Raw genomic sequence first — 57,003 nt, forward strand, 5'->3', positions numbered from 1 at the left:
GAAATAAAGACCGTGTCCGGTCCGGTACAGATCAACCACATCGAACGTGAGCGGGCGGTAACCATTCAGGTCATTCCTCCTGAAAACCTGCCGCTCCAGACAGCCATGGAGATAATTGAGGAAAAGGTCGTCCGGCCCATTAAAAAAAGCGGGGAGCTGGGTGAGTTCCACCGCATCAAGCTGGCCGGGACGGCCGACAAACTGACTCAGACCCGGGAGGCCCTGACCTTTAATTTTATCCTGGCCCTCATCATCATCTACCTCCTCATGTCGGCCCTGTTCGGAAGCTTCATCTACCCGCTGGTCATCATGTTTTCCGTGCCTCTGGCCGCTGCTGGCGGGTTTCTCGGCCTGGCCGCGGTCAACGCCTTCATTTCCTTCCAGGCCCTGGACGTGCTGACCATGCTTGGCTTCGTCATCCTGATCGGCATCGTGGTCAATAACGCCATCCTCATCGTCCACCAGGCCCTCAACAACATAAGATATAACGGCCTGGCTTACCGCGAAGCCGTGTCCGAGTCGGTCCGGACGCGTCTCAGGCCCATCTTCATGAGCATGACCACCAGCGTCTTTGGGATGAGTCCGCTGGTCCTCTTCCCCGGGGCCGGGTCAGAGCTTTATCGAGGCCTGGGCAGCGTGGTCATCGGCGGCCTGATCGTCTCGACCGTCTTCACCATCTTCCTGGTGCCTTCTTTCTTCTCCCTGGTCCTAAGCATTCAAGGCAAACTGGGCTGGGGCCCCAAACCGGAAAAGAAATAATCGCTTAAAAAAGGCGCAAGCCCAAATCCCTTTGGGCTGCATGACCCGGAGAGGTCTCTTGTAGTCATGCCTGGAGATGATAAAAATTGTTTTTTAGCCACGATTTTGGTAAGGTGACTAAACTCACGGTTCTCCAATTCATCAAAAACAAGGGCCAAAGGCGGTAATTTGGAACGAAAGCCCTTAAGAACAGCTGTTCCTTAATTCATGATAGAAGGCAAGATACTTTAGGAAGGAGCGTAAATCATGCCAGAAAACGCACATTACAAACTTCCAGCACCGGACGCCTGCTACGTGGACCCCTCAGAAATGCCCGATTTCTTACGTCCTAAAATGCCGACCAACCGGCACGGTGTCAAAAGACAGACCGCTGAAGGGTTTATAATCCGGCAAAGCCATGTCAAGGATGGCAAAGTCGTAATTCCCCCGGGCGGCTTGATCTATATGGAGAACGGAGGCGAATATTTCGGACTCTTAAGGGGTAAACGAAATCATTGATCCGGCCGAAACTCGTGATTTTCTTATAAAAATGCTCGACCTCCATACCAACCGGCTTCAGGGCGGCCTCGGGCGGCATTTGTTGCATAACTGGCCCACGTCCTACTAATGGAATAATGATTGGCAAAATAACCTTCCGATCAATCCCTTTTTAGATGGGATAAAAAGAGAGATGGCTGCGCGTCGCTCGCAATGGCATTTTATTGATATTGTTATAAAATGCCACCCATAGGAGCGCCAGCCACAAAGCAATCCAGGGATTCCAACCAAAACGTATTTTTATCATTCGCTCTGATCTATGTCATGGCAAGCCCCTGACCCTGGCTCTGCACAGCAACACAAATATCCGGCTGCCTTGACTATGGAAAACGGAAAAGGTAGTATTCTTCCCTGTTATGGTTACAGATCAGCAGGAGGCGTCATTGATGTCAGTTCATCCCTTGGAAGAAATTCTCCATCCGCAATCAATTGCCGTGGTTGGAGCTTCGGGGAATCCCCATGTACCCGGTTACCAGTTTACCGCATGTCTGCTTAAATACGGCTTTCAAGGCAAGGTCTACCCGGTAAACCCCAAGCACTCCGAGATCGCCGGCCTCAAGGTCTACCCGGACATCCGGGAGATACCCGGCTCTGTTGACTACGTCATTTCGAGCGTTCCCGCGTCCCAGGTCTTGGGCCTGGTCAAGGACTGCGCCTCGAAGGGAGTCAAGGCGCTTCACCTTTTCACCGCCCGTTTCAGCGAAACCGGCCGTCAGGAGGCAACGGAGCTGGAGCAGCAAATACTCGAGGAGGCCAAAAAAGGCGGGATCCGCATCATCGGGCCGAACTGCATGGGCCTCTATTACCCGCGCCAAGGCATTTCCTTCAGTGACGCCATGCCCAAGGAATCCGGGCCGGTGGGATTGATATCGCAAAGCGGCCAGCTGGCCGAAGAACTTGGCCGGTATTCGGCCCTGAGGGCGGTCTATTTCAGCAAGGCTATCAGTTACGGGAACGCCCTTGATTTCAATGAGTGTGATTTTCTGGACTACTTTGCCCAGGACCCGGAGACAAAATTTATCCTGATGTACGTCGAAGGGATCCGGGATGGCGAAAGATTTATGAACGCCCTGCGCCAGGCCGCCTCGATCAAGCCCGTCGCGGTCCTTAAAGGCGGCCGGGGAATGTCAGGCACAAGAGCCGCTGCCTCACATACCGCCTCCCTGGCCGGCTCCCAGAAGATCTGGCCAACCCTTGTCACTCAGGCCGGAGCCGTTTCAGCCGCAAGCCCGGAGGAATTGATTGACCTGGCAGCGGCCTTTACCTTCCTGCCGCCCATTTCGAGCCTGAGAGTCGGGGTCGCCGGAGGGGGTGGGGGTGCGAGCGTTCTCGCGGCTGACCTCTGTGAAGAGGCAGGCCTGGATGTGATCCCCCTGCCCGCCGAGATCCGGGAGGAACTGAAAAGGAATGGCAGCGCCATCTGGGACTGGATTGGAAATCCCGTGGATATGTCCATCAGGGATCGAGCGGATTTTAATCCAGGCGTTATCATGGAAATGATGGCCAGAAATGATAACTTCGACCTCCTCATCGCCATCATGAGCGATCCCCACCATGAGCGCCAGAAAGGCCTCACCGCTGAATCTTATCTTGAGGGATTCAGGCTGGAAAAACAAAATCACAAGCCTGTCATGGCCGTGGTGCCTGATAAGGCCCTGGGGATTGATGAGTTTGACCACTGGAGCTGGAAGGTGATGTGTGAAGTCAGAACCAGGCTCCTCGAGGCCGGTATACCCTTTTATTCGACCATCGAGCGCGCCGCCACGGCGGCAAGAAAACTGGTGGAGTACTACCAGAGGCGAGGCTAGTCAAGACAGCTTTCCGCACAGGCAGGTGAGGTTTCACTCATTTGCCCTATTTCCCGCTTTTCTTGCTTTTTCAGTATAGGTGGGTATTTTGCAGTAAATAAACGCCCCCGATCAAGCCCGGGTCCCGGCGTCCCTTTACGCCGGTGCTTCCTTAACTCACGCATGACGCTCAGCCGAGCCACTCCCTTCTGCCAGCCGCGCTGTTCAGGATTTTGGTTCTTGACTTTCATTATGAAATATATATGATGCTAGTTAATCCTTGATAAGATGCGATAAAAAGATATGGAATCGGAACAGTTAGATCAATTTGAGTTATTAGTGCAAAAGGTGGACGCCCTGCTGGTTCGATGCCAGGAAGCAGCCAGGGCCAGGGAAGAACTCGAAACCCTTTTATCGAAGAAGGAAGAAGAGATAGAGGCGCTCAAGAAAAAGGCCTTGAGCTACGAACAGGAGAAGGCCCGGGTCCGGGCCAAAGTTGACGAGATATTGTCCCGCATCGCTCAATTCGAGACTGGATAGCTTCCAGGAAGAGACATGGCGTGAAACTGGTTAACGTCCGAATCCTCACTCAAGAATACCGCATCAAGAGCGATGCCTCTGAAGAGATGATTTTTCAGATTGCGGAGTACATAAACCGGCAGATGGAAAATTTCAAGTCGAGCTCATTTATAGGGACTCAGATTGACTTAGCGGTCATGGCCGCTTTCAAGGCGGCCAGCGACTACTTTCAGGCCACGGAGGAGTTAGAGCGCCTCCGGCACAAAGTCGAGTCAAATGCGGCCAGGCTGGTGGCGCGCATTGAAGGCCAATTGGCCGGGGAGTCACCCGGCCGGGAGGATAATGATCCAAGAGTAAAGTCTTGAAGATATATTGATGGTCCAGGTAGTCGAGGGCGATTTCCATCAGGCCCTGGTAATAAAGAAATGGTTCACAGCTTATGACATGGCGGGGTAAGATTTGGCGGCTCTTCATGAGTGACGGTCTTTAGCGTTAACTCAACCGGAACACCCTGTCTGTCTGCCGCAGCTTAATCGCCTGCTTAAAAGGGCCTCTCTCAGCCTGTCCATCACCTCCAGATTTTCATCCGGGCGTAATCTTGGCTTGACCGTTTTCAAAGGAAACGGCAGAGGTGATTTGCGATCAGAGGCAGGGACGTGACCTCCGACACCTCGGTACCGTAACAGGAGCTAGTTTAAAATGCTGTTATTTTCTATCACAATGTTTTTCATAGCCATCGCGGCTCTTCTTGTCGGGGCAGTTTTTGGAATTAAATGGCGCAAGCACACCACCGAGGCTCAGATCGGCTCCATCGAACAGCTTTCCCAGCGGATAATTGAGGAAGCCCAGAGAGAGGCTGCCAACCTCAAGAAGGAAGCCGCCCTCCAGAACAAGGATGCCCTCTATCAGATGAAACAGGAGCTCGAACGCGAGCTCAAGGACCGGCGGGCTGAACAGAACAAGCTGGAAAGACGGTTGATTCAGAAGGAAGAAAACCTGGACCGGAAAGCCGATCTGCTGAGCGAACGTGAAATAGACATCAATAAAAGGGTGAGCAGCCTCTCGCGCCAGGAAAAGACCATCAGCGGTAAAACGAAAGAACTTGACGAAACACTCGCCACGCAGAGGGAAACGCTGGAGCGAATAGCTGGCGTCTCTTCCGATCAGGCGAAAGATATGCTCCTCCGGAGCATGGAGGAAGAGGCGCGGTATGAAGCGGCCAAGATGCTCCGCCGCATTGAAACCGAGACCCGCGAGGTGGCGGACAAGAAGGCCAAAGAGATCTTATCCCTGGCCATCAAGCGGTTCGCCGGGGATCATGTCGCCGAACGCACGATCTCGGTGGTCAATCTGCCCGGCGAGGAAATGAAGGGCCGGATCATCGGTCGTGAAGGCCGAAATATTCGCGCCATCGAAGCCGCCACCGGGGTGGACCTCATTGTGGACGATACACCCGAGGCGGTCATTTTATCCTGCTTTAATCCGATCCGCCGCGAGGTCGCCCGGTTGTCCCTGGAGCGGCTCATCTCTGACGGCCGCATCCATCCGGCGCGCATAGAAGAAATCGTAACCAAAGTAAATGAAGAGATCGAAGTATCCATCCGCGAGGCTGGAGAACAGGCCGCTTTTGACGTCGGCGTGCATGGCATTCACCCCGAATTGATCAAGCTCCTCGGAAGACTTAAATACCGCTCCAGCTATGCTCAGAACGTGCTGCAGCACTCCCTTGAAGTGAGCTTTCTGTGCGGCGTCATGGCTGCGGAACTGGGCCTGAATGTAAAGCAGGCCAAGCGAGCCGGACTGCTGCACGATATCGGGAAGGCCGTGGACCATGAGGTCGAGGGTCCCCATGCCCAGATTGGAGCGGACCTGGCCAAACGTTACGGGGAGGCCGATAACGTTATTCATGCCATCCGGGCACACCACGAGGATATCCTTCCGGAGAGCGTGCTCGCAGTGCTGGTTCAGGCGGCCGACACCCTGTCCGGCGCCCGGCCGGGCGCCCGGCGCGAGATGCTGGAGACCTATGTCAAACGCCTGGAAGACCTGGAAAAAATCGCCTCCTCCTTCAATGGAATTTCCAAGTCCTACGCCATCCAGGCGGGCCGGGAGATACGGATCATCGTGGACAGCGAGCAGGTGAACGATTCGAACTCAGCGCTCCTCTGTAATGATATCTGCCGCAAGATCGAGAAGGAGCTGTCTTATCCCGGCCAGATTCGAGTGACCGTCATCCGTGAAACGCGTTCCGTGGATTATGCTAAATAGGCTGCTTCCTCCTTTGCCAATCCACCGAACCGCGCCCTGAAAATGAAGGGCCAGACCTTCGGCCCGGAAGCCCGATTCTTCCGGGGCCATGGCTGCTGATTCGTATACCTCCCCCCGGGCTGATGTTAATTGACGATTGATGTTTTATATGCTAAATATATACAAATTTGTAGAATGTTTCTGTTTAAATCTGCTTGATGAGCCCACATTTTTGGTCGCAGACGGTGGAACAGGTAACTGAACAACAGGATTCACTGGAAGCCCGGGTTATCAAGACCCTGACCTTGATGGATCAGGACTTGCCGACTATTCCGGTGGTCTTGAGCCAGATCATGCACATGACGGCCTCGGATGACTCCTCGGTCCGGGATTTAATCAATGTTCTGAATCAGGATCAGGCCCTAACGGCGCGCATCCTCAGGGTGGCGAACTCGGCTTATTACGGTCTCAGGGAAAAAGCCACGACCATTGAACGGGCGGTGGTGATCCTGGGTTTTGACATGGTCCGGAGTCTGGCCGTCGGCGCCTCCTTTATTCATTACTTCTCCCCTAAAAATCAGTATGAAAATTTTGACCTCAACGCCTTCTGGGCTCACACGACCGCGGTCGGCGTTTTTGCTGAAGCCATCGCGCAGGACCTGGGGGGGATTGACCCCGGCTATGCCTTTACGGCCGGGATACTTCACGATATCGGCAAGCTGGTTATGCTGATTTACTTCGAGGAGGAGTTCAGCCAGGTGCTCGCCCGGGTGGCCGAACACAGACTGGATTTCTACGAGGCCGAGACGCTCGACTTCGGTTTGAACCACGCCTCAGTGGGAGGGACATTACTGAGACACTGGCATATCCCGGAGGTGCTGGCCTGGGCCATTGAGCACCACCACCAGCCCCTCATGGCCGAAAAAGGCCTGTCCCTGGCGGTATGCGTCAATCTGGCCGACTTTGCAGCCAGATACATCCAGATCGGTTCCAGCGGCAGCCCCTACCTCAAGCCCCCGTCCATAGAATTGCTCAAAAGCACAAACCTGACAGCCAAGGACTTCAAAAAAATACTTAAGCGGCTGACCAAGAAAAAGGACGACGTCTTCAAGCTGATCAGCGCTCTGGACTAGAAAACCGTAAAAAGACGCTCCAATTGAAAATTCCGGGATCGCTTCGCCCGGACATTTTATAACGATATCAAGGGCCCTTCATACCTTCCTGAATATTCGACGTGATTATTGCTGCTCCGGCGCCGGCGCCAGGCTTTCGAGCACCTGGCCGTGACTGTCCAGAATGAAGAGCTGGTAGTTGTATGGCTCGATGGTATTGATCACTTCAGCCGAACGCATGGCATGGATTTCGTATTTTCGCTCGGGCATTTTTTGCAGATACTGCAGGCAGGCCTGCCCGTCTTCCTGGCTGTTGAAAGCCGGAACGAAAAAGACGTCCTTTTCCTGTTCATGCTGGCCGAAAAGCCTTTCCAGCTCCCCGTCTTTTTCAATCACTATCCACAGCCATTCAGGCAGTTCCGTCGTCTCGCTCATGGGTATGCTCCTGATCTGGATCGTTTCCTTTCCCGGTGGCGGCTGGAAAGCGCAGGGGTCTGAAGCATGGTCTGAGTTGCCCGGGACTTCAGCAGGGAGAACCGGCTTCCTTCAGACGTTCGTCCAGCCAGATGAGAACCTTGTCAAACTCGGACTTGAACTCAGCCAGAGCCCGGCCCCGGTGGCTAACCCGACCTTTCTCAGCCGGGCTGAGCTCGGCCAGGGTCTTTTTAAGCGGCGGATAGAAAAAAATGGGATCATAACCAAAGCCATTGAAACCGTGCGGCTCGGTGGTCAATTCCCCGTCAATGCGGCCGGTCCAGGTTAAAGCCGGTCCGGCTGGCACGGCCAGGACCAGGGCGCAGACGAATGAGGCCCGGCGCTTCGTCTGACCCTCCATCTGCTCAAGAATCAAGGCGCATTTTCCCGCGTCCGTTGCCTTTTCACCCGCCCAGCGGGCCGAATGAACCCCGGGCGCCCCGCCCAGCGCCTCGATCATAAGGCCGGAATCATCGGCCAGGGTCGGGCGGCCAAGAATGCAGGCGTAATGGCTGGCCTTGAGAAAGGCATTCCCTTCAAAGGTGTCGGCATCTTCCACCGGAGCTGGCTTGGGGCCGAAATCGTCCAGGTTCATGATCCTGACAGGATAGTCTTGAAGAAGAGCCGAAATCTCCCTTATCTTGTTCTTGTTTTGGGTGGCTAAGACCAGGGTGACCTCTTGCATTATTTGGCCGGTTATTCTTCGTCTGGCAGATCGGTCTCGTGCTCGATCGAGCCCTGACGGCGCTCGGACTCGTTCTTGAGCTGAATAACGAGCTGATCCTTTTCCAGGGCCACCCCGACCTGATCGGCTAGGAGCGCCATATAAGTCTGGTCATCCTCATCAGGCTCGAATTCAAACTGGAAGTAAAACCTCAAGGCGCCCACGATACGGTTGGCTATCCGAACCGGAAACCCGCACATGGCCTCGATATTTTCTTCCGCCGCCTGATCAGGATACTGAATACGATCGTCTTCCGCTACGCGGCAGATGATGACCGGCTGGCCTGTCTCGACCTCCCCCAGACCCCGGTTGATAGAGATGGGACCTTTATTCAGATAGCGCTCGCTCAGGCCAAAGCCGCTGACGTCCATCATGGTGTTGCCTGCATTGTCAAGAAGCCATAAGACGCAGCCCCTGGCATAAGCGCCTCTGGCGGCGCTTTCGACAAGGTTCTGGAGAACCTCATCCAGGGTCTGGGAGGAATGCATGCTGTGAATTGAATGAAGAACCGCGTGAAAGGAGGAGAAATAGAAACTTTTTTTCAGAGCCTGCCCGGCCAGCTTGGCCAGGTTTTCAAAGATCGCCAGCCGATCCAGGTCTGGCTCGTTGGTTTGATCGAAATAAAGCCTTAAGGCGCCAACCAGCATGTTCCCCGCCTGCAGAGGCAGTCCGATGATACTCTTGATTCCCTCCTGGGCGGCCTCCTCTTTATACTGTATCCGTTCGTCCTGGGTGGCGTTGAGGATGACGACCGGCTCCCGCTGCAAGGTTTCTCCCAGACTCTTGTCCGCGGCCAGGGGACCCTTATCCAGATAAGACTGACTCAGCCCGCAGGCGGCAGAACTCTTTAACGCTTTCGTGCCATGATCATACAGCATCAGGCTGGCCCCCTGGGCCTCGAAGAGCTGAGCCGCATTTTCAACAATAGCCTCCGAGGTCCTCATGACGCTGAGCGAACCGTGAATTTCAGTTAACGCCTTGATAAATTTTTTAAAAAATTCCTGATCCAGCATTATACATCAATTCCCTCTCTCAGCCGGATATCGCTCTCCTTTGGGATGATTCAGCCAGACGCCCCACCTTCTCAAATATTTTTGGCCTGGTTAAGACGCAGCGACTCCCCGGTTTCATGGCCTGAATTATATGAAAGAATACCTCTAAAACGATGTAGTTTCAATGAAAATTATCATTATTTCAGAAGGCGGCCGGTTGGCCAACCAGGATTATTTGGAAGACGGGGCACTCAGAGCGGGACCGAGTTTCAGTCGGGGTTGGATTGCCGGCCCGGTCAGGTTGAAGTTAATCCTGGTCCTCAAACGGTTGGCAGGACCGAGGAGCGCCGAACCGGACAGGATCAGGACCGGTTCCTTCAGGTTAATGATTCGTCCGGCCAGCTTGATATTGATCTCCGGGTTTTTCAAAGCCAGGTTTTTGATAGTGACCTGGTCGCGCCCCAGGCTGAAATCCAGGTCTAAAAGATCAAAATCCAGGCTCAGGCTGGGTAAATCAGGCAGGGGCCGCCCGGTAAAACGGCCCGGCCCCAGGCTCATCCTGCCTGAGCCGTGATGCGGAAAGACCTGGCCCTGGCCGCAGGCAACAAGCCGGCCTCGCAGCGTACCGCTCACGACGCCCGACTGGCCTGGACCGCGCAGGCTGAATCCAGGAATTTCTATCTCGCTGAAGCTGAGGCAGAATTGCTGGGAGCCAAAAAGCTGGTATTCAAACCGGCCCTTGACCCGGCCTTCCCATGCCTCTGCCTCGATCAGGCCGCATATGCGGCCGATCAGGAGTCGTGTCGGCTTCAGTCGCAGCCTGACCCGGTTCGATTTGAAAACCCAGAGGGTTTCGCTGGAGTCGGCCAGCCCGATGTTCAGCTCGTTCAGGTTGAGAGAAAACGGGAATCCGGCCCGCGGCGCAGACAGCTCCAGGCGCAGGGGAGCCGAGGCCTCGATGCGGTTTTTCAATAAATCGGCGGCCGCCTCATACGGGAATTCAAAAAAGGCTGCTATGAGCGCCAGAGCCAGGATGTAGCCCGCCACGAGCAGGGCGAGAAGGAATTTCAGCCACCTTGAGGTCATTAGCTGGACCCTGGAGTCGCCACGCGCAGGGTCACGTCGAGTTCGGTCGGGGAGAGGTAACGAGGCCGAATCCGGAGGTTGTTGATAAAGAGCACCTTATCGCTGGTTTCAATGCTATACAAAAAGCGGACCAGCTCTTCCAGTCCGATGCCAGCCAGCCGGACCTCGAACTCGGCCATAGCCGCGCCTTCATCCACGGTCGAGGCCATCGGGGTCATTGATTCGATGTTTCCGCCTAAACCGGCCTGCCGAGCCAGGGTTTCCAGGTAGCTGAAAGGAGCGAAGTCTTTCCCCCGCGTTTCGACCCTGTTCCGCAGCCGGGCCTGCCTGCTGGCCAGAGTCTCATACTCGGCCGCCAGGACGCGCATCTCTGTCAGGTCCTTTTCCAGGCGGCTGGTAATCGCCTTGAGCCGGTCCCGCCGTGCGGCCAGGGGGGCGAGAAGAAAAAAGTAGACTCCCAGGCCCAGGATGATGACAAGTCCGGCGGAGATGACAGCGATTTCCCTCTGATTGAGCCTCATTCGGTTTGCCTTTTCAGGGAAAGTTTAAAGGTTAACTTTCGAGTGACCGGGTCCATCCGGGCCCCGCCCACCGTAACCTCGCTGAAAAAAGGCAGGCGGGTTAGCTCGTTTTTCAGGCGGTCAATATCCTCAAAACTTCCGCCTTCTCCCTGCAGTTCAAGGTTCTGCGGGGTCAGGGAGAGGTCCAGGATGCGGAGGCCTTCTCGGCTCCGGGCGATACGGCTAACTTCCAGGATCAGGCCCAGAACCCGCCTTTGTTCAGAGGCAAGCCCGGTGACACCGGAGCGGGTCTGTTCCACCTTCTGGCGGAGTTGAGCCAGGGGAGAGACCACCCGGGTCGTCTCAGGGGAAACTTCCTTAAAAACCCGGGTAATTTCAGACTTGACCGCATGATAACGCTGGTTTTGATGGCGGTAGTCCAGCAGCAGGGCGCCCGAGGCGAAGAAGCCCGCCAGGACCAGGCCGCCGGCCATGACGGCCAGGGAAGCACGGTAACGGGACAGGGCCTGCTGCGGCGCCAGCTCTCCCTGACGAAGGTTGGGCCGGGACCTGGCAGACAGGCCCAGGATGGCCAGGCCCGCCGCAGAGGCAAGTTCCGGGGTCAGGCCCAGAGGCAAGGCCGCGCCGCCTGCCTCTGAATTTAAAAGCTTAACCTCGAGACCGAGCCGACCGCTCAGGAATTGCCTCAGCCCGGGAGCATTGGCTCCGCCGCCCGCCAGGGCCAGAACAGGCGGCTGATCGCGCCGCTCGGCCAAGGAGGCGGCAAGGGTCCGCTCGATCTCAACCAGGAGCGGCTGCCAGGCCCGCACCAGAATCTCCCTGGGTTCGGAGTCCTTGTTATCCCCCAGATCGGTCTGGCGCTTCGAGGCTTCGGCCTCGGACAAGTCAATATTTTGGGCCTCGGCCAGCTTGCGAGTCAGGTCCAGACCGCCGTAAGGCGTTGTTCGGCAAGCGATGGCCCGACCCTGATCGAATAAAACCATGCCGGTCTGACTGGCTCCCAGGTCCAGCAGGAGCCAGGACCGGGAACGGTCTTCCGCCTGAAGGAAATGCTGCCCGGCCGCAACGAGCCCCAGGCTGTCAGGCAGGACAGCGTTCGGGTTCAGCCCGGCCGCCTGCAAGTTTTCTATGACCGAAGACACCGCTTCGGGTTCGGCGGCAAAGGCCAGGGCCGGCTGCCCTTTGCGCCTCTTGTCCGTCAACGGCAGGTAGTCGAAAAAGAGGCCCTCGACCGGGGCCATGATCAACGGCTCGATGATGTAAGGCAGGGCCTGGCGAACCTTGTCCGCGCGGTCAAAAGGGAGATCAAAGAAATGCAGCCTGGAATCGCGGGCCCTGACGTTTGCCACCAGCCGCGTCCTTTCGCCTCCTGTCAGGCTGGCGACCCGCAGCAGGGCCGCTTCAATCTCGACCTCATGGGGAGGGAGGGCGGCCGTAAACTCAACCGAGGTCGAATCCTTCAGGTCAAAGCCCGCCTCGGTCCTGGCCAGCCTCACGGCCCGCACTGCACCGGCTCCCAGGCTGAGGCCGACCGCCTCGCCCGGACTTAAGATGTTTGAAAAAAGCCTGAAAGCCAAGAAACCTCCTCAGCCGGTTTTGTAATAAATCAAGGCAATGCCTTTGTCGTCCCGCTTCACGATGCCCAAGGCAACCACTCGCGCCTGGCGGAAAAGGCCTTCGACCTGAATGAGAAAATGACTGCTTTTAACCGAGATCAGACCGAAGATGTCGTTAAAAAGCTGCGGGTCCATGCGCAGGCGGTCCCGGAACTCCTCCAGAGACCGAAAGGGCTGCGTATTCCGGTGTTCTACTATCTCCTGGGCCAGGTTTGCCGTCAAGCCTTCATGCAGGCTCATGAGAACCAGGGGGTCTGCGGTGTTGATATTGATCCGGCCTCGATTGTCCGAGTCGTCCGGAAAGGCGGCCACCACTTCGGCCAGGCCGCGCTGCGCCTCGGTCCCGTAAACGATTGCCGGGGTGAAATCTTTGAGGAGCGTCAGCTGTCCCAAGGTCTCCAGGGGGCCGTTGGCGCAGGGATAAGGTCTTTCAAGGGATAAATAGTAAAGGCCTTCAGCGCTGCTGTTGGACCGGGGATCGTCGTCCCGGTCAAGCCAGTCCAGAAGGGGCTCCATCAGCGCGGGGTCCAGTTCGAGCAGCATAAAAAGGCGCTGGACCTGGTTCTGTTTTTCCAGGACGACCAGGCCGTTTTTATCAAGAAGGGCGTTGAGGTTGACGCGGCGGGAAAGGTCCTCGATCTTGCCTTTGAAACTCCCCTCTTCGAGAAGCATGCTCGCCATGGCTGCGAAGCGGTTGAAGTCGGCCCAGGGTTCGGTCAGGTCGTCATATTCCTTTTTATCCAGAGACAGGAGAGCCATGGCCCCCCTGAGGCCGGCCTGGGCCAGAATCTCGGCCTGGGTAAGCGCATAAGTGTTGTCAGCCACGCGGGCTTCGAGGTTGGCCATCCTTATGAATGAAAGGGTCGAGGCGGAGAGCAGCCCGGTGACCAGCAGGGTCAGCAGCAGGGCGACGCCGGTCCTGGCGTTAAAGTATCCAGGCCAGAGGCCATGGAAGCGGGAACGATTCAAAAGAACCCCTCCAAACCGGCCGGGAGTTCGATGATCTTGACCTTGGGCCAGGACAGCGCCAGGGCCACCACGGTGGTGAAGGTCTCTTTTTTGTCCGGCGCCACGCTCAGGGTCAGGTTAATTCTGACGGCGCGAGGCAGGCCGCCGGCGTCCTTGGCCTGCCAGGTGGACAGTTCTTCACCCAACCGGTTGATGTAGCTGATCTCGAAGTGACGCAGGGACCTGGTCAAGAAGATCTCGGTTCCGCCTTCCAGTGCTTCTCCGTCCGGAGTCCGGTCCTGGCGCCGCAGCAGGGTCAGCTCCTCTCCGTCTTCATTTTCAACGGTCCGGTACCCGACTTCGACCAGGTCCAGACCGGGGGCGATGTCCGGCGAGAGGCGGGCCGTGGTGATAAGGTTCAGGCGGTCCTTCTGGCCGTCAAAGATATAGGAAAAACCGGTCTTTAAACGATTGCCAGCCGGAAGCCATGCCCCGGCCAGGTCCCGGACCATGCGGTCCAGGATAATGCGGCCCTGGCCATAGGCGTCTCTCGACTCTGAGGCCGCTTCAACGGATCGCTGGTGGTTGGCGAAGACCCAGTAAATGCTCGTCAGGATAACGGCCAGGATCGCCATGGCCACAAGCAGGTCCAGAAGGGTCAGGCCGGTTCGTCGGCTCATCGCGGCTCCTTGTAAACAATGCCTTCCAGGACCAGGCCCTCATGGGCCGGGCTGCCGGTGTGGTGTATCCGAATCACGATCTTGTAAAGCCCCTGAAGGATAGGCAGGGGAACGACACTCCGCTCCCAGGCCAGATCGTTGAGGGGCTCATCAAAAGTGCCTCTTTCCACGCCCTCGGTCAGATCGGCGCGGGCCTGGGCTTCGGCCATGACCTGCCGGGCCAGAAAGACGGTCCGGGAGGTGAAGCGGACCTGTTCGGTCAGCTTGACGCCCTGGCCCTGAGCCTGAATAACGGTCACCAGCGCCACCGCGATAAAGGCCAGGGCGATCATGATCTCCAGGAGGGTGAACCCTTTGCAGCGCGGTTTCATTCCACTTCCTCCCGCAGGTAGCCCTGATGGATTTCGCTCTGCCCGAGGTAAGGCCGCAGGAAAAGAGTCATCTCCTCTCCGGCGTCATTCTTCACATGGATGGTCCCCGGCTCGTTACCGCCGTTGGGCCAGAAGGCAAAAGCCACCACGCCGTCCCTGAACATGCCTCCGGCCGGATGAATGACGTCTCTGAACTTGAGACCGGATGGCAAATGGATCGAGCGGACCTCCGGACCCGTCTTCTCGCCCGGTTCGGGCCTCTTGACGGCCAGCCAGGACCTGGTGCGATCCAGGTCCAGGCAGAAAAACCAGGGCCGGGCTTCGGTGACGGCCTGGCTGTGGGCTTCCATGGCCTGAGCGGCCAGGAGACGCATCGCGGTCCGCAGCCGCTCCGTTTCTCCCACCCCGCCGAAACGAGGCAAGACCAAAGAGAGAAGCAGGCCGATCAGGACCATCACCACCAGCATCTCGATCAGGGTGAAACCGCCCTTTAAGCCGGTGGGTATCTGCTTCACGAACACGGCTGGATCAGGGGCTCGAGGTTTCTGTCTCCCAGTTGGTGATGTCCGCGTCAGAGCCTGTTCCTCCCTCTTCTCCGTCAGCCCCCAGGGACAGGAGATCAAAGTCCTTGTTACGCACACCTGGCGAGAGATACACGAAATCATGACCCCAGGGATCCCGGGGAACCTGACCCTTGTCCAGGTAGCCTTCCTCCCGCCAGCGCAAGGGAATACGGCCCGTGGCCGGCTTCTCGACCAGGGCCTGCAGGCCCTGCTCCGTGTCGGGGTAGAAGCCGTTATCCAGCTTGAAAAGCTTGAGAGTCGCCTCCAGGCTTTCAATCTGCAGGCGCGCCTTGACCCGCCTGGCCTCCTCGGGCCGACCCATAATCCTGGGCACAATCAGCCCGGCCAGGATGCCCAGAATAACGACCACCACCAGGATTTCAACCAGGGTAAAACCGACCTGACGCCAACAGGCCCGACGTATATACGGAATTGTATTCATCCCTTTCTCCTATCCAATCAGGCCGCTGAGTTCAAAGATGGGCAGCAGGATGGCCAGCACGAAAAAACCGACCACCAGCCCCATGACCACGATTATGACCGGTTCGGCCAGGGAGGTCAAGGCGGACATCACCTGATCCGTCTCCTCCTCATAGGCCTGGGCCAGCCTGGTCAGCATTTCCTCCAGGGCTCCTCCGGCCTCGCCCACGGCGATCATCCGTCTGACCAGGGGCGGGAACAGGCCGCTGGCCGCCAGCCCCTCGGCCAGAGAGCGGCCCTGGGAAATCTTCTGGCGGGCGGTCTCCAGGGCCAAGGCGTAACTTGACCGCCCCAGCCCCTGGGCGGTGACCTGGAGGGCCGCGGTGAGCGCCACTCCCCCGGAGCTCAAGAGAGCCAGGCTTCGCAGGACACGGGCCAGCAGGAGTTTTTGAAACAGCCCGCCGATGAGAGGCACACGAAAAACCAGGGTCTCGATAAAGCGGTAACGATCTTCGTTCCTCAAGAGACGCACCGCCAACACGATCAGCCCGGCCAGGATCAGGAGCAGGGCCCACCAGTACCCCTTGAACAGGGCCGACAACCCCAGCAGCAGGCGGGTGGGCCAAGGCAAAACCGCGCCCAGATCCTCGAACAATCCGGTCATGGTCGGGACAATAAACGAGAGAAGAAAAAAAAGAACCGCCGTTCCGATGACGGTCATGAAGACAGGGTATGTCAGGGCGGAGTATATTTTCGCCCGCCGTGCCTGGCGCGCCTCCAAACCCACGGCCAGCCGGTTAAGCACAGAATCCAGGGCGCCGCTCATCTCCCCGGCTCGCACCAGGTGGATATATTCTTTTGAGAAGAGGTCCGCATGGTTCTCAAGGGCCTCTGCCAGAGACTGGCCGCTGGTGACGTTATCTTTTATTAAAGCCAGCACTTGTTTGAGTTCATGATCTTCGGCCTGTTCCTGGACGGTGTCCAGGGCCTGCACCAGAGGCAGGCCGGCGGCCAGTAAGGTGGCCATCTGACGGGTGATTGGAGCCAGAAGCCTGACCGTATTTCGCCTGAAGGCCAGGATGCGCTTCAGATAATCCAGGGACAGGCCTCGAACCCGCTGCGAGGCGGTCGGGCGGACTTCAATCGGGAACAGGCCCTCGGCCCTGAGTTTCGTTCTGGCCCTTAAAGGACTTTCCGCATCCAGAACGCCGCGTATGGTCCGACCCTTGTCGTTCAGGGCGCGATAGGAGTAAACGGGCATGGAGTCAGGTCCTTTCAGGCCGAGGTGACCCGGAGGACTTCTTCGAGGGAAGTTGTGCCACGACGGACTTTGTCCAGGCCATCGCTAAGCAGGGTTTTCATGCCCGCCTTGAGTGCGACCTTCCGGATGACGTTGGCCTCCGGGCTGTGAACCAGGGTGCCTTGGATGGCGTCGTCCAGAACCAGGAACTCGTAAATTCCGGTGCGGCCGCGGTAACCGGTCTGCAGGCAGTCGGGACAGCCTCGAGCGCGGAAGACCGGGGTTTCGTCCCAGGAGGTCCCGTGCAGGCCTGCCCGGGCCAGTGTTTCAGGCGAGGGCTGGTAGGGTTCCCGGCATTGAAGGCAGAGGATGCGAACCAGGCGCTGGGCCAGAACCCCGGTCACGGTCGAGGAGACGAGGTAGGGTTCGATGCCCATGTCTACCAATCTCGTCACGGCCGAAGAGGCATCGTTGGTGTGCAGGGTCGAAAAGACCTGGTGACCGGTCAGGGCGGACTGAATGGCGATCTCAGCCGTCTCGGCATCCCTGATCTCCCCAATCATGATCACATCAGGGTCGTGGCGCAGCACCGAGCGCAAGCCGCGGGCGAAATCGAGACCGATTTTTGTATTGACCTGAATCTGGCCCACTCCGGGCAGGTTGTATTCGACCGGGTCTTCGATGGTGATGATGTTCAGCTCCTTGGTGTTGAGACGGCTCAAAGCGGCATAGAGCGTCGTCGTCTTACCGCTGCCTGTCGGGCCGGTGGAGAGGATGATACCATGAGGTCTGGTGATGAGCCGGACGAATCGCTCCAGGTTTTCCCGGTCCAGTCCGAGGTCCTCCAGACTCAAATGAGCCGAACCCTTGTCCAGGAGCCTCAGAACCAGCCTTTCTCCTTCTGAGGTCGGAATGACCGAAACACGGACGTCAATATTGCGTTCGGCCACGGTAAAGTTGAAACGGCCGTCCTGAGGCAGGCGCTTTTCAGCGATATCCAGTCCGGCCATGACCTTGATGCGCGATGACAGGAAAGGCAGGTAGTGCCGGGGCGGAGCGAGCCGGTCATAGAGGATGCCGTCAATGCGGGCCCGGACATTGACCACGCCGGGGCCGGGTTCGATATGGACGTCGCTGGCCTGCTCGGACACGGCCTGAAAGAGAATGCGATTGACCAGTTTGATGACCGGCGCGGCGTCATCCGAGTCAATCAGGTCCGGGATATTTTCGAGATCCGCGCCCAGGAAGTCTTCATCCTCGGCCACGATCTCATTGAGGAGGTCATCGGCGGTGTCCATGCTTTCGGAGAAAATCATGTTGAGGGACTTGAGGATCTCCTCCTCCGGCGCCACCACGACCTCAATCCGTTTGCGGAGCGTAAAGGCCAGCTCATCGGTTGGCTCCAGGGCCAGGGGATTTGACACGGCCACCACGACCTTGTCCTCGGCGGCCTGAATCGGCACCAGCCGGTTCTTCCGGGCCCAGGCCACGTCCAGGCTCTTGATCAATTCCTGCGGAAGCTGAACCTGAGGCAGACGATCATGGAAAGGGATACCCAGCCGTCCGCACAGGGCCTTCAACTCCCCCGGCCCCCCGGTGCGGGCATTTTCAGCCAGGTTCATGGTTGTTGACAGCTCAGAATCCTCCATTTCTTATTCCAGGCGCCTGCTTGAAAAACCATCGCCTTTTCAGACCCGCCTCTCAGAAGGCGGGTTATTCCTTGAGCATCTCGAGGGTCTTCTTGAGCTGCTCCTTCTTTTCCTTTTGATGGATTCGGCGCGCTTCCTCGGCCTGCCTCTGTTTCTCCAGCGTTATTTCCCTCAGTTTATCCGGGCTGCGGATGATGGTCGGGGTGAGGAGGATGAGGAGATTGGTTTTGTCGCCCGTGTCGGACCGGGCTTTGAACAGCCAGCCCATGACCGGCACCTGGCCGAGACAGGGGACCGCGCTCTTGGTCTTCTGGGTGTTGTCACGAATCAGGCCTCCGATGACCACGGTCTCACCATCAGCCACCATGACCGTCGTCTCGGTCTCCCGTTTGGTGGAGGTCACGGCCCCGGTTTCCGTCTCGGCCACGAAATCTTTGATCTGGAGGAAGACTTTGAGTTTCACAAACTGCCCTTTGCTGGTCTGGGGCGTAATCTTCAGGGTGATGCCCAGGTCCTTAAAGTCAAAGGTCCTGGTAACCTGTCCCTGGTCCAGGGTCGAGCTTTTAAGAAAGGGACGTTCCTCGCCCACGATGATGGTGGCTTCCTCGTTGTCCATGGTCAGCAGATGGGGGGTGGAAAGGATGTTGACCTCGGAGTCGGTCTGCAGGGCCTGAATGAGCAGACCGAGGTTCAGATAAGCCACTCCCCCGAAACTCAATGTTCCCCTGGCCGCCCCCAGCACCAGGCCGGACGGGCCGGACAGCGGCTGGGCAGCCATTTGATTCAGGTAACCCTGGGCGCTTGTTCCTGTGGGGAGGTTGGTCCCCCCGAAGATGGTGGTGGCCTTGGAATCCGGCGCCGGGATGTCAAGGGCGCGCCATTCCGCTCCCAGGGTGAGGGTTTTGCGGAAGGAAAGTTCCATGATCAGCCCTTCCACCAGGACCTGGGCCCGCTGGATGTCCAGTTTTTCAATAATGGAGCGCAGAACCATGTAATCCTGCGTCTCAGCCCGGATGATGAGCGCATTGGTGGACTTGTCGGCCACAATGGTCACCGACTCCTGGAGTAAGACCCGGCGGGGCGGGGCGCCCCTTTGCGCTTCGGTCCTGGCCGGGACGTCTTTTCCGGCCAGGTCAGTCAAGACCTTGGCCAGGTCTTCGGCCAGGGCGTTTTCCAGGAAGTAAACGTGGACCTTGGCCGCGCCTCTGGGGGCCGGTGTGTCCAGCTTCTGCACCAGCTCCTCGAAGAGCACAAGCTGGCTCGGTCGGGCCATGATGATGAGGGTGTTGGTCCGCGCATCGGACACAATGTTGAAGGCCTGCCAGGCCGGAGGCTTTCCTTTGATCCTGATCAGCTGCTCAAGCTCCCTGGCCAGGTCCCGGGCCGAGGCGTGCTTGAGAGGAACCAGCCTGAGCCGCGCCCCTTCTCCTTCCACGTCAATGGCCTTGATGATCCCCAGGAGGCGGGAGATGTTGGAAGCGTAATCGGTGATGATGATGATGTTTCCCACGTCATAGGCCATCATGACGCCGGTCTTGTCCAGAAGAGGCGTCATGAGCTTGCGCATCTCAACGGCGTTGGCATGCTTCAGGCGGACGAGCTGTGTGATGACGCGATCCTCTTTTTTGGAAGGTAAAAGAACCCGGCCGCGGGTCTCGATGGCCTTGGTCCTGGCCTTGAGAGAAGGGATGATCTTGATGTAACTTTCATAAGGAACCGTGGTAAAGCCGTAGACTTCCAGCACGGACTCAAAGAGCCGGTAGGCTTCCACCGGGGTGACTTTGGTCGGGGAGAAGACGGTCACCTTGCCTTGAACCTGTCGGTCAAAGATAAAATTCTTACCCAACAGTTCACTGATGAATTTAGCCACCACCCTCAGGTCCACGTCCACAAAGTCAATCGTCACCTTGCGCTCAGAAGACAACCGCGCCTCCCGTCCAATTTCCTCAGCTTCGGCAATGCGGGCCGCTCGAGCCAGCCAAGGCAGGACCAGGATCAGGCTTAAAACAATTACAAAAATAAACGTTCTTTTCATCTTCACTCTTTTTCCGATGCGTGCCGGGCTGGCGCGGCCTGGCGGAGAAAGCGGTCAAACTCCGGCAGGTCAGCCAGGCCCTGTAAATCTTGATCACCAGCGGCCCATTCCCGAACCGCGGGGTTGACCTGGGCCGCTTTAAGCAGAAAAGCCATGGCTTTGGGCTTCATACCTTTTTGGGCGAACAAACAGGCCAGGTTGTACGAGGCGTCTGCAAAGTCCTGATCCAGATTCAAGGCAGCCTTGAACTGGGCTTCGGCCTGGTCGAAAAGTTTTCGCCTCAAGAATATGACACCAAGGTTATTGTGCCCTAATTTATTATCCGGGTCAATCTTCAGGACCCGGGTGTACATCTCCTTGGCCTTATCCAGGGTTTTATCGTGAAAGAAAAAAATATTCCCGAGGTTCAGGTAGGCCTGGGCCAGGTTGGGGTTGAGACGCAGGGCCTGGCGGTACTCGGAGACCGCCTCGCTGTACCGCCCCTTTGCCTGGGCCGCGCGGCCCAGATTGAAATGCTTAACGGCCGCCTCAGGGTCCCTGACCGGCCTGGCTGCAACCCGAACGGCCTGGGGCGGCGAGGCCTTGGTCCGCGCTTTTAGGCCGGGTTCGTCACGCCGGGGGGCGGTTTCAGCAAGCTGCGTCCTGGCCCGGGCCGCGGCCTTTTTCTTTATGACGCCAGGCGTGGGCCGCGCTTTGAGGGGACTGGTTTGCGGCGCGGCAGCTTTTAACAGTTTTTTGGCCGGGGCCGCCTTTTCAGATTCAGACGGTTTGAGCAGGCTTTTTGCGGCCGGGCTTGCCTTGGCCGAGGCAGGCGCAACCGCACCGGCGGTCTCAGCTTTGGCCAGGGTTTGTGACTTTTCAGCCAGCGGAGCCTCGGTTTCCCCGGGGCGGAGGACGAGCCAGGCCGCAGCCCCTGCCGCGACGGCCAGAATGACGATCATACTCAGGAAAGGGGCCCTGGAACGCGGTTTCTTCAGCGGCAGGTCTGCCTGGGGCGGATTCAGGACCTGGCCCGAGGCTTCATTCATCCGACGGGCTCGTCTCAAGGCGTCGTGGATAGAACTCATGCTAGAAAGAACCCTTCAATTTGGTGTAACTCAGGTAAGAGGCCAGGATAACCAGAAGAAAAAGCAAGGCCGCCGGGATAAGGCTCTTATTTAATGCTCCGGCGAAAGAGCCTGTCCAGACCGGCCGCCGCGCTTGACCCGCCTGCTCGGTTCGAGCCTGGCGCACAGCCCCGGGCTTGATGAGATGGGTTCCCCGGGCAAATGCCACCAGAAGCGCCCGATCGCAAAGCGCGTTTATCTGCCGTGGCACACCTCCTGAATAACGATGAATGAGACGGTAGGCCCTGGATTTGAACCTGACCAGGCTTTGAGGCCCGGCTATGGAGATGCGGTGATGGATGTAACGAACCGTATCCTCATATTCCATGGGCGAAAGATGGCAGCGCACCGTGATGCGCTGGTTCAGCTGCGCCAGGTCCGGACGGGCCAGAGTGCGAGTCAGCTCAGGTTGACCGACCAGAATGATCTGAATGAGCTTGTCGGTTTCCGTCTCCAGGTTGGACAGCATGCGGATTTGCTCCAGGACCGGCACTGACAAATTTTGAGCCTCATCAATGATCAGGACGGCATTGCCTCCCGAGGTCAGCTCGTCAATGAGGAAACGATTCAAGGCAGCGATCAGAACCTCCCGGCTAGAACCTTCGGCTGAAAGGCCGAAATCAAGGTTGATGGCCCGGAGCAGCTCGATCTCGTTCAGAAATGTATTGAAGATCAAAGCGGTTCTGGCCCGTTCGTCCAGACGCTCCAGCAGCAGCCGGGTCAGGGTCGTCTTTCCGGCCCCGACGTCTCCGGTAATCAGGATGAACCCCTTACGCTGGTCAATCCCGTAGAGCATATGCTCCAGGACCTCCTGGTGGCCCGGGCTGAGGTAAACGAACCTCGGGTCAGGGGTCAGGTTAAATGGCGGTTCGTTGAACTGAAAAAACGATTCGTACAATGAGACACCCTACTTGAGCGTATAAGTAAAGGTCGCCGGACGGCCCCGCCGTTCAACTTCCAGGGTCACGGTGTCAAGCTGAGTAATCTGCCGGTAGAGGCCCATGACATCTTCGGGCTGGCGAATGACGACCCCGTTGAGCTTGACGATGACATCGTTATTGCGCAGCCCAAACTGGTGGAAGATGCTGTTGGGGCGAATCGAGGACAGCCTGAAACCATGAGGCTGTCCGCCCTTGAGAAAAGGCTGGATATTGATCTGAGACAACAGGCTGTAAAGGTCGCCCATGTCCTGGTCGAGAATCTCCCGGCTGACCACATATTTGTTCAGGCCCACGGCCCGAGCTATCTTTGAGGTTTTGGTGCGGGAAACTGAGGCCGAGGCGCTTCTTCTGTATCGTGTTCGCGGGCTTGCCTTTGGTTCTTCGATCTGTATTCTCTGGATTTTACCATGAAGGCGCAGGAGGACTTCTCCCGGATTAATTTGAATCAACTCGGCTTGACCAACCATATCGCCGGGGCGATAGAGGTCCTGCTTTCTTGATTTGGCTGATTCCAGGATGGCGAAAGACAGTTCTGGCAGCTCGTTGATGATCGTTCCCTTCAGGTTGAATTCGTCACTGGCTTCAGCGGTTTCCGTTTCGAGCGCAGGCTCCGGCGCGGACAAGGAGGCTGATTTTTTCGTCTCCAAGGCAAACATGTTGTTCTGAACAATGGCCTCATATTCGGTCAGGGTGTGGAGTCTGGGAGACCGGCTCGCCGCGATTTTGACCGAGGTCTGGCTTCTGGCTCTGTCTTCCAGGCGATGGGCCAGGAGGGTCGCGCCCAGGTGAACCCCGGACCAGACGATCAGTCCCAGGATCAGGAAATGCGCCAACCAGATATAATGCTTGGTCGAGACGGTCATTTGCCTTTTGATTTCAACTTGAGATTTTAAACTTATTCATCATCATACCACAAATTTTCATCCGGGGTAGCCACCTTTGCCAAACCGGGTCCTTTTTCCTGGCTCATCAGTCATTTTTAAACCTCCCCGTACTTTATCTTCTAATATTTAGCCTTTTATCCCGCTTGTAAATCCGCCTTGACGCCATCGGAAGGTGTGTGATATTGCTTGAGGAAACTTCCCGGCCAAAAGGCCTACCAGCGATGAATGCTGAAAGGGGAAGGATACATGTTTCACATCATTTTTAGATATAAGCGTACCACGGTTTGCTATCAGGTTTTGTCAGAAACAACTATCATTTAAATTCAAATCTATATTCCCAGGTATAAACTACTCAGGAGGAGAAAATTATGGAATCGAGACCTTGGATCAGGCATTATGATTACAACGTACCACCTACGATTCGTTATCCCCGCTTAACTTTGCCAGATCTTCTGCAGATGCCTGTCAACGCCTATCCGGACAAAGCGGCTATTGATTTCCTGGGAACGGAGATGACCTTCTGGGAGCTGCGCCAGCAGGTTCTGCGCCTGGCCAATGCTTTGGGAGCCCTGGGCGTGACCAAGGGTGAGCGGGTGGGCATTCATCTGCCGACCAGTCCGCAGTATGTTATTGCCTATTTTGCTACCGTCTCACTTGGAGCGATCGTGGTGAACCTCAATCCCATGTATACATCAGATGAACTCAAAGCCCTGGCCGAAGACACGGGCATGACTTCATTGATAACCTTTGATATGGTTCTGCCCAATGTCCGAACCCTATGTCAGTCTGTTGAACTCAAGCGAGTCATCGTGACCAAAGTCACCGATTATATCAAAGGCATGCCTCCCAGCACCGCGGAAAGCCTTGAGTTTGAACCCGGGTGGCACCATTTTTCCACCCTGATCGAAAACTGCACCGACACCAGGCGGCCCAGGGTGGAGCTCAAGCCGGAAGACCCGGCCACCCTTCAGTTCACCGGAGGCACGACCGGCGTGCCCAAAGGCGCGATCATCACCCATTTCAACCTTATCGCCGCCACGCTCCAGTGCTCCCTCTGGGGTAACGCCACCCTCCTCAAGAAGCCGCCGGACAGCCACAATGTCCTGGGAGTCCTGCCTTTCTTCCATGTATATGGAATAGTGGTGGTCATGAACTGGGCCCTGTTCAACGCCGCCACCCAGATCCTTGTTCCCCGGTTTGATCTTGATGAGTTCATGGATATCCTGGGCCGGTATGAGGAAATCACTTTTTTCCCGTCGGTAGCGACCATGATCAACGCCATCATAAATCACCCCAAGGCCGAGGAATTGAACCTGGGTAAAAAGTTTGGTGTATTAAACTCCGGCGCCGCTCCTATCGCCGTGGAACTCATCGAGCAGATCAAGGATATGGGAATCTTCTTCAGTGAGGGTTGGGGCATGACCGAGACCACCTCCCTGGGCATCTCCAGCCCCCAGATGGGCCTCAAAAAGGTCGGCAGCATTGGCATCCCCTTCCCTGATACAGACATACGGCTCGTTGATGTGGAAGAAGGCAAGGAAGACGTGAAAAAGGGAGAGCCAGGCGAGATCATGATTAAAAGCCCCCTCATCATGCAGGGCTACTGGAACAACCCCGAGGAAACAGCCAATCAGCTCAAGGATGGCTGGCTTTACACCGGCGACATCGCCGTCATGGATGAGGATGATTACTTCTACATCGTAGACCGCAAGAAGGATATGATCATCGCCGGCGGATACAATATCTATCCCCGGGAGATAGATGAGGTGCTTTATCAGCATCCCAAGATTGCGGACGCGGTCGCGGTGGGGGTTCCTGACAAGTACCGTGGTGAGACGGTCAAGGCGTACGTGGTGCTCAAGGAAGGGAAAACTGCCACCGAGAAAGAGATCATCAGCTTCTGCCGTGAGAGGCTGGCGGCTTTTAAGTCCCCCAAGGTCGTTGAGTTCCGAGAAACCCTTCCCAAATCAACCGTGGGCAAGATCCTGCGAAAAGCCCTCCGGGATGAGGAGGCGGCTAAAAAGAACGAAAAGGATTAATTTTAACCAAGGGAACTTGTTGTCAAAAGTTCTCCCTCATGCATTAGAGCAGATGGGGTTTCAGATTATTAAAGATGATTTGATGACCTTGAGCATTAACATGCACTTCATCCAAGGAAATCTTTTCCAAATCAACATTTTCATCAAAGGGAATCACAAGCTCAACGTTTGGAAATGAATCGGCTACCTCCCGATAAATACTATTATACAGATTTACATTTTCCATAATATATGGGCTTTTACTTAAAAATAATTTTGTAGCCTTTGAGATTAAAAGAACAATAACTTTTACACCCGTTTTTTGAGCTCTTCCAAAGTAATTAATCAGGTTCGCTCTAAAGTTATCAGGACTGACATCTGTGATCTTAGGATTTCTGCCACGTTTTTTCTTTATAAAATTTACATAGTTAAGCCTAAATCTGCTCGGGATTATCCGATTCAGAAAGAAATATTCAAAACCTGTTTTCTTAAATAGTCGCGGCGCACACTCAGCCATTCCGATCTGCATGATAACCAGGTCCGGCTCGTAAATTTCCAAGAGATCCACGCCGCCGCCGCCCTCGGTGACAAGCCTCAAGGTGGTGGAGCCGCGATCCGGCCTGTCTAAAAAATCATAATCAGGAAACGCTTGTTTGACCAGGGATATCCAGGTCTCCTCATATTTCACGTCAGGCCTTGGCATGGCCATTGAATCAGCAATGATCAGAATCCTTTTCCCCTTTTTCATTTCCACCCATTCCTTACATCAAAGATTTGCCCGATTCTGCCTGATACACCAATTGCAGGCAACCCTCACTTCAACCTTTCTTTTAAGTAAGTGAACCGTTTTTGCGTGCGATCGTTTCTGATTCCAATGGCCAGAGCCCCTTTCGAACCTACCAGCACCACCAGCTCTCGACCTCTAGTCACCGCGGTATAAATCAGATTCCGTTGTAGAAGTAAATAATGCTGAGGCAGGAGGGGAATGACCACGGCCGGATATTCAGAACCCTGGGATTTGTGGATGGAGATAGCATAAGCCAGGACGATCTGGTCCAGGTCTAGGTAATTGTAAACCACGCTTCGTTCATCAAAAGCAATCCTCACCTCCTGCATTTCCTCGTCAATACCGACGATCCGGCCGATATCGCCGTTAAAAACCTCCTTATCATAGTCATTGCGGATCTGCATTACCTTATCCCCGACGCGAAAGACCTTTCCCCCGCGCCTGAGGCCATCGTCCCGGGGATTGAGGGCCTCTTCAAGCTTCAGGTTCAGGTTCTCTGTGCCCACCACGCCTCGATGCATCGGGGTTAGTACCTGGATGTCTTCCACCGCATCGAAACCAAAACGATTTGGGATGCGATCTTGGGCCAGTTCGATGATGATTCTGAGAACTTCCTCCGGATCATCCTGCTCAATGAAATAAAAGTCGTCCAGTTCTTTTTTAGGAGGCCTGAGGTCAGGCAGCAGGCCTTTGTTGATTCTGTGCGCATTAACGATGATCGAACTTTGTTTGGCCTGGCGGAAGATTTCACTCAGGCGAACCACAGGCACCGCCCCGGAAGAGATGATATCCAGCAGGACATTTCCTGCACCGACAGAAGGAAGCTGATTCACGTCCCCGACCAGGATCAAGGTTGCTGCTGGAGGAATGGCCTTCAAAAGGTGATACATCAATGTTACGTCTATCATTGAGGCCTCGTCCACGATCAGCAGATCGCTCTCCAGCGGCTCCCGATCGTTTCTCTGAAAGCCTCCTTTTCGAATGTTGTATTCAAGCACGCGGTGGATGGTCCTGGCCTCGAACCCGGTGGCCTCACTCATGCGCTTGGCCGCCCGTCCCGTGGGAGCGGCCAGCTGGATAGAGACGCCGATCCTTCTGAAAATTTTTATAAGAGCATTGATTAAGGTCGTTTTCCCGGTGCCCGGCCCACCGGTGATGACCATGATTTTATATCTGGTCGCGTACTTGATAGCTTCGATCTGTCCTTTAGCCAGGCGGATGTCAAGCTGCTGCTGCACCCACCCAACGGCCTTGCCGGCGTCAATCTTTCGTATGGACTTTGGGGTGAAGATAAGGGATGTTAATCTCTCAGCCACACCCGTTTCACTCACATAAAACGCTGCCAGATAAACTGCTTTGTTTGCCTCGCTAGAACCCTCCAGTCCGTTCAGTTCTTCGATGACGATTCGCTTCTGGATAGTGAGAGCTGCAAAGGCCTCCAGGATGATCTCACGGTTCACCTTCAGGATGTCCCGGCATTTTTGAATCAGCGGATTATAAGGGTAAAAGACGTGCCCCTCATCGGCGAGTTGATTTAAAATATAAATGACGCCCGCTTCAGCCCGTAACGGTGATTCCCGGGGGAAACCCAGCTTTTCAGCAATTAAGTCAGCGGTCACAAAACCGATCCCAAAGATGTCCGAAGCCAGACGAAAAGGATTTTCCCGGACAACCTGAATGGATTGATCGCCGTATTGCTTAAAGATCTTGGTGGCGTAACCTGAACTCACATCATGGGCCTGAAGAAAGAGCATAACCTCGCGAATTTCCTTTTGTTCCTCCCAGGCCCGCTGGATCATAATTATGCGTTTCCTGCCGATTCCTTCGACTTGGGCCAGCTTTTCAACTTCATTTTCGATCACTTCCAGTGTTTGTTCGCTGAATTTTTTGACAATCCTCCCGGCCATGACCGGGCCGATGCCTTTGATGAGGCCGGAACCCAGATATTTTTTCATCCCGCTGATCGTCGCCGGAACTTCGGTCCTGTACTGCGCCATCTTGAATTGCTCGCCGAATCTCGGGTGGTGCATCCATTCACCCTTCATTTTAATGACCTCACCGGGCTTGGGCGCCATCATGTTCCCCAATACGGTCACCAGATCCCGGCGGCCACTGACCTTGACCTTGGCAATGGTGAAGCCGTTTTCCTCATTAAAAAAAGTAATTCTTTCGATCTGGCCCTTAAGGTCGGCAAGCATTCTTCAGACCTTATTGTAAATGGTTTGGTTCTTTATAACACAGTTGATCTTGATGAGGAAAGCTGCCTCTGACCCGTGCATGAGTTTCCATTGACTGTTCTGACCGGATAACTCACTGTCAATTGTATCAGAAACCATTCGTTTAAAAACCGTATCAACCCGCAGCCTTAAAAGCCCACCTTGTAAAATGAACCACATTAGCGTTAAAACGTCTTGACAAAAATCAGGCTTGTGGTATATTTCGATATATGTCGAATTATGATGAAGATGACATCCAACAGTTTGCCGAAATATTTAAGGCCCTGTCCAATCCGAACCGGTTAAAGATATTCCTGCGCCTCATCTCCTGCTGCCAGCCAGGAACGATTGCAAGCATTAACAACAACATTGAGCCTGAAGGGTGCGCCTGTGTCGGTGAACTTGGCCAGGACCTGGGTATCGTGGCCTCCACGATTTCGCATCATATCAAGGAACTTCGTCAGGCCGGCCTCATTCGCATGGAACGCCAGGGGCAGAAGATCGAGTGCTGGGTTGACCCGAAGGCTTTAAGGGTTTTAAAAGGCTTTTTTACATTTTAGTTTTCGGTTTATTTTTTTTGGAAAAGATATTCGATAGTTGTCGAATACTAATAATAAGGAGGAAAAAATGAAAAACAAAAACCCAGAAGAAATCCGAGAGGCGGTTCGAGAAAGATACGGGAAAATAGCCAGGGTCGGAGCCGCAGCTTCTGAAAAATGCCAAACGGCCTCCTGCTGCGATCCAGTAGAGATTTCCCCCAAACCAACCCAGGCCGCATCCTGCTGCGCTCCAACAGACGTTTCCACCGAAACAGGTCAAGCCGCATCCTGCTGCGCTCCATCGGACATTTCCATAGAAAAAATGTCCGAGATCATAGGATATTCAAAGGAAGATATTGATAGCGTTCCCGAGGGTGCGAACATGTCGCTCGGTTGCGGCAACCCCGTGGCCCTCGCCACCCTTAAACCGGGGGAGACTGTTGTTGACCTGGGCAGCGGCGGCGGACTCGACTGCTTTCTGGCTGGCAGGGAAGTGGGCGAAACAGGAAAGGTAATCGGTGTGGATATGACGCCGGACATGGTCAGCTTAGCCAGGAGGAACGTGGAAAAAATGGGGACAAGTAATGTCGAGTTCCGATTGGGAGAGATTGAAAATCTACCTGTTGCCGATAACAGTGCTGATATTATCATGTCCAATTGCGTGATTAACCTTTCCCCTAATAAATCGAGTGTATACCAAGATGCCTATCGAGTGCTCAAGCCTGGAGGCCGATTGGCCATTTCAGATGTTTTAGCTACCGCTCAGCTTCCAGATGAAATTCGGCAAAACCTGGCTCTGATATCCGCCTGTATTGGTGGAGCCGCCACAATTGAGGATACAGAGGAAATGTTGAGGGAAATCGGATTTCAGGACATCAAGATCAAATCAAATGACAGTAGCCGTGAAATCCTGAGGCAGTGGGATCCGAACAGGAGCGAAGACGCCGGGGACTATGTTGTTTCCGCATACATCGAGGCCGTAAAGCCGGGTTGATACTCTGTTCGCGTTCAGCGGCTGTCCGGTTTGACCCAGGCAGGGGCATATGATTGCTCCTGCCTTTTTTTGGGCCTGAACTGCACCGGCTTTTGGGCCTTTTTCGGTGCTTGCCTTCAGGCGGTCCTGTTCCTTTGGGTTTGCTTGTTTGCGGGATTTAGTCCGCTGAGGTGCATTTCCCCTTGACAATTCTGGCTCTATGACTATATTGCCATATAGTGAGGACGCTAAAATGAAACCTAACCTGTACAAACTCAAAGCAGAAGTGGCAAAGGCGCTCGCCCATGAAAGCCGGCTGATGATGCTTGACTCCCTCAAAGAGCGCGACCAATGCGTCTGCGACCTGACCGTCCTGGTGGGTGCGGACCAGTCTACTGTTTCCAAGCATCTTTCCATATTAAAAAACGCTGGCATCGTCACCAACCATAAAAAAGGCAACCGGGTCTTCTACCACCTGGAAACGCCCTGCGTGCTCCAGTTTTTTGACTGCGCCCTTGAGGTGGTGCGGCAGAGGACGCAGCTTGTCCGGGCCGTACTCTGAACGGAGAGCCTTTTTTCTGAAGAATGACCAGCCCCCTGCGTGCCTGAAAAGAAGCCGAAATGAAAGATAGATATAAGCTACTGATAATTATTGGAATATTTATCTGCGCTTACTGGGTGCCCTGGGATCATCAGCAGGTGAAGCAGGCCGGGCTGGAAGCCTTTATGATGCTCCAGGAGTACGCGCGCCAACATGTCTTGACCTGCCTCATCCCGGCCTTTTTCATTGCCGGAGCCATTGCCACCTTTGTCTCCCAGGCGGCGGTGCTCAAATATTTCGGCGCCTCGGCCAAAAAGTGGCTCTCCTATTCCGTGGCCTCTGTTTCAGGGTCGGTCCTGGCCGTGTGCTCCTGCACGGTGCTGCCTCTTTTCGCCGGGATTTACACGCGCGGCGCAGGGATTGGTCCGGCAACCGCCTTTCTCTATTCCGGACCGGCCATCAACGTCCTGGCTATTATCCTGACCGCCCGGATTCTAGGCTGGCGGCTCGGGCTGGCCCGGGCCATAGGCGCCGTTACATTTGCCATCGTAACCGGACTTCTGATGGCGTTTATTTTTCGTCGAGACGAAGCCAAACGCTCGGCCGGACCGATTTACCTGCCTGAAGAGGGGGCTAGAAAGCGAACCCTGGTTCAGGATGGATTTTATCTGCTGGTTCTGGTTTTAATTCTCGTTTTTGCGGCCTGGGCCCGGCCGACTTCCGGCGAAAACGGGTTGTGGGCCTGGATTTTTGCAGCCAAGTGGTACATTTCCGGGGCCCTGCTCCTCATCCTGGCCTTTATGGTCTGGAGATGGTTCGTTCATGAGGAGCGGGCCATGTGGGTCCAGGCGACCTGGGGCTTTATGCTCCAGATCCTGCCTCTGCTTTTCGGCGGTGTGCTTGTGGCCGGATTCCTGCTCGGCCGTCCGGGTCAGACTGCATTGATCCCGCCTGGCTGGGTGGAGTCCCTTGTGGGCGGCAACTCCTGGGGAGCCAACCTGTTTGCCTCGGTCATCGGCGCCTTGATGTACTTCGCGACTTTGACCGAAATCCCCATTCTTCAAGGCCTTCTGGGGTCGGGTATGGGTCAGGGTCCGGCCCTGGCCTTGCTCCTGGCCGGTCCGGCCCTGTCTTTGCCCAACATGCTTGTCATCCGCAGTGTTCTTGGCACCAAAAAGACCTTGACTTTTCTGGTGGTCGTGGTGGTCATGTCCACGGTGGCGGGGATGGTTTACGGGGTGATAGCCGGGTGAAGGAGACAGGGAATACGCCGCAGGGTGCTTAGAGCTTGATTAAAGGGGAAATTAAAGAGTGGTTTGAAGATTCACCAAGGTAAAGGAAATAATAAACCATGGAAATACATATCACACAAATAATCGCTTTACTTATTACCGGAGTTGGAGTTGGGTTTGCTTCAGGCCTTTTGGGTGTGGGGGGCTGCTTTATCATGGTTCCGGTCCAGTTCTGGGTCCTTAAATCCATCGGGGTGGACCCGACCATAGCCATCAGGATTGCTTTCGGAACCAACCTCTTGGTCGTTCTGCCCACGGCGTTGAGCGGTTCGATTACGCATCATTTAAAGGGGGCCGTCATTTGGAAAGCGGGCGTGACTCTGGGCATAGCCGGCGCTATCGGCGCATTCGGCGGGGGCTTTATCGCATCGCATCTGCCAGGAAAGGTCCTAACCATGGCCTTTGGAATCACGGTCATCCTCGGAGCGGTTAGGATGCTGACGGCCAGGCCGCCGCTGATCACAGAGGAACCCTCTGAAAGCCTGGCCGCGTATATCCTGTGGGGCATTCCACTGGGGATCGTCTCGGGTATCATCGGTATTGGAGGCGGCGTGCTCATGGTCCCCATTATGGTTTTTTTTCTGAGGTTCCAAATGCATCAGGCCGTGGGAACATCCACAGCTCTCATGATATTCACGGCTATCGGCGGATCGCTCTCTTTCTTTATCAATGGTTTGGGAGTCCAGGGGCTGCCGCCTTATTCCACCGGTTACCTTAACTGGCTGCAATGGGTATTGCTGGCCGGTTGCAGCGTTCCCATGGCCATCGTCGGAGCCAAAGTGGCTCACCTGCTGCCAGCCAAGCAGCTTAAATATATCTTCATCCTGGTCATGTTTTACATGGGGTTGAAGATGATCGGCGTATTTGCTTGGCTCCATTTGCCAGTTTAACAACCTGGAGACAAGGATGTGTCCTGGGGTCATGGATTGTGGTTGTTAAGATTTTTTTTCGGGTCATGCCGCGTCCGGCTGCTAGCGTCAATGGACGCGGAGAATAGGAAAAGGTGATGGAGATCAAGGTATTGGGTCCTGGGTGTCCAAGGTGTCAGCAGACTGAAAAATTGGTCAAAGAAGTGGTTGCTGAAAAAGGCGTGGAGGCCAGGGTGGAAAAGGTAACCAACATCCTGGAGATTTCTAAATACGGGGTCCTTGTCACCCCGGCAGTGGTCATTGACGATGAAGTCAAATCCGTGGGGAAGATCCCTCCAAAGGACGAGATCGCTTCCTGGTTCGAAAAATAGCCTGGTCGTTATGAACCATGGCCAGGAAGCCGAAATTACGAATTTTAGGATTGAATTCGAGGGACATCCATAATAGGTGTGGTGTGCCTCGATGTCATGAAAACTTATTCAATAACCGAGGGAGGAAGAACCAAAGAAGCTTTTTCGGCGAGTTCAATCGCTTTCAATTTTTGTTCTGATTTTTCTTTCGGCCAATCAATGATATTCGCATGTCGTGGGTTGTCCGACATAGGTGTGGGTTGCACTCTAAGTTTCACAGCATAGACATTAGAAGCGTATACATCTGCCCTTGCTTTCAGACTTTTTCCCCGTATCTCACCTATTTTTTCTCCTATCTTGAAAATCCTGTTTTCTTCTATGCCAGAAATTCGGCAGACTGAAGTTTCACGCCTGGGGTGTGGTAAAAAGGCTCTATATATAACCCGACCTTCTTTCGGATTGAACTTGCCCCTTTGTTCAAATATATAGCGTGTAAGCTTTTCTGTTGGTGATACGGTTTCGTTCACTTTTTCGCTGGGAATCGGCTGCTGATTTTATTAAAGAGCTTACTGAGACCATCAGGAGTATACGGCACAACACCATGCTCTTTCTCTAAACCGAAGATACCTGCATAAGTTACTTCGTTACTTCCGTCAACACTTATAACAAATACCTGTTTATTCTTTTTATACCACTCAAAACCAATGCCACCATCGGGTTCGGGGCTCAACTCAGGTAAGAGAGTGTATGACGAAATCCAATAGAGGAGCATTTCACGCGCCTGATAATAAGTGTTATCCGAAATTGGTTCGGCATCATATCCATCCCAGTTTGGCTCAGAAGCTTCCTCTCGAATCTCTTGAAGAGCTTCAATCATTCGATCTAAGGGAAGCTTGGTGGTGGCAACTTGATTGATTTTATCTCTTGCCATGTCAAGATGCTTGTGAATCGCTTTTGAATGAGGTCCTACGCCCGTGTCCAAAATCATGGATGCCATCAATCCCCGATAAGATTCATCTCGTTCTAATAAACTTACTGGCATAATTCGGCTACCCTTTCCGTTATGCTACTAAAGAAAATTTTATTTTTAAAAGCACGGAGATCCTCTAAAACGGCCCATATTTCATCATCGTTAATGTTAAAATTATTGTCTTGGGTAACTTCTATATCAAGTAACAGCGGTACTGTGCCAGGACTGTCTGGGGGCTCTGACATTTGAGTAATTATCCCCCGTGCCTTGATAGAAGAATCAAAAAACTGTATCCTTGTTAAAAAAGAATCAAGGCGCTGAGGTAAGTTTTCCGGAATTTCAGGTGGAGCAGTCAGGTAATCAGATAACTCGATCGTCGGTTCGGGGATTTCGATCCGGTTAACATATCTTAGCCCTAACCCGGTTACTACCTCTGGTGGAGCAATTTCCTTAAATATCTTCCATAATTTACGAGCCTCATCCCGCATTTGCTCCCAGGTTTCATAAGGCTCAATTTTATTGAAAGTAAAACCGTTCAACCTGGCTTGGATGATTTGTTTTTCATCCTCGGATAAATACCAATAGCCTTGAATCCCATGGTCCTTTGTTGACTGAGTGAAAGTTTTACTACCAACCTGAAACGTTCCTTCCCATTGTTTGCGAATCTGTTTATGAGGATAGTCTCCTTTTATTTTATCGTGTATAGATTCTAGTCTGGAAATATAACCTGGATCCAGGGAATACCAGATATCAATGAGCGCTTCTTTTATTGGCGCGTTTGTTAGGTGTCTTGGCTCTATCATAGATTGAGACTATTATCTCTTTGTGGTAGTTGAATTATACATTCATACTGACTCAAGATCAAATTTTTTTCAAGGCCTCCCCTTCTCAATTTTCTCCCTCAACATTCTTCTCAGCCTACGACCCGACCTCAAGCGGAACCCGCTTCTTCATTGTTGTGGAGTTCCGGGGACATACTTAATTAATTTCTAAATTCTACACAATCTCACATAGTGAAAATCAAGGACCAGAATTAATGAAACCCCCTCCCCAGCGGGTAGCCCACTTCGAACCGTCCGGGTTGCGAAGCAACAGGAGGGTAATCCCCGCTGGTAGAAAAGGCTCTCCCGGCTGCTATTGAATATAAATGGAAAGTATTAAAAATATGGCCTTTTCTCTTTAAGTTTTCAATTTTTTTATATTGGGCCTTATGAGACTTGACGGAACGCCCTGGCTAACCCTCTTGTCGTTCGGTAGGAATGAAACCAGAGAAAAATCCCCCTATATCCCCCTTTAGAAAAGGGGGATTTTTGCTCAATACCCTTCGCAAGGCCTTTAATACCAAGTTGCGATCAAACATTTACTAATGAATCGTCATTGCGAGGAGCGTAGCGACGAGGCACCCATTAAGAGGCAATCTTAACCTTTTCAATCGGAACGTATTTTTACCATTCTCTCTAAAAGTTGACAAAAGGGCATGGCAAGTTAAAAGAAAAACTTGACAGAGGGTATTAACTGGGCTATTTTCTGAACGAACGCTCAGTCAGGAAGGCCTCATAATGAAAAAACTAGAGCAAGTGAAAAATATACCGACCCTGGTCAAAGACGCCAGCCTGGTCGAAAAAAGACGAAGGCAGATCGTGGAAGCCGCCATGAAGCTGTTCGTGCAAAAAGGCTTTCACCCGACCACCACCCGTGAAATTGCACGCATGGCGGGTTTTTCCATCGGCACCCTTTATGAGTACATCGGTTCCAAGGAAGATGTCCTCTATCTGGTCTGCGAGGCCATCCACTCAGAGATGGAAACCAAACTGAGACAGGCCCTCGATGAAGGCAGCACCGGCCGGGAAACCCTGGTCAACGCCATCTCAAATTATTTTCAGGTCTGTGACCGGATGCAGGACTCGATTTTGCTTATCTACCAGGAATCAAGTTCGCTGGACCGGGACGCCCTCAGGTACGTGCTGGCCAGTGATGAGCGCGTTACCTCTACCTTTGCCAATATCCTGCTTCAGGGTCTTAAGGACGGGACCTTGCACCTGGAAAAGAATAACGTGAAACTTATAGCCCACAATATCATCGTCCTGGGCCACATGTGGACCTTTCGGCGCTGGTTTCTCAGGCGGGCGTTCGGGTTGGAGGAATATATCCGTATTCAGACCTCCTTCCTTTTGAGCGAGCTGACAGGCAAAGGCTAATAAAGGAAAACTTCATATCCCGGGCCACCGGGATTAAATATTATTTTAGGGAAAGCCGCCATGAATGAGACTCAAGTTTACACACCGAAGAACCATGTCAGGGTGGTCTCAGCCACCTCCCTTTTCGATGGTCATGACGCGGCCATCAACATCATGCGCCGGATTCTCCAGGGTTCTGGAGCTGAGGTCATTCATCTGGGACATAATCGCTCGGTTGTTGAGATCGTGGAGGCCGCCATCCAGGAAGATGCGCAGGCGATCGCGGTGAGTTCTTATCAGGGTGGTCATGTTGAGTTCTTCAAATATATCGTGGACCTTCTCAAGGAAAGGGGTTCGGAGCATATCAAGGTCTTTGGAGGCGGGGGAGGAGTGATTGTCCCGGATGAGATTCGAGAAATCGAGGCCTATGGGGTTACGAAGATTTACTCCCCTGAAGATGGCCGACAGATGGGTCTGCAAGGCATGATCAATCACCTCCTGGCCTTTGTGGACTACCCCCCGGAAACAGACAATATCCTCAACAGGGTTTCAGACCTGAATCCGAAAAACCATCCGCTGCTGGCCCGTTTTATTACCATGATCGAACGGGCCAAGGCAGAGGATGACCCTCAGTTCCTGGGACAGCTGCTTAAGGCGCTTGATAAAAAGAAGGACCGGACCGTCCCGGTTCTCGGTATAACCGGGACCGGCGGCGCAGGCAAGTCTTCGCTCATGGACGAGATCGTGCTCCGTTTTTTAAATGATTTTAAGGATCAAACCGTGGCCATTCTCTCGGTGGATCCTTCACGGCGCAAAACCGGCGGGGCCCTGCTCGGCGACCGCATTCGCATGAACTCCCTGGGCCGCGACCGGGTCTATATGCGGTCCCTGGCGACCCGCTCTGCGGAAATCGAGGTTTCGGCGGCCCTGGGAGAGAGTATCGAGGTCCTCAAGGCGGCCGGTTTTAATCTGATTATCATCGAGACGGCCGGCATCGGGCAGGGTGACGCGGCTGTGGTGCCGCTTGTTGATGCATCCCTGTACGTCATGACGGCTGATTACGGGGCGCCTTCCCAGCTGGAAAAGATTGACATGCTCGACTTTGCCCACCTGGTGGTCATTAACAAGTTTGACCGTAAAGGCTCTGAAGACGCCCTGAGGGACGTTCGCAAGCAGTACCAGCGCAACCATTCACTTTTTGAACTGACTCCTGAAGAAATGCCTGTTTACGGGACCATTGCGGCCAAGTTCAACGACGATGGGGTCACGGCCCTCTATCAGACCATCCTTGAGGAGTTGAACAAGAAAACCAGCGCCGCATGGAAGTCATCCTTGCTCAAGCCTGAATCCAGGGTCTCTTCCTCAAAGGCCATTATTATCCCCCCGGAGCGCAGCCGCTATCTCTCCGAGATTGCGGAGACTGTCCGTAATTACCACGGCTGGGTTGGCGAGCAGGCCGGGCTGGCTCAAAGACTGTGGCAGATCGAAGGCGCGCAAGCGGCCTTGAGAGAGGATCAAGAGGAACGGCCTGACCTGACCGACGCCCTTGAAAAAAAACGGGCGCTCCTGCACGGCCAGCTTGACCCGAGTTGTAAACGCCTCCTGGAAGAGTTTAAGGTCTTAAAGAAAGAATATTCAGCAGATGAGTTTGTTTACAGGGTTCGCGGTCAGGAGCTTCATACCCCGCTTTATAGTGAAAGCCTGGCCGGTTCCAGGGTCCCACGTGTAGCCCTGCCCAATTTTCAGAACCCCGGGGATCTCCTGAAATGGCTTCTTTTAGAGAACGTGCCTGGCAGGTTTCCTTACACGGCCGGCGTCTTCCCCTTCAAGCGCCTTGATGAGGAGCCCACCCGGATGTTTGCCGGGGAGGGCGATCCGGCGCGCACCAACCGGCGCTTCAAGTACCTTTCAAAGGGTTACGAGGCCAAACGCCTCTCCACCGCCTTTGATTCGGTCACCCTATACGGACAGGACCCGGAAGAGCGTCCCGACATCTATGGCAAGGTGGGCACCTCCGGCGTCTCAATCTGCACCCTCGACGATATCAAGGTCCTTTACAGGGGCTTTGATCTCGCCGCTTCAAACAACAGTGTCTCCATGACCATCAACGGCCCGGCCCCGATCATTTTAGCTATGTTCTTTAACGCGGCCATAGACCAGCAGCTGGATAAGTTCAAGGCCGAACATGGCTCTCCGCCTGATCCTGAAGAGGAAAAAAGGATCAGATCAGAAACCCTGAAAAATATCCGGGGCACGGTCCAGGCCGACATCCTCAAGGAGGATCAGGGACAGAACACCTGCATCTTCTCCATTGAGTTCGCCCTGAAGATGATGGGCGACATCCAGGCCTACTTCATCGAGCATGAAATCAGAAACTTCTATTCTGTCTCCATCTCCGGGTACCACATTGCCGAGGCCGGGGCCAACCCGATCACCCAGTGCGCCTTCACCCTGGCCAACGGCTTTTCCTATGTCGAATACTACCTCTCCCGCGGCATGAAGATTGATGATTTCGCGCCCAATTTGTCTTTCTTCTTCTCCAACGGCATGGACCCTGAATACACCGTCATCAACCGCGTCGCCCGCCGCATCTGGGCCGTCGCCATGCGCCATAAATACGGGGCCAACGACCGTTCCCAGATACTCAAGGCCCACATCCAGACCAGCGGCCGCTCGCTTCATGCCCAGGAGATTCAGTTCAATGATATCCGGACCACGCTTCAGGCCCTGACCGCCCTTTCTGACAACTGCAACTCCCTGCATACCAACTCCTATGATGAGGCCGTCACCACCCCCACCCAGGAGTCGGTTCGCCGGGCCCTGGCCATCCAGATGATCATCAACCAGGAATATGGCCTGGCCAAGAACGAAAACCCGACCCAGGGCTCCTTCATCATCGAGGAACTGACCCGGCTGGTGGAGGAGGCGATCCTGGAGGAGTTTGATCGTCTCTCTGAACGCGGCGGCGTCCTGGGCGCCATGGAGACCGGGTATCAGCGCTCCAGGATTCAGGAAGAGTCACTTTATTATGAGTCTAAAAAAATGAACGGCGAACTTCCTGTCATAGGCGTCAACATCTTCTTGAATCCAGAGGCCGATGTTGAGGCGGAAACGGCCGGGCTTGAACTGGCCCGGGCCACAGAGGAGGAGAAGGCCAGCCAGCTCAAGCGGCTCAATGAGTTCAAGGCCAGCCACCAGGAGGAAGCCCCGCTCGCCCTGAAGCGGCTGAGGCAGGTGGTTCTGTCCGGGGGGAACATCTTTGCCGAACTCATGGAAACCGTCCGCTGCTGTTCACTCGGTCAGATCTCCCAGGCCCTCTATGAAATCGGAGGCCAGTACCGCAGGAATATGTAACGATATCGTGGGGAGTTTATTCTCTGGGGGAACCCTTTTTTTAAATATAAAAGGGTTCCCCCAGACCCTCTCCCAAAAAAATTGTCTAAAAAAAATGATGAATATTTTTATAGGCTTTCCAACCTGCCCCACATTTAAAAATTGCATCGCCACATTAAAAGCTGATAAACTAATACTGGTCCCAAGCTCCAGACACTTGTAAGTCAGGGTGCGAAGCTCCCTGACAATTTATATTGATTATTTTTCTTAACCCCAGGAGCTAACCATGGTCGAACACATCGGAATCGTGGCTTGTAGCGCCGAGGGGGCGGCTCTGTGCTACCGCACCATCTGCATGGAGGCGGGACTGGAGATGGCAGAGTATGACCATCCTGAGATTACCATGCATACTCATCCGCTGGCGGAATATCTGATCGGTATCCGCGCTGGAGACTGGGAGCTGGTGGCTCATTTGATGCTGTCTTCGGCAAACATCGTTGCCGAGGCTGGTGCGAGCTTTGCCATCTGCCCGGACAACACGGTCCATGAGGCCTACGACCTGGTTGTTCGTGAGTCGCCCATCCCCTGGCTTCATATTGCGGACGCCGTCGGGGCGGAGGCCAGGCGCAAAGGGATTACGCGCCTGGGCGTCCTGGGAACGAAATATCTCATGACCGGCCCGGTCTATGCGGAGACCCTAAAAAAGTTCAGTATAACCTGTGAGATTCCAGATGAAGATGATCGGGAGCGCATTAATAACATTATTTTCAAGGAGCTTGTAAACGCTGTATTTACTGAAGAGTCCCGGCTGTACTTTAATGAAGTCATAGCAAGGCTTAAAGAACGAGGCTGCGAGGCGGCCGTGCTGGGGTGCACGGAGATTCCCCTGATCGTGGACCCGCATGACTGCCCGCTGCCAACCCTGGATTCAACGCGGCTGCTGGCCAGGGCAGCCCTGAGGAAGGCCCTGGGGAAAACCCTGCAATGACCGTAATCCTCCATTGAAGTGCAGTGCAAGAGAGATACATATGATAGTTTGTTCTGATAAGGGTGAGGATAAGCCTGATAACGGAGAGATGGATGAACATTCGAATCGAGTATTTAACAGACGATAATAATGTGATACCTCTCTTGGCTCAGTGGCATTATGATGAATTTGGTCGTTTAAATCCTGTTGATTCTGTTGAAGAACGCTTAGCCAAGCTAAAGGCTCAGGCGGGTTCAAGACAGATCCCGCTGACCCTCGTGGCTTTCACAGGAGAAACCCTTTTGGGTTCCGCCTGTCTTGTGGCTCACGATATGGATACCCGGATGGACCTCTCTCCCTGGCTCGCCACCCTCTTCGTGGCGTCCGAGCATCGGAATCAAGGGGTCGGTTCGGCCCTGGTCGAGCGTGCTGTTGAAGAAGCACAGAAGCTCGGCGTGAAAACGCTTTATCTTTTTACCTGGGATAGAGAAAAATTGTATGCCCGGCTCGGCTGGTCTGTTATCGAGCGCTCGGTTTATCATGGCAGGCAGGTGACTGTGATGTCCATTGAGACAGGGGCATGAGGTTTTTTTGAAGGGGTCTGGAGGAATTCCTTTTTAGTAAATGAGGGTTTCTCAGAAATAAGCGAGAGAAGTTTGATTCGAAATTGGAAACTTTATATTTTTACTTTTTGGGCGGTCATTGCATTGGCGGGCTTGCTCCCCGGCTGCACTGATCAATCGTCCCCGGGCCCTGTTTTGACCGTGATGAGTTACAATATCGGAACCAGAGGCCTGCCAATCCCCAGGACGGACGAGATAGCTGAGATCGTGCGAAGGCACGATGTACCGGACATCCTCCTGATCCAGGATGCGCCCTGGAAGGTAAAAATCAAGGACCTGGCCGGGTCGTTAGGTTTTGCCTATTTTATTTCCGGAAGGAAGGAGCCGCCTTATACCAATTTAGGAATCCTATCGAAGCGGCCTCTTTTTAACATAGATAAAATCCGCTTCAATATCACTCCAACTGACCTGAGACCTGCAGCCTTGTGTGCTGAAATCGCTATGGCCGGTAAGACGGTGCTTCTCTGCTCCGTCCATCTGGCAAGTCTAAGATTCGAGCTTGACAGAATGGTAAAGGAAGGAGAATCCTATATCCCGAGTGCCTTACGCCTGGTTGGCGATGAATTCTTACGTGATTCAAAACATACCAGGAGCATAGAAAAACTACTGAAATGGCTCGAAACCAAACCATATGACGCAGCCATTATCGGTGGGGATTTCAACACATTCATCTTCACCAAACCCATCCGCGCCATGAATCGCCGTTTCGATGACGCCCTCTGGCCGTCCAGAGATTACTTCCGCGGAACGTACCGGGAAGTTAGTTTTCCGATTAAACCGAGAATAGATTTCATCTTCCATTCAAAAGATATTGAGTGCTTAAAGGCCGAAATTATCCGGGAAACCCCGGGGGATCATTATCCCCTTAAGGCGACGTTTGGCCTGGACTGAGACAAAACCCAGGAGTTTGTTTCAAAGCAATAGGTTAGCGGTTTAAATAATAAAGGCCTTTGGCGGGCCAGGGAGATGATTCCCTTTCTAAGCTTGGAGCTTCTCCTTTAGTAACTCGTTCACAGCCCGGGGATCAGCCTGACCTTTTGTCTTCTTCATGACCTGGCCCACGAAGAAGCCTAAAATTTTTTCTTTACCGGCCTGGTACTGCCTCACCTGCTCAGTATGGTCGTTCATAATTTCTTCGATAATCGCATTCAGGTGGGAGGTGTCAGAAACCAGCTCCAGGCCTTTTTCCTTAACGATCTCCACCGGGTCCTTACCTGTCTGGTACATCTCCGAGAAAATGGTCTTGGCCATCTTGCCGCTGATTTCGCCTTTTGCAACGAGCTTAAGCAGGCTGCCTAACTGGTCCGGCTTGACCGGACATTCATTGATCTCCCTTTCGTCCGCCTTGAGCTCCCGCAGCAGTTCCGACATGATCCAGTTGCTCAGGGTTTTCGACTCATTGAAGGTCTTGAGGCTCGCTTCAAAGTAGTCGGCCAGGGCCCTGGAGGAGGTCAGGATTTCAGCGTCATACTGAGGCAGGTCGTACTCCCTGACAAAGCGCTCCCTCCGGGCCGCAGGCAGCTCAGGCAGGGTGCTTCTGATCTGTTCGATCCATTCATCATCAATAACAATTGGCGTCAGATCAGGGTCGGGGAAGTAGCGGTAGTCGTGGCTCTCTTCTTTACTCCTCATCGGCTCGGTAATGCCCCTGGATTCATTCCATAACCTCGTCTCCTGGATAACCTCCTCCCCGTCTTCGATCACGGCCTGCTGACGCCTTATTTCATATTCCAGGGCGCGGGCCACATGGCGGAAGGAGTTCATGTTCTTCAGTTCGGTTCGGGTGCCGAACTCCTTCTGACCGACCGGGCGGATGGAAACATTGGCGTCACAGCGGAAGCTGCCTTCCTCCATATTACCATCGCAGATTTCGAGGTAAACCAGGATATCGCGCAGCTCCTTCAGATAGGCCGTCGCCTCCTCAGGGGAACGAATATCTGGCTCGGAGACGATCTCGATTAGAGGCACTCCGGTTCGGTTGAAATCCACGTAAGAGACCGCTTTGGATTCATCATGGATGAGCTTGCCCGCGTCTTCCTCCATGTGGATGCGGGTCAGGCCGATGCGTTTGGTCTGATCGTTGGTGCTGATTTCCACCCAGCCGCGCTCAGCCAGGGGTGATTCATATTGGGAAATCTGGTAGCCCTTGGGCAGGTCCGGATAAAAGTAGTTCTTCCGGGCAAAGATGCTCCACGAGGCAACCTGGCAGTTGGTGGCCAGGGCCATCTTTATGGTGTAATCCACCACCTTTTTGTTGAGCACAGGCAGCACCCCGGGCATGCCCAGGCAAACCGGACAGGTGTGGGTGTTGGGCCGCGCCCCGAACTGAGTGGAACAGGAACAAAAAATCTTGGATTTAGTTAAAAGCTGGGCATGCACCTCCAGCCCGATTACTGCTTCAAAATTCATAAGCAGACCCCGAGGGTAGATATCACCTAAAACCTATCACTTATTATTTTTTATCTCAAGGCCTGAGGTCAGCCTTGACCATAGAGTTTTGAAACATGGGTAACACCAACAACTACCTAAGGGCTCCGCCGGCTTTCTTACGCTTGCCGCTCGTTCGTCCATCCATGGACTCACTCACTTTGATTCTCTTCGCCTTGTTCCTCCTGAACCGGCAGCAGAGAAACAGTCGCTTCAGAAAACCGGCTGAACCCTTTCTGGATCAAATATATGCTTAATATGGTTACTAAAACTGGATTTTAAACCGGAACCTAACCTTGAGGTTTGAATTTTGGCAGGCTGAATTCCTCGTTAATATCCTCCCATGTCACCTCCACATCCATGTCACACCTGACCTCCTGCGGGTCACAGCCGACAATATTGCTCAGGAGCCGCGGACCCTCCTCCAGCTCGATGCTGGCGGTTACGTAAGGGAGATCACTGGCAAAGGCCTTGTGATAGGCGGTGTGATAGACGACAAAGGTGTAAACCTTTCCTCTGCCGCTGGCCGTTATCCACTCTGTTTCTTCAGAATAGCACGTCGGGCAGAGGATGGAGGCTGGCCACCGGACATGGCCGCAGCTACGGCATTTCTGAAATCGTAATTCATGCCGCTGGCAGCCTTCCCAGAACGCCTTGGTGTCGGCATCAGGACGCGGCAGGGGCTTCTCGTAAGTCATACGCGATTATAACCTCCGTAAGATGCAGCAGGTATGCGTCTGCAAAATGCCGCCGTTGTCACTGCATAGAATGATCTCCGGCTGCTTGGTTCGAGTTTTGGGTCCGAGCTGCCTGTCGCTGCACCGGCCCATGATCTGCATCACGCCTTCGGTCAATGGCGTCAGGCCCATAAAATAAGCCTCGGACAGCAGCCCTCCTGAAGTATTGACCGGGAGCCTCCCGCCTGGCGCGATGGCTCCGTCTTTAAACCAGTCTTGTCCTTCACCCGGCCCGAAAAAGCCGTAATCCTGCAGGGTGATTTCCACGGTATAGGTGAAGCAGTCGTAAATTTCGCAAGCGTCAATATCGCTGCAGGTAATCCCTGCCATGTTAAACGCTGTTTGACCGGCTGTCCTGGCCCCGGTTGGCCCGGCCAGACGGTCCGATTGATAAACATCATAAGAAGGGTTGTGCTGACCCAGGCCCATGATCACGGCTGGAGGGTGTTTCAGGTCCCGCGCCCTCTCCAGGGAGGTGATGACATAAGCCCGGCCGCCATCGTTAATTAAGCAGCAGTCATTGAGCCGGAACGGCTCGACGACCCACCTGGCGTTGTAGTAATCATCATAGGTCAGGGGACGGCCGTGCATGATGGCCCTTGGGTTCAGGTTCGCCCACCGGCGCTGCCCCACGGCGATCTCCTTCCACGTTTCAGGTCCGGTGCCAAAGGTGTGCATGGCCCGCCGGGCGGCCATGCCATAGCCCGCTACCGCCCCGAACTCCCCGAAAACCTCCTTATCACCCTGACCCATGGCAAAACCACGCGCTCCCGCAGACATCTTAAAGGCATAGCCTACCACGATATAACGGCACAGACCCGCTTCCAGAGCGCCGAGGGCATGGTGGAGATGAGTCCGGGCGCAGTTGGCTTCCTGGCTCAGCAGGTTTGGAGACAGGCCCAGGTGCTGGGCCACCAGGTACGGCGTCACTTCCTCTTCGCCCGACTCTGGCGGAAAATAACGATAGCACATCAGGCCGTCAATATCCTCTCTCGTCAAACCCGCGTCCTTAATGGCGTTTGCGCAGGCCTCGACGTAAAAACTGAGCGCGGTTCGGTCTGGGACGCGGCCTTGAGGGGTGTACCCGACTCCGACAATGGCGTATTTATCTTTTAAAGTCATGGGTTCCCTTTCTGATGAAAATCTGAATGACCGGTTCATACTTTCAAATTCATGCTCAGGAGTCAAGATCGTTTCCCTGCCTCATAATCAGCGGCAATTTGACAAACTCTTTGACGAATCATTTGAACATAGATATGCTTTGTATATGAAAGCGGTCGCGTTAAACCCCATTTAATCGTCAGGGATGGCGGTTTTTAAGGAAAGGGCGCAGCATGATCATCAAGGAACTGTCTGAATTGGAAAAGTACAAACAGGATACCGACACCACCACCCATCTTTATGAAGGCATCCTGTGAGGCCCTTGAACTGGCCCGGCAGCCGGAAAACCAGGGGGAAAAAATCGTTGTCATCTTACCCAACACCGGTGAACGATATATCAGCACTGATCTGTTTATTGGTTAAAGGTATTTGCGACAGGGTTGTGCTCACTCCGGCTGTGACCATGCCCGTTCCAGGTAGCCTCCGAAAGACATGATAACCATCTTCCTCATCGCCATTGGTTTAGCTATGGACGCCTTCGCCGTGTCCATCACCAGCGGCCTGGCCTGCAAACCCTTGAAACTCTCTTTCACACTGAAGATTGCCGCTTTCTTCGGTCTGTTTCAGGCCATGATGCCGGTCATCGGCTGGCTGGCCGGGATTAGTTGTCGAGATTTCATCGCAGACATAGACCACTGGATTGCTTTTGGTTTGTTAAGCTTCATCGGGTGTAAAATGATCGCCGAATCCGCTGGCATGAACTCCAAAGATGATGCACCTGAGATGATGAATAATTACAAAATACTCATTCTGGCCATTGCCACCAGTATTGACGCTTTGGCCGTCGGTCTGAGCCTTTCCTTCCTTAAGGCTGCCATCCTCTTTCCGGTGATCATTATCGGGGCCGTGACATTTGTTCTCTCTATTTTAGGCGTGGTTATCGGTCACAAGCTCGGACATTTTTTTGAAAAAAAGGCGGAAATCCTGGGCGGCCTGATCCTGATCGGGATCGGGATAAAGATATTGATTGAACACCTAGCCTAGTTTTTTCATCCATAATTTTAAGATAACTCTTTCTTTACCTAAAAAGGCCTGCCTTCATGTTAAATCGTTTGCCTCTGCCCTTGATGTAAAATCAGGCCGTCATCAAATACTATTTTTAAAAACCAGTAGATTTTGATAAGATCAAACATACATTGAAAAAAAACAGAGACAATTGAGTGAAAGGATTAAGAAAGAAAAAGGAAGCAGCCGAAACGCTTCACCAGAAGCGGGTCATGAGCCGCACGGGCGAGTGTTACCGAACTTTGAGGAGGGTGCGCCTCTTTAAATAATGAAATTTTTTATCACCGGCGGAACCGGTTTTATCGGCCAGGCTTTACTGAAGCGGCTCCTGGAGGCGGGCCATGAAATAAGCCTGTTGACCAGATCGGCCCGGGGTCGGGAGCATTTAAAGGATAAGGTTCGCCTGATCGAAGGGGATCCAAGCCGGCCCGGCCTCTGGCAGGAGGAGGTCGTCCGGGCTGAGGCTGTCATCAACCTGGCCGGAGCCTCGATCTTTTCCCGGTGGAGCAAGAGGGTCAAACGAAAGCTCCTCGAGAGCCGTGTCCTGACGACCAGGCGCCTGGTCGAAGCCATGGCCTCCTCGAAGGACGGTCCCCAGGTCCTGCTCAGCGCCTCGGCCGTGGGCTACTATGGCTTTCAAGGGGATGAGGAGATAGATGAGTCTGTGACACATGGCGACGACTTCCTGGCCCAGACCTGCCAGGCCTGGGAGGCGGAAGCCCTCAAGGCAAAGGAGGCCGGAATTCGAGTCGCGCTGATGCGTTTTGGCATCGTCCTCGGCCAGGAGGGAGGAGCGCTGAAACTGATGCTGCCGCTCTTCCGGATCGGGCTGGGCGGCCGGTTAGGCAAAGGCAGCCAGTGGTTTTCCTGGATCCACCGGGCTGATCTGGTAGAGGCCATTGTCTTCATTTTGGATCATCCTGAGGCCCAGGGACCGATTAACTTTACCGCGCCCGAACCCGTGACCAACGCCGAGCTGACCCGCGCCCTGAGTCAGGCACTGCACCGGCCGGCCATGCTGCCTGTCCCCGGCTTCATAATCAGCCTGGTCCTGGGAGAATTTGGCTCGATCCTGCTGAAAGGTCAGCGTGTCAAGCCCGTTAAACTGGAAAACCTGGGTTTCAATTTCCAGTATCCTTCCATAAACCAGGCCCTGACCGATCTTCTGCCTTGAGGCAGGGGTTGTGCTGTAAAAACAGTAAAAACTGCAACTCTTGCAAAAAATAATTAAATAAGATTTAATCAAACGCCGTGGAGGCAAGAAATGGCTATTGACTCCCTTGTCAAAGTGAAGCGAGACGAGATCCTGAAGGTTGCGGCCCGGCATGGAGTTACTAATGTTAAGGTCTTTGGCTCAGCTGCTCGTGGAGAAATTACCGATAAAAGCGATATAGACTTTTTGGTCGAAACTGGAGAGGTCCGATCTTCCTTCTTCCCCGGCGGTTTGATTGCAGATCTTGAAGAATTACTTGGACGACGGGTGGATGTCGTCGAACCGGATGGCCTGCATTGGTTTGTCCGCGACCGCATCCTAAAGGAGGCCGTGTTGCTTTGAAAGATGAACGTTTATACCTGCTTCACATTTTGGAATCTATCAACCGGATAGAGCAATATACTGCTGAGGGTAAAGAAACATTTTTTCAAGATGTAAAAACTCAGGATGCGGTTTTGCGCAACCTTCAGGTCCTGGCGGAATCAACTCAACACCTGTCCGATCATTTGAAGGCCAGCCATCCAGACGTACCATGGCGAGCAATCGCTGGCCTCCGCAATGTCTTGGTCCACGACTATCTTGGGATCAAACTTGAAACAGTCTGGCGCACTATAGAGACTGATCTTCTCGACCTGAAAACTAAAGCCCAAAATATTTTGGATCAGATGGAAAAATAATTGATTCAGCTATCCTTTGACACCGCTTGCATATTTTTCATCGCTGCCTCAGCATCCAGCATATGATGTCAGACCCGTATGAGTCAATCATCATCCAGCCATGGTCTAAAAAAGCTTTTCATCGCAGCCCTGCTTTCTCAAAGAGCCGACCTTGATGACCCTCAGCGCGGCTCAATCATCGCCGCCTTTCCAGAATTTAATACTTATGACCCGATAGAAATCCGGTCGGCCCTGGAAAATATCCGCCAGAATAAAGGCTGGGAAAGGATTTTCCATCCCAGGGCTTTAAACTGGCCTTCTTCCCGGCAGATAGAAAAGGCCCTGACTCAGGCCCGGGAATGGTTTGATCGAGCGGTCTTTGTCATGGCCGCTGAAGAGCTTGGCTTATCTTCAAAAGCAGAGATAACCTTTTCGCCAGTCTTTTTTGCCTGGGGCAGCAGGCAAATTTTAAATCTGCCTCGGGCCGCGGTGCTCAATTCAAGAAAACCTCGCTTCGTCTCCCCGCAGGACCGCTGGATAAAGGTAACCAAGTGGCTGGTTCAACTGGCCTTGGATCAAGGCTGCGGCCTCGTGACCAGCTGGGGCAACTATCCCTATGAACTTGTTTGCTCCCTGGCAAAAATAGCCGGGTGTCCCACTCTTATTATCTGCGACAGCCTCCTGCCTTTCATGCTTTCTCAGGAAAAAATGAACAGTTTCCTGGCGAGATACGATCGAATGTTTCCTCCCGGGCAGACCCTTTTCCTGTCCCCTTTTTCGCCGGGACGTCTTCCGCCGCGCAAACTAAGGGGCATCCAACGGGACGCCTGCCTGGTGATCCTGTCTTCGTCTATCCTGGCCGCTGAGATCAGGTCTGGAGGCAACATGGAGCGGTTGATCAGGGAGGCGCTCAAACAGGAGGCAGACGCCAAGGTCTTTCGACCTGATGAGTTCGACCGCGCCACGGCTGGGAATAAAACATTATTAAGCCTTGGCGCTCAGGCCTGCCGCCTGCCTTTGGCGCCCATTCAAACTGATCTCAAGGAAGAAAAGATCGTCGCCCGAGACGGGGTCACCATTCAAACCGACCTCAAGGATAACACCTATCTGATTCATTTCACTCGATCCTGTCCCGGACCGTGGCCCGGGCAGCCTCTAGATGAATACTACCGCTCTCTTCTGGAAATGAAAAAAGAAGCGGCTCATACTGCTTTTGACACCTTGAACCGGATCCTCAAGGAGCAGAGAATCCGGGGAAGCGGTCATCTGATTCGAGGCCGGATGCCGGTTGTATCTCTGACGGCTCAATCTTTGAAAGATTTGAAGAGCCTGATTCGCTGGCGGCGGGGGCTTGTCCGCTGGGCCTTTGAGCCGTATGGCATCGCCATGGCCCGGGCTCTTCTAGTTGAGCTTGGCGCGCGCCCTGTGATTTATGGTGGAGAAGAAGACTGGCAAAGGTTACCGCATGACCGGAAGTATCGTTTTCAGCTTCATCAGCCGCCTGACACGGACTGGTCGCTGGAAAAAGAGTGGCGTTTGCCTCAAGATTTGAATTTAAAAGACATCCCAGAGGAGCATATCAGAATCATACTTCCTTCAACTCATGAGGCCATGCTGATAGCCTCTGCCTTCAGCTATCAGGTTGTTTTAGCCGAAGGATTTAAGGAAGCATCGAAGAAAGGCAGGCCGTGAATCACGGACAAAATAGGGTGCGGGCCTATCCGTGCTACCATAACCCACACCATGACACAACCGGCCTGATGAACTAGGTTGAGCGGACCCCGGCCGATTGGCTCATCCAGGTCCTGGCTTACGTCTCATGCGCCTAACTGCTCCTCCAGCCAGCTCTTGAGAGGCTCCTTGATCTGTATCACCTCTCTCCAGCTTGGGTCCCTGCTGTTTCGGAATCCGCCATCAAAGCAAAGGTGATTTTTTTCGCTAGTTTCACTGGTTCTTGCATTAACGCTCTTCCTTGATCGAGCCATGGGTGCTTCTCGGCTATTTATAAAAAATCCTTTCAAACGATTGCGATAAATTTTATATTCCCATTAAGGTTCCATCATTCCTCTAGACCGGCTAGCTTCATTTCTTCGTTACGGCCGTTATTAAAAATATTGCGAGCAATGAAGCTGGGCTCATGTTCACCCATAATGCCAAGCAGTTCACCCTTCAGACGGTGTGTTTCCTTTTCTTCTTCTGGGTTTAAATCTGAGGCCAGTGCCATATCCGCGAATTGCAGGGCCATGGCCGTCCGGCCTTCTTCCTTTAACATGCGGGCCTTGTCAATGATTTTGTCCTGACCGATTAGGCTGGCAACCTCCTTATAAATATCCATCTTCTTTGGAGGGAAGAGATCAGAGGGGTTTCCATTGTACCAGCCGGCGTACTGACGCAGAATGCCATGAACAACGAATTTCGGATGACCGTAAATCGGCGCGAGGATTTCTGAATTCTTCATGTCATCAGTCAGATCAACCTCATGAAGGATATCCTCGTACCACATACCGGCGTTAAGCCGTTTGACCACCTCATCGTGGAGATAGCGGAGAGCCTTTGAAATAGTAAGCAGCCGCTCTCTGATCTTCTCTTTGCCCACGATCAGTGGACTATGTCCTGGCACAAGGACCTCCGGCTCTTTGGCGACAATGGCCTCGAGCCCCTCGGCCCATTCCAGCGTATAGCGTTGAACTTTAAAGGGATTGCCCACATTAGGCATGCCCATAATCACCAGATCTCCAGCGAAAACAGCCTTCTTCTCCGGGACCCAGACCCACAATGCATCATCGGTTTCCCCTTTTTCATGAAAGGCGTGTAGCTCAGTCTCACCGACTGTAAGGCTTATACTTTGATCAAAGGTGATGTCTGGATTTTCTCTGGGAGGAATAAAGGCCGGGATGTCTTCAGGTATGGCAAATTGAATTCTGTTGATGTAGCCGTGATACTTGTCGAGCATCCGGTAGCGGTTTAATCGTTTCAGCACGTTGCGATGAGCGATGACTCCTGGCCGAGGGTTGCCGTTTTTCTCGGCCTCCTCGAACATCGTATCAAGTGAGAAGGCGTGGTCTAAATGGCCATGAGTCAGGAAAATCGTATGAACCGGAGCGCTCAGCTTTTGCCTGAGCATGCCCATCATCCCAGGGACGGCTCGAACACCTGGAATGTCTATTAAGACGAGACCTGCTTTGGTCTCGACTAGGCCGGTGTTCGCAAAGCCTGGAATCATCCAGACGCCTTCAACAGGGTTTTCCAGGGTCCTGTTTTCCCTGCTGGTGGCGGTTTCCGTTAATGATGCTTTTTTCACAATACCCTCCTTAGACAAGTTTAGCTCAGATTACAGGTCACATCCTGCCTTGTAAAAATATTTTGGCAAGAATTCCATGTCAGATGACAAAGCCAATGAATTTTTTCTAAGCCAGATAAGACTATTTCTTTCCGGCGCAGGCGTCAATACCCAGGAAGGATGTCATGTCAATAGAAAATTAAAATGTCCGGTGTTCATAGCACATTAAATGTCCGGTTGCCTTTTTTTGTTTCTGTTTATCATTCAATTACACCATGGAACCAAACTGCCTTCAGCGCGAACAGTAATTGATTCGGATGCACGTATACTGAACTTCCTTCCTTATCACTTTCTTCACTGAGATATTGAATCGGCTCACTATCTTGTACTTAATCATCTGAAAGACATTTCATTTGACATTGCTAGCGAACCCATACATATTTGGTATATATTTCATAAACAACTAGCAACTGAACCCATATTTCTGAATGACAAGGAAGTGCAGCGGTTAATTGAATAGATTATCCGCAGGCTCATAAAGGCAGTTTCTCGCATTTCATACCACGGCCGTCGCTGGTGGGTGCATGTCGCTTTGGCTTTCCCGCTGATAAGCCCGATAAGGAGGGAGAAAGTGGAGATTCAGGAGCCTGAAATTAAACCGGACGACATATTGATTCTATCTGACAACAATTTCAATCCAAACAATATCTGTTTCTCTTTCCTTCATTCAAGTCCCTCGACCTGGCCGTTAAGATCATTATCTTCGGGACCCTGGTAGCGAGCTACGATATCCTCCTCGGATATACCGGCATTATCTCTTTCGGGCACGCCATGTTCTTTGGGATCGGGGCTTACAGCATGGGCTTTTTTCTGAGTAAATACGGGAGCCCAACCTACCTGAACATGGTCATGGCCTTCATGATCGCGGTCATGGTCGCCTTCCTCCTGGCCTTGGTTATCAGCTTCATATCCCTCAGGGTCAAGGCTATTTTCTTTGCCATGGTCACCCTGGCCCTGGCCGAATTTTCCATGATCCTGGCCATGAAACTGAGCCGATTTTCCGGGGGCGAAGACGGCATAAGCATGTCCTTGCCCGGAATACTTACGGTTTCAACCGATTTTGGCCGATTTCTGGGCCTGGACCTCACCGGTCGAATCATGAGCTATTACTTCATCCTGCTGGTCTGCCTTGGTCTATTTCTGGTCATGCTCCGCTTTACTGAGTCTCCGCTCGGCCGGGTACTCCAGTCCATTCGGGACAATGTCCAGCGGGCCGAAGCCCTGGGTTACACCACATTTGTATATCAGACTATTTCCATTACCTTTGGATGTATCGTGGCCACTATTATGGGGGGTCTCTACGCCCTGTGGGTCGGCTACGTCAATCCGGAATCCACTTTGCACGTCACCATTGTGCTGGATATCCTTGTCATGGTTATTATCGGAGGAATGGGCACCCTATATGGAGGCATTATCGGCGCAGGCTTTCTTCAGATGGCCCAGACGTATCTGCCCGACCTGCAAAACCTGGCCAAGGACCTTCTGCCAAACGCCACTCTGCTGCATACTGCGTTGGAACGCTGGCTTCTCATCTTCGGGATCCTTTTTATCCTGGTCGTGTTCTTCTTTCCTCGAGGCGTCATGGGTACTATTCAGGAATTTACGGCTCGCCGAAAAGCAGCCAAGGCCTCTTGAGGACGTGTTAAGCAATAAAGATCGGAGGGTGATGCATGTCTGAACCGAGAATGAAAAAGGCAAAGGGAGATGGAGTAGAAATCCAACTGGCCATTTGGGAAGGTGGAGGGAAAACAATCCTGTGCATCCACGGCCTCACGGCCAATTCACGATGCTGGGACACGCTGGCTGAAACTCTGGCTCCCACTCATCGTGTCCTGGCCATGGATTTAAGGGGAAGAGGGCTTTCAGAGAAGCCGCCTTCAGGTTATTCCATTGCCCAGCACGTCAAAGATGTTCTGGCCCTTTTAGATGATTTAAAATTGGAACGGGCCGTCATCATGGGGCATTCTTTGGGCGCCATCATCGCCATGGCGTTTGGGGCCGAACACCCGGATCGTGTAGACAGACTCATTCTGATTGACGCCGGTGGCAAGGTCTCCGAAGAGCAGATGACAAAATTTTACGCAGGCATTAAGCCGTCACTGGGCCGCCTGGGCCAAATCTTTCCCACCTTTGAAGCGTATTTGGCTCCCTTGAAACAGGCCCCTTTCAATCAGCCTTGGGTACCAGCCCTGGAGACTTATTTTCGATATGAGGTCGAGGAAATTGAAGGCGGGGTTCGCTCCCGAGTTCAGCCGGGCCATATCCAGGAAGAAATCCTCAATAATTCATTGGTAGACGTAAGCCGGTTTTACTCGAAGATAACCAACTCAGTCCTTATCCTGCGGGCTACGGATGGGCTATTGGCTAAGGACGATTACCTGCTTCCTCTAGAGGCGGCGGAGAGAATGGTGCGGGAAATGCCAAACGCCAAGTGTGTGGACGTGGAAGGTGCCAATCATTACACTATTATCTTTCGGCCGAATGAAATGAGGGACCGTGCTATTGATAACTTTCTCGCTGAGTAGTAACCGAACCATTATCTAGATTTAATCATATAATGGCATAAGAGATGGATTTCAAATTTGTGACAAAAGACCTGAATATCGGTATAATATCACAAATTAGCAGCATTTGTCAGCGAAGTTATGTTCTAAAATCGTGACTATTAAATGCTGCTATTACGCTACTTAATTCAAAGTTAGCCACTAAATCATATGATTTCCTTCAACGACATTGAGGCTGCCTATCTGTTTGTCAGTTCAGCACGCTGCGGGATGAATTCTGCTGTGCTCCGCAAGGACACAGGACAGATACTCTATCAGTCTGAAATGGGTGATATTGACGAGATTGAGGATGAATATCTTGATTGGGACATGTGCGTCGAGATCCCCCACAAGAACGATCTTGATTTGGGGGAACAACTTGTCTTTGCCTTTGTCAATGCACACATTCCAGATGAATACGATAGGGTTCACCAGATGTTCAGACAGCGCGGAGCTTATGGAAATTTCAAAAGCTTCCTCGAGTCGAGAGGACTGCTCAACACCTGGTACGAATTCGAGCACAAGCGTGAGGAACGGGCGCTGCGACAGTGGTGCCAGGAGAATGAGATAGAGCTGTCAAGTTAACAATGGCGTGCAAGCTGATCACCTTTCCGCTCGCACTCTAAGCGGCTCTTGTGCCTTTAAGATTACATTACCCGTCGTCCCGAAAGAGCGGCTGACCAAGGCATACGCTAATGGGCGAGGGTGTGTTTTCTTAAATGGATTAAGTCTCTTCTGAAACTTAGCAAAGCAATAGCGGACTTGGAGCCGACATGTATGCCTGCGGTTTACCGGAGCGTCACCCGCTCCCCCTCCAGGTCCAGCAGCCATCTCTTCCAGTCCAGGCCCCCTCCGAAACCGGTCAATTGACCCCCTGACCCCAGGACCCGGTGGCAGGGGATGACCACGCCGATGGGATTGGCTCCGCAAGCCCGGCCCACGGCCCGGGCCGCCTTTAGGCGGCCGATGGACCTGGCCACCTCACCATAGGTCATGGTGCGGCCATAGGGTATCTCCCTGAGCGCCTGCCAGGTCTCTTTTTGAAAGTCAGTCCCCCTTACATCCAGGGCCAGATCAAAGATTTTACGTTTACCTTCCAGGTATTCCTGAATCTGGGAGGCGGCGTCCACGACGGAAGGCAGAAGGCGCGACTCAGGAAACCAGCGGCGGGTAAATGCCGTTAAATGGTCCAGACCTTCAGGCCCGAAACTTACGTGTATCAAGCCCTGGCGCGTTTCGGCGACGAAAAGGGGGCCGGGAGGAGCCTCGATCACGGTATAGGCGATATTCATTTTAAGTCCTCGCTTATCGGTTGGTGTGTTCGCCCGGCCTGGGGGGCCCCAAGTTTTTGTCCCTGCCAGGTGTCCATTTCCTCAAGACGCTGCCTGATGAAGGCAATGGTGCGGTGCTTGTCAAGGCTCCACTCAGGCGCTATCAGCCTGGCCGGGTCAGGGTCGCCGGTCAGGCGGTGAATGACCATGCCCGAAGGAATGTTCTCCAGGAAACCGACGGCCAGACGCACGTATTCTTCCCGGCTGAGGCAGCGGAAAGAGCCTTGCCGGTACATATCCGCCAACTCCGTCCCGCTGGAAACATAAAGAGAATGTATCTTTACGCCATCCAGCCCCAGGTCTGCCACAAACCCGGCCGTGCTTAAGACATCCTGCTCGCCTTCCTCAGGCAAACCCAGGATGACGTGAGCCAGGACCTTGATCCCTCTGCCTCTGACACGGGAGACGGCCTGGGTAAAATCGGCGGCAGTATGGCCACGATTGATCAAGGCCAGGGTCCGGTCCGAGGCTGATTGAAGACCAAGCTCCAGCCAGACTTCATATTCCTGCGCATACCCGGCCAGGAGATCAAGGGTCTCATCTGGCAGGCAGTCCGGGCGGGTGCCAACAGCCAGGCCGACTACATTTTCCGGGGCCAGGGCCAGGTCCCACATCTCCCTGAGCCGCTCAGGCGGTGCATAGGTATTGGTGAAGGCCTGAAAATAAGCAATAAACTTATCGGCTCGCCGTTTCAATCCAGTCAGGCCGCGTTCAAGCTGCCCGGCCAGGCTCAATCCGGCCCTGGCGGCTCCTGTACCCGAGCCTTTCTCATCACAAAAAATGCAACCGCGATCTGAAAGAGTTCCGTCTCGATTGGGACAACTTAGACCGGCGTCAAGGCTGATCTTGGCGACCGAGCATCCAAAGCGATCTCGGAGATACCTATTTAAGCTGTAATAACGCAAAGTGATATTGGCTGCCTCTGATAAATCAGAAGGCAGACTGCTGAAGATATGCCTTTTAAAAAAACTCTCTCAAATCCAGTGCTGACCTGCCTCTTGGCCTTGATTATAATGGCTATTTCATCTTGGAGAGTCTTTTTCGGGCAACTCCAGCAGAGTATGTCTTGGGATATTGCCTGACTAGCTTTTCTAAAAGAAGCTTGGAACTGGTTTTGTCACCAATATTATAAAAGGCAAAGGCCTGCTTGAGCAGGGCATTGGAGACCCTCTTGCTCCGGCCATACTGTTTGATGACCTTCTGATATTCAAGGATAGCCTCCTCGTATTTCTGCTGCTGGTAAAGACATTCGCTTGCATAAAATTGTGCCGAGGAGGCGAGGTCGGCCCGGGGGTACTTTTTCAAGAATTCTTTGTACTTAGTTAGCGCGGCTTCATAGAGTTTTTTATTGTACAACGCTTCAGCCACCTTGTAATGCTCTTCTGGCGTGGATGGTTTGACCTCGACCTCTGGCTTGGCTTTAAGCGGCGGTTTCTCTTTGCTGACAGAGGCAACCGGTTTGGGTGGCTCAGCCGTTGTCGTTGGAGTGGGTGGGCCGCCGGGGCGAGCCATAGCCGAAGGGCTCATGGGTGACAGGGACAAGGTTGCCTCGAGCCTGTCAAGGCGGAGCTTGATGAAATTCAGGTCCTTTTTCAGGGCTGTGCCTTCGGTGACGTCTATGATCTTCCGCCGCTGACCGAGCTCCACAGCGTTGGTCAAACGCTGAAACTCCGTGTGCATGCGGTCTAATTCCAGGCGGATATCGGGGAGGTTCTGGCGGGTTT

The 57,003-nt window shown here is 53.6% G+C and carries 56 protein-coding genes (1 of these 56 only partly in view); 27 read left to right on the plus strand and 29 right to left on the minus strand.

Annotation, left to right across the window (positions count from 1 at the left end):
- From JRI95_00005 to JRI95_00035, 7 genes are all read left to right on the plus strand, one after another.
- The coding region (locus JRI95_00005; GenBank protein ID MBW2059923.1) for an efflux RND transporter permease subunit at positions 1-759 on the plus strand (759 nt) is incomplete at its 5' end.
- 246 nt (positions 760-1,005) lie between these two features.
- A complete protein-coding gene (locus JRI95_00010; GenBank protein MBW2059924.1) occupies positions 1,006-1,257 on the plus strand; it encodes a hypothetical protein in 252 nt (83 codons plus the stop codon).
- 425 nt (positions 1,258-1,682) lie between these two features.
- The gene (locus tag JRI95_00015; GenBank protein ID MBW2059925.1) at positions 1,683-3,104 is read left to right on the plus strand and encodes a CoA-binding protein; all 1,422 of its coding nucleotides are present in this window, start codon (positions 1,683-1,685) and stop codon (positions 3,102-3,104) included.
- 282 nt (positions 3,105-3,386) lie between these two features.
- Entirely contained in the window at positions 3,387-3,623 is a 237-nt protein-coding gene (locus JRI95_00020; protein MBW2059926.1) for a hypothetical protein, read from the plus strand.
- A 20-nt stretch (positions 3,624-3,643) separates the two neighbouring features.
- Entirely contained in the window at positions 3,644-3,967 is a 324-nt protein-coding gene (locus JRI95_00025; protein ID MBW2059927.1) for a cell division protein ZapA, read from the plus strand.
- A 334-nt stretch (positions 3,968-4,301) separates the two neighbouring features.
- Positions 4,302-5,870 (plus strand): ribonuclease Y, encoded by a 1,569-nt coding sequence (gene rny / locus JRI95_00030; GenBank protein ID MBW2059928.1) that lies wholly within the window; start codon positions 4,302-4,304, stop codon positions 5,868-5,870.
- 224 nt (positions 5,871-6,094) lie between these two features.
- Positions 6,095-6,982, plus strand: coding sequence for an HDOD domain-containing protein (locus JRI95_00035; GenBank protein MBW2059929.1), 888 nt, complete (start codon positions 6,095-6,097; stop codon positions 6,980-6,982).
- 105 nt (positions 6,983-7,087) lie between these two features.
- On the opposite strand, the gene JRI95_00040 is transcribed toward JRI95_00035, so the two are convergent.
- The 17 genes from JRI95_00040 to JRI95_00120 all read right to left on the minus strand — a co-directional run bounded on the left by JRI95_00040 (position 7,088) and on the right by JRI95_00120 (position 23,190).
- Complete coding sequence (locus JRI95_00040) at positions 7,088-7,396, minus strand: hypothetical protein (GenBank protein ID MBW2059930.1); 309 nt, start codon at positions 7,394-7,396, stop codon at positions 7,088-7,090.
- Positions 7,397-7,484: 88 nt separating this feature from the next.
- A complete protein-coding gene (locus JRI95_00045) occupies positions 7,485-8,120 on the minus strand; it encodes an XTP/dITP diphosphatase (protein ID MBW2059931.1) in 636 nt (211 codons plus the stop codon).
- An 11-nt stretch (positions 8,121-8,131) separates the two neighbouring features.
- Positions 8,132-9,172: a GAF domain-containing protein gene (locus JRI95_00050; protein ID MBW2059932.1), complete on the minus strand. Its 1,041-nt coding sequence runs from the start codon at positions 9,170-9,172 to the stop codon at positions 8,132-8,134.
- 210 nt (positions 9,173-9,382) lie between these two features.
- Positions 9,383-10,237, minus strand: coding sequence for a hypothetical protein (locus JRI95_00055; protein MBW2059933.1), 855 nt, complete (start codon positions 10,235-10,237; stop codon positions 9,383-9,385).
- On the minus strand, positions 10,237-10,758 hold the full coding sequence (locus JRI95_00060; protein MBW2059934.1) for a type II secretion system protein M: 522 nt from the start codon (positions 10,756-10,758) through the stop codon (positions 10,237-10,239). The genes JRI95_00055 and JRI95_00060 overlap by 1 nt, the downstream gene beginning before the upstream one ends.
- Positions 10,755-12,335: a pilus assembly protein PilM gene (pilM, locus tag JRI95_00065; protein MBW2059935.1), complete on the minus strand. Its 1,581-nt coding sequence runs from the start codon at positions 12,333-12,335 to the stop codon at positions 10,755-10,757. The genes JRI95_00060 and pilM overlap by 4 nt, the downstream gene beginning before the upstream one ends.
- Before the next feature lie 9 nt (positions 12,336-12,344).
- Entirely contained in the window at positions 12,345-13,343 is a 999-nt protein-coding gene (gspK, locus tag JRI95_00070; GenBank protein MBW2059936.1) for a type II secretion system minor pseudopilin GspK, read from the minus strand.
- The gene (locus tag JRI95_00075; protein ID MBW2059937.1) at positions 13,340-14,002 is read right to left on the minus strand and encodes a prepilin-type N-terminal cleavage/methylation domain-containing protein; all 663 of its coding nucleotides are present in this window, start codon (positions 14,000-14,002) and stop codon (positions 13,340-13,342) included. The genes gspK and JRI95_00075 overlap by 4 nt, the downstream gene beginning before the upstream one ends.
- Complete coding sequence (locus tag JRI95_00080; protein ID MBW2059938.1) at positions 13,999-14,373, minus strand: prepilin-type N-terminal cleavage/methylation domain-containing protein; 375 nt, start codon at positions 14,371-14,373, stop codon at positions 13,999-14,001. The genes JRI95_00075 and JRI95_00080 overlap by 4 nt, the downstream gene beginning before the upstream one ends.
- Complete coding sequence (locus JRI95_00085; protein MBW2059939.1) at positions 14,370-14,888, minus strand: prepilin-type N-terminal cleavage/methylation domain-containing protein; 519 nt, start codon at positions 14,886-14,888, stop codon at positions 14,370-14,372. The genes JRI95_00080 and JRI95_00085 overlap by 4 nt, the downstream gene beginning before the upstream one ends.
- Before the next feature lie 13 nt (positions 14,889-14,901).
- On the minus strand, positions 14,902-15,378 hold the full coding sequence (gene gspG, locus JRI95_00090) for a type II secretion system major pseudopilin GspG (protein MBW2059940.1): 477 nt from the start codon (positions 15,376-15,378) through the stop codon (positions 14,902-14,904).
- Between the two features lie 9 nt (positions 15,379-15,387).
- Positions 15,388-16,617, minus strand: a complete 1,230-nt coding sequence (locus JRI95_00095; GenBank protein MBW2059941.1) for a type II secretion system F family protein — start codon at positions 16,615-16,617, stop codon at positions 15,388-15,390.
- 14 nt (positions 16,618-16,631) lie between these two features.
- Positions 16,632-18,218, minus strand: a complete 1,587-nt coding sequence (gene gspE, locus JRI95_00100; GenBank protein ID MBW2059942.1) for a type II secretion system ATPase GspE — start codon at positions 18,216-18,218, stop codon at positions 16,632-16,634.
- 91 nt (positions 18,219-18,309) lie between these two features.
- Entirely contained in the window at positions 18,310-20,280 is a 1,971-nt protein-coding gene (gspD, locus tag JRI95_00105) for a type II secretion system secretin GspD (protein ID MBW2059943.1), read from the minus strand.
- A 2-nt stretch (positions 20,281-20,282) separates the two neighbouring features.
- On the minus strand, positions 20,283-21,347 hold the full coding sequence (locus tag JRI95_00110) for a tetratricopeptide repeat protein (protein ID MBW2059944.1): 1,065 nt from the start codon (positions 21,345-21,347) through the stop codon (positions 20,283-20,285).
- Between the two features lies 1 nt (position 21,348).
- On the minus strand, positions 21,349-22,284 hold the full coding sequence (locus JRI95_00115) for an AAA family ATPase (GenBank protein ID MBW2059945.1): 936 nt from the start codon (positions 22,282-22,284) through the stop codon (positions 21,349-21,351).
- Between the two features lie 9 nt (positions 22,285-22,293).
- On the minus strand, positions 22,294-23,190 hold the full coding sequence (locus tag JRI95_00120) for a PDZ domain-containing protein (GenBank protein ID MBW2059946.1): 897 nt from the start codon (positions 23,188-23,190) through the stop codon (positions 22,294-22,296).
- Between the two features lie 389 nt (positions 23,191-23,579).
- Between JRI95_00120 and JRI95_00125 the strand changes: the two genes are divergently transcribed.
- Positions 23,580-25,250: a long-chain fatty acid--CoA ligase gene (locus tag JRI95_00125; protein ID MBW2059947.1), complete on the plus strand. Its 1,671-nt coding sequence runs from the start codon at positions 23,580-23,582 to the stop codon at positions 25,248-25,250.
- Positions 25,251-25,293: 43 nt separating this feature from the next.
- Here JRI95_00125 and JRI95_00130 read toward each other — a convergent pair whose 3' ends face one another.
- Positions 25,294-25,983: an SGNH/GDSL hydrolase family protein gene (locus tag JRI95_00130; protein MBW2059948.1), complete on the minus strand. Its 690-nt coding sequence runs from the start codon at positions 25,981-25,983 to the stop codon at positions 25,294-25,296.
- Positions 25,984-26,042: 59 nt separating this feature from the next.
- Positions 26,043-28,214 (minus strand): ATP-dependent RecD-like DNA helicase, encoded by a 2,172-nt coding sequence (locus JRI95_00135; protein MBW2059949.1) that lies wholly within the window; start codon positions 28,212-28,214, stop codon positions 26,043-26,045.
- A gap of 248 nt (positions 28,215-28,462) precedes the next feature.
- Between JRI95_00135 and JRI95_00140 the strand changes: the two genes are divergently transcribed.
- From JRI95_00140 to JRI95_00165, 6 genes are all read left to right on the plus strand, one after another.
- Entirely contained in the window at positions 28,463-28,792 is a 330-nt protein-coding gene (locus tag JRI95_00140) for a helix-turn-helix transcriptional regulator (protein MBW2059950.1), read from the plus strand.
- A 67-nt stretch (positions 28,793-28,859) separates the two neighbouring features.
- Positions 28,860-29,765, plus strand: coding sequence for an arsenite methyltransferase (locus JRI95_00145; GenBank protein ID MBW2059951.1), 906 nt, complete (start codon positions 28,860-28,862; stop codon positions 29,763-29,765).
- A gap of 232 nt (positions 29,766-29,997) precedes the next feature.
- On the plus strand, positions 29,998-30,306 hold the full coding sequence (locus tag JRI95_00150) for a winged helix-turn-helix transcriptional regulator (GenBank protein ID MBW2059952.1): 309 nt from the start codon (positions 29,998-30,000) through the stop codon (positions 30,304-30,306).
- A 59-nt stretch (positions 30,307-30,365) separates the two neighbouring features.
- Positions 30,366-31,538 (plus strand): permease, encoded by a 1,173-nt coding sequence (locus JRI95_00155; GenBank protein MBW2059953.1) that lies wholly within the window; start codon positions 30,366-30,368, stop codon positions 31,536-31,538.
- A gap of 98 nt (positions 31,539-31,636) precedes the next feature.
- Complete coding sequence (locus JRI95_00160; GenBank protein MBW2059954.1) at positions 31,637-32,467, plus strand: sulfite exporter TauE/SafE family protein; 831 nt, start codon at positions 31,637-31,639, stop codon at positions 32,465-32,467.
- A gap of 116 nt (positions 32,468-32,583) precedes the next feature.
- On the plus strand, positions 32,584-32,817 hold the full coding sequence (locus tag JRI95_00165; protein ID MBW2059955.1) for a TM0996/MTH895 family glutaredoxin-like protein: 234 nt from the start codon (positions 32,584-32,586) through the stop codon (positions 32,815-32,817).
- A 104-nt stretch (positions 32,818-32,921) separates the two neighbouring features.
- Here the strand turns inward: JRI95_00165 and JRI95_00170 are convergent, their stop codons facing one another.
- The 3 genes from JRI95_00170 to JRI95_00180 are packed head-to-tail and all read right to left on the minus strand — an operon-like array spanning position 32,922 to position 34,569.
- Positions 32,922-33,323 carry a hypothetical protein gene (locus tag JRI95_00170; GenBank protein ID MBW2059956.1) on the minus strand — a complete coding sequence of 134 codons (402 nt, stop codon included), beginning with the start codon at positions 33,321-33,323 and terminating at the stop codon, positions 32,922-32,924.
- Positions 33,320-33,838: a hypothetical protein gene (locus JRI95_00175; protein ID MBW2059957.1), complete on the minus strand. Its 519-nt coding sequence runs from the start codon at positions 33,836-33,838 to the stop codon at positions 33,320-33,322. The genes JRI95_00170 and JRI95_00175 overlap by 4 nt, the downstream gene beginning before the upstream one ends.
- Positions 33,829-34,569 (minus strand): TIGR04255 family protein, encoded by a 741-nt coding sequence (locus JRI95_00180; protein ID MBW2059958.1) that lies wholly within the window; start codon positions 34,567-34,569, stop codon positions 33,829-33,831. Before JRI95_00180 ends, JRI95_00175 begins: the two co-directional genes overlap by 10 nt.
- A 756-nt stretch (positions 34,570-35,325) precedes the next feature.
- Here JRI95_00180 and JRI95_00185 point away from each other — a divergent pair.
- The 5 genes from JRI95_00185 to JRI95_00205 all read left to right on the plus strand — a co-directional run bounded on the left by JRI95_00185 (position 35,326) and on the right by JRI95_00205 (position 41,757).
- A complete protein-coding gene (locus tag JRI95_00185; GenBank protein ID MBW2059959.1) occupies positions 35,326-35,964 on the plus strand; it encodes a TetR/AcrR family transcriptional regulator in 639 nt (212 codons plus the stop codon).
- 60 nt (positions 35,965-36,024) lie between these two features.
- The gene (locus JRI95_00190) at positions 36,025-39,297 is read left to right on the plus strand and encodes a methylmalonyl-CoA mutase family protein (GenBank protein MBW2059960.1); all 3,273 of its coding nucleotides are present in this window, start codon (positions 36,025-36,027) and stop codon (positions 39,295-39,297) included.
- 265 nt (positions 39,298-39,562) lie between these two features.
- Complete coding sequence (locus JRI95_00195; GenBank protein ID MBW2059961.1) at positions 39,563-40,264, plus strand: amino acid racemase; 702 nt, start codon at positions 39,563-39,565, stop codon at positions 40,262-40,264.
- A gap of 92 nt (positions 40,265-40,356) precedes the next feature.
- Positions 40,357-40,827: a GNAT family N-acetyltransferase gene (locus JRI95_00200; GenBank protein ID MBW2059962.1), complete on the plus strand. Its 471-nt coding sequence runs from the start codon at positions 40,357-40,359 to the stop codon at positions 40,825-40,827.
- A gap of 123 nt (positions 40,828-40,950) precedes the next feature.
- The gene (locus JRI95_00205) at positions 40,951-41,757 is read left to right on the plus strand and encodes a hypothetical protein (GenBank protein MBW2059963.1); all 807 of its coding nucleotides are present in this window, start codon (positions 40,951-40,953) and stop codon (positions 41,755-41,757) included.
- Positions 41,758-41,844: 87 nt separating this feature from the next.
- On the opposite strand, the gene gatB is transcribed toward JRI95_00205, so the two are convergent.
- From gatB to JRI95_00220, 3 genes are all read right to left on the minus strand, one after another.
- Positions 41,845-43,275: an Asp-tRNA(Asn)/Glu-tRNA(Gln) amidotransferase subunit GatB gene (gene gatB / locus JRI95_00210; GenBank protein ID MBW2059964.1), complete on the minus strand. Its 1,431-nt coding sequence runs from the start codon at positions 43,273-43,275 to the stop codon at positions 41,845-41,847.
- A gap of 308 nt (positions 43,276-43,583) precedes the next feature.
- Positions 43,584-43,991, minus strand: coding sequence for a Zn-ribbon domain-containing OB-fold protein (locus tag JRI95_00215; GenBank protein ID MBW2059965.1), 408 nt, complete (start codon positions 43,989-43,991; stop codon positions 43,584-43,586).
- Positions 43,992-43,997: 6 nt separating this feature from the next.
- A complete protein-coding gene (locus JRI95_00220) occupies positions 43,998-45,152 on the minus strand; it encodes a thiolase family protein (GenBank protein MBW2059966.1) in 1,155 nt (384 codons plus the stop codon).
- A gap of 471 nt (positions 45,153-45,623) precedes the next feature.
- Between JRI95_00220 and JRI95_00225 the strand changes: the two genes are divergently transcribed.
- From JRI95_00225 to JRI95_00245, 5 genes are all read left to right on the plus strand, one after another.
- A complete protein-coding gene (locus JRI95_00225) occupies positions 45,624-46,175 on the plus strand; it encodes a manganese efflux pump (protein ID MBW2059967.1) in 552 nt (183 codons plus the stop codon).
- 289 nt (positions 46,176-46,464) lie between these two features.
- Positions 46,465-47,370: a TIGR01777 family oxidoreductase gene (locus JRI95_00230; protein ID MBW2059968.1), complete on the plus strand. Its 906-nt coding sequence runs from the start codon at positions 46,465-46,467 to the stop codon at positions 47,368-47,370.
- Between the two features lie 90 nt (positions 47,371-47,460).
- Positions 47,461-47,751 carry a nucleotidyltransferase family protein gene (locus tag JRI95_00235; protein MBW2059969.1) on the plus strand — a complete coding sequence of 97 codons (291 nt, stop codon included), beginning with the start codon at positions 47,461-47,463 and terminating at the stop codon, positions 47,749-47,751.
- The gene (locus JRI95_00240) at positions 47,748-48,086 is read left to right on the plus strand and encodes a DUF86 domain-containing protein (protein ID MBW2059970.1); all 339 of its coding nucleotides are present in this window, start codon (positions 47,748-47,750) and stop codon (positions 48,084-48,086) included. The genes JRI95_00235 and JRI95_00240 overlap by 4 nt, the downstream gene beginning before the upstream one ends.
- A 78-nt stretch (positions 48,087-48,164) precedes the next feature.
- Positions 48,165-49,757, plus strand: a complete 1,593-nt coding sequence (locus tag JRI95_00245) for a hypothetical protein (protein ID MBW2059971.1) — start codon at positions 48,165-48,167, stop codon at positions 49,755-49,757.
- A gap of 367 nt (positions 49,758-50,124) precedes the next feature.
- Here JRI95_00245 and JRI95_00250 read toward each other — a convergent pair whose 3' ends face one another.
- A complete protein-coding gene (locus JRI95_00250; protein MBW2059972.1) occupies positions 50,125-51,366 on the minus strand; it encodes an MBL fold metallo-hydrolase in 1,242 nt (413 codons plus the stop codon).
- A gap of 687 nt (positions 51,367-52,053) precedes the next feature.
- On the opposite strand from JRI95_00250, the gene JRI95_00255 reads away from it, so the two are divergent.
- The 3 genes from JRI95_00255 to JRI95_00265 all read left to right on the plus strand — a co-directional run bounded on the left by JRI95_00255 (position 52,054) and on the right by JRI95_00265 (position 54,533).
- A complete protein-coding gene (locus JRI95_00255; protein MBW2059973.1) occupies positions 52,054-53,040 on the plus strand; it encodes a branched-chain amino acid ABC transporter permease in 987 nt (328 codons plus the stop codon).
- A 35-nt stretch (positions 53,041-53,075) separates the two neighbouring features.
- Entirely contained in the window at positions 53,076-53,930 is an 855-nt protein-coding gene (locus JRI95_00260; protein MBW2059974.1) for an alpha/beta hydrolase, read from the plus strand.
- A gap of 261 nt (positions 53,931-54,191) precedes the next feature.
- Positions 54,192-54,533, plus strand: coding sequence for a hypothetical protein (locus JRI95_00265; protein MBW2059975.1), 342 nt, complete (start codon positions 54,192-54,194; stop codon positions 54,531-54,533).
- A gap of 203 nt (positions 54,534-54,736) precedes the next feature.
- Here JRI95_00265 and JRI95_00270 read toward each other — a convergent pair whose 3' ends face one another.
- The 3 genes from JRI95_00270 to JRI95_00280 all read right to left on the minus strand — a co-directional run.
- Entirely contained in the window at positions 54,737-55,240 is a 504-nt protein-coding gene (locus JRI95_00270; GenBank protein MBW2059976.1) for a methylated-DNA--[protein]-cysteine S-methyltransferase, read from the minus strand.
- Positions 55,237-56,190: a TIGR01212 family radical SAM protein gene (locus JRI95_00275; protein ID MBW2059977.1), complete on the minus strand. Its 954-nt coding sequence runs from the start codon at positions 56,188-56,190 to the stop codon at positions 55,237-55,239. Before JRI95_00275 ends, JRI95_00270 begins: the two co-directional genes overlap by 4 nt.
- 106 nt (positions 56,191-56,296) lie before the next feature.
- A protein-coding gene (locus JRI95_00280) for a tetratricopeptide repeat protein (GenBank protein MBW2059978.1) crosses the window boundary here: on the minus strand, positions 56,297-57,003 show its 3' portion. Its footprint extends 205 nt past the window's final position; 707 of the gene's 912 nt are visible here — the last part of the coding sequence; its start codon lies beyond the right edge, outside the window — the gene reads right to left on this strand; its stop codon occupies positions 56,297-56,299.

It is taken from the genome of Deltaproteobacteria bacterium (assembly GCA_019308995.1).
Taxonomy (GTDB): domain Bacteria; phylum Desulfobacterota; class Desulfarculia; order Adiutricales; family JAFDHD01; genus JAFDHD01.

What these genes read in the sequence shown, in the direction of transcription:
- JRI95_00010 (MBW2059924.1), top strand. Translation starts at nt 1,006, where the DNA reads ATGCCAGAAAACGCACATTACAAACTTCCAGCACCGGACGCCTGCTAC.
- JRI95_00015 (MBW2059925.1), top strand. Translation starts at nt 1,683, where the DNA reads ATGTCAGTTCATCCCTTGGAAGAAATTCTCCATCCGCAATCAATTGCC.
- JRI95_00020 (MBW2059926.1), top strand. Translation starts at nt 3,387, where the DNA reads ATGGAATCGGAACAGTTAGATCAATTTGAGTTATTAGTGCAAAAGGTG.
- rny (MBW2059928.1), top strand. Translation starts at nt 4,302, where the DNA reads ATGCTGTTATTTTCTATCACAATGTTTTTCATAGCCATCGCGGCTCTT.
- JRI95_00040 (MBW2059930.1), bottom strand. Translation starts at nt 7,396, where the DNA reads ATGAGCGAGACGACGGAACTGCCTGAATGGCTGTGGATAGTGATTGAA.
- JRI95_00045 (MBW2059931.1), bottom strand. Translation starts at nt 8,120, where the DNA reads ATGCAAGAGGTCACCCTGGTCTTAGCCACCCAAAACAAGAACAAGATA.
- JRI95_00050 (MBW2059932.1), bottom strand. Translation starts at nt 9,172, where the DNA reads ATGCTGGATCAGGAATTTTTTAAAAAATTTATCAAGGCGTTAACTGAA.
- JRI95_00055 (MBW2059933.1), bottom strand. Translation starts at nt 10,237, where the DNA reads ATGACCTCAAGGTGGCTGAAATTCCTTCTCGCCCTGCTCGTGGCGGGC.
- JRI95_00060 (MBW2059934.1), bottom strand. Translation starts at nt 10,758, where the DNA reads ATGAGGCTCAATCAGAGGGAAATCGCTGTCATCTCCGCCGGACTTGTC.
- JRI95_00075 (MBW2059937.1), bottom strand. Translation starts at nt 14,002, where the DNA reads ATGAGCCGACGAACCGGCCTGACCCTTCTGGACCTGCTTGTGGCCATG.
- JRI95_00080 (MBW2059938.1), bottom strand. Translation starts at nt 14,373, where the DNA reads ATGAAACCGCGCTGCAAAGGGTTCACCCTCCTGGAGATCATGATCGCC.
- gspG (MBW2059940.1), bottom strand. Translation starts at nt 15,378, where the DNA reads ATGAATACAATTCCGTATATACGTCGGGCCTGTTGGCGTCAGGTCGGT.
- JRI95_00095 (MBW2059941.1), bottom strand. Translation starts at nt 16,617, where the DNA reads ATGCCCGTTTACTCCTATCGCGCCCTGAACGACAAGGGTCGGACCATA.
- gspE (MBW2059942.1), bottom strand. Translation starts at nt 18,218, where the DNA reads ATGAACCTGGCTGAAAATGCCCGCACCGGGGGGCCGGGGGAGTTGAAG.
- gspD (MBW2059943.1), bottom strand. Translation starts at nt 20,280, where the DNA reads ATGAAAAGAACGTTTATTTTTGTAATTGTTTTAAGCCTGATCCTGGTC.
- JRI95_00110 (MBW2059944.1), bottom strand. Translation starts at nt 21,347, where the DNA reads ATGAGTTCTATCCACGACGCCTTGAGACGAGCCCGTCGGATGAATGAA.
- JRI95_00120 (MBW2059946.1), bottom strand. Translation starts at nt 23,190, where the DNA reads ATGACCGTCTCGACCAAGCATTATATCTGGTTGGCGCATTTCCTGATC.
- JRI95_00125 (MBW2059947.1), top strand. Translation starts at nt 23,580, where the DNA reads ATGGAATCGAGACCTTGGATCAGGCATTATGATTACAACGTACCACCT.
- JRI95_00135 (MBW2059949.1), bottom strand. Translation starts at nt 28,214, where the DNA reads ATGCTTGCCGACCTTAAGGGCCAGATCGAAAGAATTACTTTTTTTAAT.
- JRI95_00140 (MBW2059950.1), top strand. Translation starts at nt 28,463, where the DNA reads ATGTCGAATTATGATGAAGATGACATCCAACAGTTTGCCGAAATATTT.
- JRI95_00145 (MBW2059951.1), top strand. Translation starts at nt 28,860, where the DNA reads ATGAAAAACAAAAACCCAGAAGAAATCCGAGAGGCGGTTCGAGAAAGA.
- JRI95_00150 (MBW2059952.1), top strand. Translation starts at nt 29,998, where the DNA reads ATGAAACCTAACCTGTACAAACTCAAAGCAGAAGTGGCAAAGGCGCTC.
- JRI95_00155 (MBW2059953.1), top strand. Translation starts at nt 30,366, where the DNA reads ATGAAAGATAGATATAAGCTACTGATAATTATTGGAATATTTATCTGC.
- JRI95_00160 (MBW2059954.1), top strand. Translation starts at nt 31,637, where the DNA reads ATGGAAATACATATCACACAAATAATCGCTTTACTTATTACCGGAGTT.
- JRI95_00165 (MBW2059955.1), top strand. Translation starts at nt 32,584, where the DNA reads ATGGAGATCAAGGTATTGGGTCCTGGGTGTCCAAGGTGTCAGCAGACT.
- JRI95_00175 (MBW2059957.1), bottom strand. Translation starts at nt 33,838, where the DNA reads ATGCCAGTAAGTTTATTAGAACGAGATGAATCTTATCGGGGATTGATG.
- JRI95_00180 (MBW2059958.1), bottom strand. Translation starts at nt 34,569, where the DNA reads ATGATAGAGCCAAGACACCTAACAAACGCGCCAATAAAAGAAGCGCTC.
- JRI95_00185 (MBW2059959.1), top strand. Translation starts at nt 35,326, where the DNA reads ATGAAAAAACTAGAGCAAGTGAAAAATATACCGACCCTGGTCAAAGAC.
- JRI95_00190 (MBW2059960.1), top strand. Translation starts at nt 36,025, where the DNA reads ATGAATGAGACTCAAGTTTACACACCGAAGAACCATGTCAGGGTGGTC.
- JRI95_00195 (MBW2059961.1), top strand. Translation starts at nt 39,563, where the DNA reads ATGGTCGAACACATCGGAATCGTGGCTTGTAGCGCCGAGGGGGCGGCT.
- JRI95_00200 (MBW2059962.1), top strand. Translation starts at nt 40,357, where the DNA reads ATGAACATTCGAATCGAGTATTTAACAGACGATAATAATGTGATACCT.
- gatB (MBW2059964.1), bottom strand. Translation starts at nt 43,275, where the DNA reads ATGAATTTTGAAGCAGTAATCGGGCTGGAGGTGCATGCCCAGCTTTTA.
- JRI95_00215 (MBW2059965.1), bottom strand. Translation starts at nt 43,991, where the DNA reads ATGACTTACGAGAAGCCCCTGCCGCGTCCTGATGCCGACACCAAGGCG.
- JRI95_00220 (MBW2059966.1), bottom strand. Translation starts at nt 45,152, where the DNA reads ATGACTTTAAAAGATAAATACGCCATTGTCGGAGTCGGGTACACCCCT.
- JRI95_00225 (MBW2059967.1), top strand. Translation starts at nt 45,624, where the DNA reads ATGATAACCATCTTCCTCATCGCCATTGGTTTAGCTATGGACGCCTTC.
- JRI95_00230 (MBW2059968.1), top strand. Translation starts at nt 46,465, where the DNA reads ATGAAATTTTTTATCACCGGCGGAACCGGTTTTATCGGCCAGGCTTTA.
- JRI95_00235 (MBW2059969.1), top strand. Translation starts at nt 47,461, where the DNA reads ATGGCTATTGACTCCCTTGTCAAAGTGAAGCGAGACGAGATCCTGAAG.
- JRI95_00245 (MBW2059971.1), top strand. Translation starts at nt 48,165, where the DNA reads ATGAGTCAATCATCATCCAGCCATGGTCTAAAAAAGCTTTTCATCGCA.
- JRI95_00260 (MBW2059974.1), top strand. Translation starts at nt 53,076, where the DNA reads ATGTCTGAACCGAGAATGAAAAAGGCAAAGGGAGATGGAGTAGAAATC.
- JRI95_00270 (MBW2059976.1), bottom strand. Translation starts at nt 55,240, where the DNA reads ATGAATATCGCCTATACCGTGATCGAGGCTCCTCCCGGCCCCCTTTTC.